General features: G+C 40.9%; 39 protein-coding genes and 1 riboswitch (1 of these 40 running past the window's edge). Of the genes, 24 read left to right on the forward strand and 15 right to left on the reverse strand.

Annotated features, from left to right (window positions below):
- A protein-coding gene (thiM, locus tag R9C00_09390) for a hydroxyethylthiazole kinase (GenBank protein ID WPO37662.1) crosses the window boundary here: on the reverse strand, nucleotides 1-709 show its 5' portion. 89 nt of this gene lie to the left of the window's left edge; the window shows 709 of its 798 coding nt (coding positions 1-709); the start codon lies at nucleotides 707-709; the stop codon falls past the left edge of the window.
- Between the two features lie 62 nt (nucleotides 710-771).
- Nucleotides 772-864: riboswitch (TPP riboswitch) on the reverse strand.
- Between the two features lie 154 nt (nucleotides 865-1,018).
- Here thiM and R9C00_09395 point away from each other — a divergent pair.
- A complete protein-coding gene (locus tag R9C00_09395) occupies nucleotides 1,019-1,441 on the forward strand; it encodes a hypothetical protein (GenBank protein ID WPO37663.1) in 423 nt (140 codons plus the stop codon).
- A gap of 53 nt (nucleotides 1,442-1,494) precedes the next feature.
- Here the strand turns inward: R9C00_09395 and R9C00_09400 are convergent, their stop codons facing one another.
- Nucleotides 1,495-1,866 carry a hypothetical protein gene (locus R9C00_09400; GenBank protein ID WPO37664.1) on the reverse strand — a complete coding sequence of 124 codons (372 nt, stop codon included), beginning with the start codon at nucleotides 1,864-1,866 and terminating at the stop codon, nucleotides 1,495-1,497.
- Nucleotides 1,867-2,189: 323 nt separating this feature from the next.
- Nucleotides 2,190-5,327, reverse strand: a complete 3,138-nt coding sequence (locus R9C00_09405; protein ID WPO37665.1) for a glycosyl hydrolase — start codon at nucleotides 5,325-5,327, stop codon at nucleotides 2,190-2,192.
- Nucleotides 5,328-5,684: 357 nt separating this feature from the next.
- Here R9C00_09405 and R9C00_09410 point away from each other — a divergent pair, with 357 nt between their 5' ends.
- Nucleotides 5,685-6,389, forward strand: a complete 705-nt coding sequence (locus R9C00_09410; protein WPO37666.1) for a DUF4019 domain-containing protein — start codon at nucleotides 5,685-5,687, stop codon at nucleotides 6,387-6,389.
- A gap of 233 nt (nucleotides 6,390-6,622) precedes the next feature.
- Here the strand turns inward: R9C00_09410 and R9C00_09415 are convergent, their stop codons facing one another.
- The gene (locus tag R9C00_09415) at nucleotides 6,623-7,009 is read right to left on the reverse strand and encodes a hypothetical protein (protein ID WPO37667.1); all 387 of its coding nucleotides are present in this window, start codon (nucleotides 7,007-7,009) and stop codon (nucleotides 6,623-6,625) included.
- A gap of 444 nt (nucleotides 7,010-7,453) precedes the next feature.
- Here R9C00_09415 and R9C00_09420 point away from each other — a divergent pair, with 444 nt between their 5' ends.
- The 3 genes from R9C00_09420 to R9C00_09430 are packed head-to-tail and all read left to right on the forward strand — an operon-like array spanning nucleotide 7,454 to nucleotide 13,266.
- Complete coding sequence (locus R9C00_09420; GenBank protein WPO37668.1) at nucleotides 7,454-8,632, forward strand: efflux RND transporter periplasmic adaptor subunit; 1,179 nt, start codon at nucleotides 7,454-7,456, stop codon at nucleotides 8,630-8,632.
- A gap of 4 nt (nucleotides 8,633-8,636) precedes the next feature.
- Nucleotides 8,637-11,801, forward strand: a complete 3,165-nt coding sequence (locus R9C00_09425; GenBank protein WPO37669.1) for an efflux RND transporter permease subunit — start codon at nucleotides 8,637-8,639, stop codon at nucleotides 11,799-11,801.
- 1 nt (nucleotide 11,802) lies between these two features.
- Nucleotides 11,803-13,266, forward strand: coding sequence for an efflux transporter outer membrane subunit (locus R9C00_09430; protein WPO37670.1), 1,464 nt, complete (start codon nucleotides 11,803-11,805; stop codon nucleotides 13,264-13,266).
- 256 nt (nucleotides 13,267-13,522) lie between these two features.
- On the opposite strand, the gene R9C00_09435 is transcribed toward R9C00_09430, so the two are convergent.
- Genes R9C00_09435 through R9C00_09445 form a run of 3 tightly spaced genes read right to left on the reverse strand, consistent with a single transcriptional unit; the run spans nucleotide 13,523 to nucleotide 14,879 of the window.
- Nucleotides 13,523-13,843: a peptidyl-tRNA hydrolase gene (locus R9C00_09435; GenBank protein WPO37671.1), complete on the reverse strand. Its 321-nt coding sequence runs from the start codon at nucleotides 13,841-13,843 to the stop codon at nucleotides 13,523-13,525.
- Nucleotides 13,844-13,872: 29 nt separating this feature from the next.
- On the reverse strand, nucleotides 13,873-14,688 hold the full coding sequence (locus R9C00_09440; protein ID WPO37672.1) for an IS630 family transposase: 816 nt from the start codon (nucleotides 14,686-14,688) through the stop codon (nucleotides 13,873-13,875).
- On the reverse strand, nucleotides 14,601-14,879 hold the full coding sequence (locus R9C00_09445; protein ID WPO37673.1) for a helix-turn-helix domain-containing protein: 279 nt from the start codon (nucleotides 14,877-14,879) through the stop codon (nucleotides 14,601-14,603). The genes R9C00_09440 and R9C00_09445 overlap by 88 nt, the downstream gene beginning before the upstream one ends.
- A 133-nt stretch (nucleotides 14,880-15,012) precedes the next feature.
- Here R9C00_09445 and R9C00_09450 point away from each other — a divergent pair, with 133 nt between their 5' ends.
- Together R9C00_09450 and R9C00_09455 are read left to right on the forward strand one after the other, a co-directional pair.
- Nucleotides 15,013-15,636: a SatD family protein gene (locus R9C00_09450; protein ID WPO37674.1), complete on the forward strand. Its 624-nt coding sequence runs from the start codon at nucleotides 15,013-15,015 to the stop codon at nucleotides 15,634-15,636.
- Complete coding sequence (locus R9C00_09455) at nucleotides 15,633-16,358, forward strand: DUF3307 domain-containing protein (protein ID WPO37675.1); 726 nt, start codon at nucleotides 15,633-15,635, stop codon at nucleotides 16,356-16,358. Before R9C00_09450 ends, R9C00_09455 begins: the two co-directional genes overlap by 4 nt.
- A gap of 176 nt (nucleotides 16,359-16,534) precedes the next feature.
- On the opposite strand, the gene R9C00_09460 is transcribed toward R9C00_09455, so the two are convergent.
- Nucleotides 16,535-17,341, reverse strand: a complete 807-nt coding sequence (locus R9C00_09460; protein ID WPO37676.1) for a hypothetical protein — start codon at nucleotides 17,339-17,341, stop codon at nucleotides 16,535-16,537.
- A gap of 200 nt (nucleotides 17,342-17,541) precedes the next feature.
- On the opposite strand from R9C00_09460, the gene R9C00_09465 reads away from it, so the two are divergent.
- Nucleotides 17,542-19,557, forward strand: coding sequence for an alpha amylase C-terminal domain-containing protein (locus tag R9C00_09465; GenBank protein WPO37677.1), 2,016 nt, complete (start codon nucleotides 17,542-17,544; stop codon nucleotides 19,555-19,557).
- 52 nt (nucleotides 19,558-19,609) lie between these two features.
- Here R9C00_09465 and R9C00_09470 read toward each other — a convergent pair whose 3' ends face one another.
- The 3 genes from R9C00_09470 to R9C00_09480 all read right to left on the reverse strand — a co-directional run bounded on the left by R9C00_09470 (nucleotide 19,610) and on the right by R9C00_09480 (nucleotide 25,102).
- Nucleotides 19,610-21,244 (reverse strand): PAS domain-containing protein, encoded by a 1,635-nt coding sequence (locus R9C00_09470; GenBank protein WPO37678.1) that lies wholly within the window; start codon nucleotides 21,242-21,244, stop codon nucleotides 19,610-19,612.
- Nucleotides 21,245-21,509: 265 nt separating this feature from the next.
- The gene (locus R9C00_09475) at nucleotides 21,510-22,952 is read right to left on the reverse strand and encodes an SPOR domain-containing protein (protein WPO37679.1); all 1,443 of its coding nucleotides are present in this window, start codon (nucleotides 22,950-22,952) and stop codon (nucleotides 21,510-21,512) included.
- A gap of 227 nt (nucleotides 22,953-23,179) precedes the next feature.
- The gene (locus R9C00_09480; GenBank protein WPO37680.1) at nucleotides 23,180-25,102 is read right to left on the reverse strand and encodes a glycoside hydrolase family 97 catalytic domain-containing protein; all 1,923 of its coding nucleotides are present in this window, start codon (nucleotides 25,100-25,102) and stop codon (nucleotides 23,180-23,182) included.
- 368 nt (nucleotides 25,103-25,470) lie between these two features.
- Between R9C00_09480 and R9C00_09485 the strand changes: the two genes are divergently transcribed.
- The 8 genes from R9C00_09485 to R9C00_09520 all read left to right on the forward strand — a co-directional run bounded on the left by R9C00_09485 (nucleotide 25,471) and on the right by R9C00_09520 (nucleotide 39,035).
- Nucleotides 25,471-26,745 (forward strand): NAD(P)/FAD-dependent oxidoreductase, encoded by a 1,275-nt coding sequence (locus R9C00_09485; GenBank protein ID WPO37681.1) that lies wholly within the window; start codon nucleotides 25,471-25,473, stop codon nucleotides 26,743-26,745.
- Nucleotides 26,746-27,234: 489 nt separating this feature from the next.
- Nucleotides 27,235-28,065, forward strand: coding sequence for a hypothetical protein (locus R9C00_09490; GenBank protein ID WPO37682.1), 831 nt, complete (start codon nucleotides 27,235-27,237; stop codon nucleotides 28,063-28,065).
- A gap of 64 nt (nucleotides 28,066-28,129) precedes the next feature.
- Nucleotides 28,130-29,413, forward strand: coding sequence for a CHASE2 domain-containing protein (locus R9C00_09495; GenBank protein ID WPO37683.1), 1,284 nt, complete (start codon nucleotides 28,130-28,132; stop codon nucleotides 29,411-29,413).
- Nucleotides 29,414-29,704: 291 nt separating this feature from the next.
- Nucleotides 29,705-30,346 carry a sigma-70 family RNA polymerase sigma factor gene (locus R9C00_09500; protein ID WPO37684.1) on the forward strand — a complete coding sequence of 214 codons (642 nt, stop codon included), beginning with the start codon at nucleotides 29,705-29,707 and terminating at the stop codon, nucleotides 30,344-30,346.
- Between the two features lie 101 nt (nucleotides 30,347-30,447).
- The gene (locus R9C00_09505) at nucleotides 30,448-31,494 is read left to right on the forward strand and encodes a FecR domain-containing protein (protein WPO37685.1); all 1,047 of its coding nucleotides are present in this window, start codon (nucleotides 30,448-30,450) and stop codon (nucleotides 31,492-31,494) included.
- 171 nt (nucleotides 31,495-31,665) lie between these two features.
- Nucleotides 31,666-35,196: a TonB-dependent receptor gene (locus R9C00_09510; protein WPO37686.1), complete on the forward strand. Its 3,531-nt coding sequence runs from the start codon at nucleotides 31,666-31,668 to the stop codon at nucleotides 35,194-35,196.
- Between the two features lie 20 nt (nucleotides 35,197-35,216).
- Entirely contained in the window at nucleotides 35,217-37,010 is a 1,794-nt protein-coding gene (locus R9C00_09515; protein ID WPO37687.1) for a RagB/SusD family nutrient uptake outer membrane protein, read from the forward strand.
- Between the two features lie 150 nt (nucleotides 37,011-37,160).
- Nucleotides 37,161-39,035, forward strand: a complete 1,875-nt coding sequence (locus R9C00_09520; GenBank protein ID WPO37688.1) for a heparinase II/III family protein — start codon at nucleotides 37,161-37,163, stop codon at nucleotides 39,033-39,035.
- A gap of 79 nt (nucleotides 39,036-39,114) precedes the next feature.
- On the opposite strand, the gene R9C00_09525 is transcribed toward R9C00_09520, so the two are convergent.
- Nucleotides 39,115-42,552: a two-component regulator propeller domain-containing protein gene (locus R9C00_09525; protein WPO37689.1), complete on the reverse strand. Its 3,438-nt coding sequence runs from the start codon at nucleotides 42,550-42,552 to the stop codon at nucleotides 39,115-39,117.
- An 850-nt stretch (nucleotides 42,553-43,402) separates the two neighbouring features.
- Between R9C00_09525 and yjjX the strand changes: the two genes are divergently transcribed.
- The 3 genes from yjjX (at nucleotide 43,403) to R9C00_09540 (ending at nucleotide 45,461) form a co-directional block, all read left to right on the forward strand.
- Nucleotides 43,403-43,945, forward strand: coding sequence for an inosine/xanthosine triphosphatase (gene yjjX / locus R9C00_09530; GenBank protein ID WPO37690.1), 543 nt, complete (start codon nucleotides 43,403-43,405; stop codon nucleotides 43,943-43,945).
- Nucleotides 43,933-44,577 (forward strand): CoA pyrophosphatase, encoded by a 645-nt coding sequence (locus R9C00_09535; GenBank protein WPO37691.1) that lies wholly within the window; start codon nucleotides 43,933-43,935, stop codon nucleotides 44,575-44,577. Before yjjX ends, R9C00_09535 begins: the two co-directional genes overlap by 13 nt.
- A gap of 89 nt (nucleotides 44,578-44,666) precedes the next feature.
- Nucleotides 44,667-45,461 carry an alpha/beta hydrolase-fold protein gene (locus tag R9C00_09540; protein ID WPO37692.1) on the forward strand — a complete coding sequence of 265 codons (795 nt, stop codon included), beginning with the start codon at nucleotides 44,667-44,669 and terminating at the stop codon, nucleotides 45,459-45,461.
- A gap of 48 nt (nucleotides 45,462-45,509) precedes the next feature.
- Here R9C00_09540 and R9C00_09545 read toward each other — a convergent pair whose 3' ends face one another.
- Together R9C00_09545 and glpK are read right to left on the reverse strand one after the other, a co-directional pair.
- A complete protein-coding gene (locus tag R9C00_09545; protein WPO37693.1) occupies nucleotides 45,510-46,691 on the reverse strand; it encodes a WG repeat-containing protein in 1,182 nt (393 codons plus the stop codon).
- A 24-nt stretch (nucleotides 46,692-46,715) separates the two neighbouring features.
- Nucleotides 46,716-48,197, reverse strand: coding sequence for a glycerol kinase GlpK (gene glpK / locus R9C00_09550; protein WPO37694.1), 1,482 nt, complete (start codon nucleotides 48,195-48,197; stop codon nucleotides 46,716-46,718).
- Nucleotides 48,198-48,391: 194 nt separating this feature from the next.
- On the opposite strand from glpK, the gene R9C00_09555 reads away from it, so the two are divergent.
- The 5 genes from R9C00_09555 to R9C00_09575 all read left to right on the forward strand — a co-directional run bounded on the left by R9C00_09555 (nucleotide 48,392) and on the right by R9C00_09575 (nucleotide 55,728).
- Nucleotides 48,392-48,928, forward strand: a complete 537-nt coding sequence (locus R9C00_09555; GenBank protein WPO37695.1) for an NAD(P)H-dependent oxidoreductase — start codon at nucleotides 48,392-48,394, stop codon at nucleotides 48,926-48,928.
- A 251-nt stretch (nucleotides 48,929-49,179) separates the two neighbouring features.
- The gene (gene dapB / locus R9C00_09560) at nucleotides 49,180-49,902 is read left to right on the forward strand and encodes a 4-hydroxy-tetrahydrodipicolinate reductase (GenBank protein WPO37696.1); all 723 of its coding nucleotides are present in this window, start codon (nucleotides 49,180-49,182) and stop codon (nucleotides 49,900-49,902) included.
- A 490-nt stretch (nucleotides 49,903-50,392) separates the two neighbouring features.
- On the forward strand, nucleotides 50,393-51,493 hold the full coding sequence (lepB, locus tag R9C00_09565) for a signal peptidase I (GenBank protein ID WPO37697.1): 1,101 nt from the start codon (nucleotides 50,393-50,395) through the stop codon (nucleotides 51,491-51,493).
- Nucleotides 51,494-51,600: 107 nt separating this feature from the next.
- Nucleotides 51,601-53,091 (forward strand): RagB/SusD family nutrient uptake outer membrane protein, encoded by a 1,491-nt coding sequence (locus R9C00_09570; GenBank protein ID WPO37698.1) that lies wholly within the window; start codon nucleotides 51,601-51,603, stop codon nucleotides 53,089-53,091.
- A gap of 333 nt (nucleotides 53,092-53,424) precedes the next feature.
- Nucleotides 53,425-55,728: a PAS domain S-box protein gene (locus R9C00_09575; protein WPO37699.1), complete on the forward strand. Its 2,304-nt coding sequence runs from the start codon at nucleotides 53,425-53,427 to the stop codon at nucleotides 55,726-55,728.
- Nucleotides 55,729-56,202: 474 nt separating this feature from the next.
- Here the strand turns inward: R9C00_09575 and hisS are convergent, their stop codons facing one another.
- A complete protein-coding gene (gene hisS / locus R9C00_09580; GenBank protein WPO37700.1) occupies nucleotides 56,203-57,564 on the reverse strand; it encodes a histidine--tRNA ligase in 1,362 nt (453 codons plus the stop codon).
- Between the last annotated feature and the right edge of the window lie 107 nt (nucleotides 57,565-57,671).

The following is a 57,671-nucleotide window of genomic DNA, read 5'->3' on the forward strand; positions in this document are numbered from 1 at the left end:
GACCTGAAGCATTGTTTGCTGCTAGTTCTCCTGCAATGCTCATCAATGCCGTAGCTGCGGCAACAGCCTCTACTTTATCCTCTATCACGGCGATAAAAGCTCCAATAATAGCCGTAGCCGAACAGCCTAAGCCTGTTACTTTGGTCATGAGCGCATCGCCATTCGACATATGAATTTGTTTCCCTTCTCCAATGATGATATCGGTTTCACCCGAGATACAGACAGTAGAGCCGTATTGCTCGTGCAATAACGAGGCTGCCATCACTGCTTCTTCACTTTGCAAGGTGCTGTCTACTCCTTTTGTTTGGGTAGTGTTGCGTTTTGCCAAAGCAACTATTTCGGAAGCATTTCCCCTGATGAACGGAGGGCGGAGAGCGACAAGTTTTTCCAAGGTTTCATCTCGGTAGGGAGTAGCTCCTGCTCCTACAGGATCGAGTACCCAAGGTTTGCCTAGCTTGTTCGCTTCTGCACTGGCGGAAAGCATAGCGTCTACCCAATATTCGTCCAGCGTGCCTATGTTTATGACCAGCGACTGGCAAATACCAATCATTTGCTTTACCTCTGGCTGGGCATGTGCCATGATAGGGGATGCGCCAATTGCCAGCAAGGCATTTGCCGTATTGTTCATTACAACATAATTGGTAATATTTTGAACGAGTGGGGATTTTTTCCGAACGGTGAGGACGTGTTGCCAAAGATTCTCTTTCATAGCCATGTTTAAGTTTAGAAATAAATGGCTAGAGGTCCTTAAAGATAGGAGGGTAGGCAGCATCCTGCTTACTAACTTTTCCCTACGCCAGTGTCAACCGGATCAGGTTCAAAGGGACTCTCTCAATTCTTTACAGAATACCCCTAAAGCCGGAGCAAAGCTACTTACAAAATAATAAAATCCAAGAAACGAACTGTCTTTCCATGTCCTTCCTATACAACGCCACCCATCAAACAACCATCGAAGCGCCCCGTCAAAAGTTGACGGGACGTTTCGATGGTTGATTTTTGTTTTATTTGCTGACCTTGTTTGGCAACCCCGTCGTGGTCGTTTGGGACGCCCACGACGATGGGCAGGTGCGGGCAAAGCGTCGGGGGCGTAAAAAAAACGACCCCGACGGGTACGGCTCTTGTTGAACGATGGGGTCGCTTGGAGCGCCCCCATCGTTATTCTTGCGCCCGAACTAACGGCGTTACTCTTTTTAGAGCAGCAGAGCTATATACCCCCAAAGAAAGCTCATTCATCCAACAACTCTTTTTGATGCCGGCAAGTAATGGCGGTAGTTGTTCTGAACAATCCAGACGGGCAAATAGAAAAACTGGGCAACGACCAGCCCCAAAAACCAAAAACACCCCGGCAAAAGTGACGGGGCGTTTCGATGGTTGTATTTTTGTTTTTACTTGCTACCCTTGTTTGGGTCGAGCGGACGCTCCGAGCAGTTGGGGAATATGAAAAAATTATACCCATACCTTTGCATAAACCATAAGAGTAGTGGGGGTGCGACCTTAAAAATAAAAGAGTATTTTTTTAGTAACTGCTAGTAATAAAAATGAAACCACCATAGACCCAATAGCTACCCAATTTGGATGATTTATTTTATTTGATTTTTCGTAATCATTAATTATTTCTAAGTATCTTTTTTTATAAAAAAACAAGTAATAATTTAATATTAGTACAGGTAAAGCACTTATAACTATACCGAGTTTATTTAAGTTTTTAGGCATGATATCAGAACCTAATATCCTTTCTATTATTAATACTATTGTAAAGAAATTCATATAATTAACAGCACTGATAGCAGCATATGTAGTGAAATATGGTGTCGAATCATTATTTCCCTTAATAATTCTGTAAAAACAATAGAAAAGATATCTCATAATATATTTTTTTTAAAAATTCACTTAAAAGCCACAGAAAAAGATTAGTTCATTTATGGATTATGATTATTTTGTGGCATTGTATTTTGAGGACCTAGTGCTTCAGGCATTACAAATTTTATAATGGGCTCTACAATAGATTGTCCAAACCCCTCTGGTCTGAGCATCCGCTCGGACCATGTCGGCATTGGACCCCACTGCCTATCAAACATACAAAACCAAAAACGCCCCGGCAATTTTTGGCGGGGCGTTACAATTTTTCTCACTATCTTTTTTGATACCAGCGACGCCATCGCTCCAAGCGATGGCGTCGCTGGTATCCTCTACTCCTCCAAAATAATCGCATCCACTGATTTTTCTTTTACCAGTTTGTTGAAGGCAGGGACTTCATTGGTTTTTATCGTTTCCCAAATCTTCAATTGCTCATCAATTTTGGCGGTTACTTCCTTGCGGAACGCCTCGGCTTGCTCGGTTGGGCGGTCATCGCTGATGCTCACGAGCGAGGTGAGGTGGCCTAGCTTGTTGTTGAGCTGGATGGGGAAGTTGAGTGGGTCTTGCCCGCTTCGGTTTTTGGTTTGGTAAAGCGTTTTTTCCACTTCTTCCATTTTCTTTATCAGCTCGTCCCCAGCATCTACCACTTCGCTCAGGGTAGAATCTTTTTTGATCATTGCCGTAAGGCCACCAATCTGCTCTTTAGCTGCTCTTATATTGATAATGGCTTCGTGGGTTTCGGTCATTTTATCCCGAACGGCCAGCAAGAAATCGAACTGGGCTTGCATATCTTCCACGGTGGCTTCTATACGTGGGTCGGGCAAAATTTCAAAGTCGCTTTCCATCACCTCTTCGTTCACGGTGAGCCTAACTTTGTATTTGCCCGGAACGGCTTTTGGTCCTTGCATAGATGCCCACCACAAAATCATTCCCTCGAAATCTTTGGCGTCGTCGTAGCGAGTATTCCACACAAAGCGGTTCAGCCCAGCTTTCAGATCAGAGAGTTTTTCTTTCTTTTCCTTCGCATTCGAAGCAAAGCTTTTTATCACATCGCCATCGGCTTCCAAAAATTCCAGTTTTACTACAAAAGCTGAATCTGGAGCTTGCTTGAGCTGGAAATACGTCATTACTCCGCCGGGATGGTTGGTGCCAGCGGTTTTCAGGTCTTTGGCTTGGCGACCTTTCATACGGTAAGCTGGCAATGGATCGAAAAGGAAGGCATCCGCTTGGGCAACCTCGTCTGAAAGTTGGTGGATAGGTCCCAAATCGTCGATGATCCATAGGCTTCGCCCTTGGGTAGCCGCTATCAAGTTTTTGTTCTTGATGGTGAGGTCGGTGATAGGTACAATGGGCAGGTTTTGTTGGAATGGTTGCCAGTTTGCCCCGTCGTCAAAAGAGATGTACATGCCTGTTTCTGTTCCTGCATAAAGCAACCCTTTTCGGTCAGGATCGGCTCTTACCACACGGGTAAAGTGCCCTGGGTCTATTCCCGAAGTAATCTCCGTCCAAGTAGCTCCGTAGTCCTCGGTTTTGTAAAGGTAAGGGCGGTAATCTCCTGATTTGTATTTGGTTGCAGCTACATATGCACCGCCTTTTACAAATGGACTTGCCTCAATGCTATTGATCATGTTGAAAGCAGGCATTTGCGGAGGGGTTACATTGCTCCAAGTCTTGCCACCGTCTTTGCTCACATGGATAAGCCCATCGTCCGAGCCAGTCCAGAGCAGGTCTTTTTCATAAGGCGATTCGATAGCTGCGAAAATGGTGCTGTAATATTCCACGCCTGTGTTGTCCTTGGTGATAGGACCGCCCGAAGGGCCAAGCTTACTCGAATCGTTGGTAGTGAGGTCAGGGCTGATGGTTTCCCAGCTATGCCCGCCATTTTCTGTGACATGTAAATGGTTGGACGCAGAATACAATTTCTTAGGGTTATGAGGCGAGAAGAAAATAGGGAAATTCCATTGGAAACGGTATTTCATTCCTTCTGCGCCGTAGCCCATTGGGTTGTCTGGCCACACGTTTATTGATCTTGCCTCGTCTGTTTTGTGGTTCACCCGTGTGAGGAAGCCACCGTAACTGCCACCATAGACAATATCTGGATTTTCGGGGCTTGGGGCGATATGGGCACTTTCCCCACCTGCGGTCGATTCCCAATCGTCTTCGGAGATACTGCTGCCTGTGCTGCGGTGGGCAATTCGGATGGTTGAGTTATCTTGTTGCGCTGCATAAATTCGGTAAGGGAAGGCGTTGTCCGTTACAACTCTGTAAAACTGTGCCGTAGGTTGGTTGTGGTACGTTGACCAGCTACTTCCTCCATCGTTCGAGATTTGCGCACCGCCATCGTCGCCAATGATCATCCTTTCTGGGTCTTCTGGGGCAATCCACAAGTCGTGATGGTCGCCGTGAGGGGCAACGTGCGGTTTGAAGGTTTTACCTCCATCGGTCGATTTGTGATAGCGAACATTCAGCACATATACCACATCTTGGTCTTTTGTATCGCAATACACTCGGGTGTAATACCAAGCCCTTTGGCGAAGGGCACGGTCGCTATTGACCTTGCTCCATGTTTTACCAGCATCGTCGGAGCGGTAAAGCCCGCCTTCTTCCGCTTCTATCTGGGCAAAAATCCGCTCGGAGTTCACGGGGGAAACAGCAACGCCCGCTATGCCCCAAGTGCCTTTTGGCAAGCCTTTGTTTTCAGTGATTTTTTTCCATGTATCGCCGCCATCGGTACTTTTCCAGAGGTCAGAACCTTCGCCACCGCTTATTAGGCTATATGGCGTTCTGCGGATATGCCAAGTACTTGCGTATAGCACCCGTGGGTTTCCCGGATCTATCACCAAGTCCACCGCACCTGCGTCTGCTGTGGCAAAAAGTGTTTTTTTCCAAGTTTTTCCACCATCGGTACTTTTATACACGCCACGCTCTTGGGTTGGCTTGTATAGGTCTCCCATTACCGCGGCATAGACTATATCAGGGTTTTTGGGGTGAACTCGAACCCTACCGATGTGCCTCGACTCGTTTAAACCGATGTTTTCCCATGTCTTTCCAGCATCTACCGACTTCCACATGCCATAGCCATAGGAAACATTTCCACGGACAGTTTTTTCACCACCGCCTACGTAGATCACATTGTTGTCGTACTCGCTCACGGCTATAGCACCAATAGAGCCACCAAAAAATCCGTCGGAGATATTTTCCCAAGTTTTGCCCGCATTTTCGGTTTTCCAAACCCCGCCGCCCGTAGCACCGAAGTAGAAAAGCTGCGGTTTGCCGGGGACGCCCGTAACGGCGCAAGACCTGCCGCCCCTAAAGGGTCCGATCAGTCGCCATTCCAAGCCTTCATAAAGTTTTGGGTCGTAGGTTGTTGTTGCGGAGGTTTCCGCTTTCTTTTTCTTCCGCTGGGCGGAAAGAGGCAAAGTAAATAGCACTGCCGCTAAGAGGCAGTAAATAGTGAATAATTTTTTCATTTGTTGTGTGTGGTTGTTAACTAAATTGATCGAGAGGGGAAGTTAGTAAATTATCTTGATCATATGATTATTGGATGATTTGATTATTTGATGTGCTGATAGCTTGTGCCGCCATAGGCGGTATGCTGGTTAGACAAACCCCTTCCAAGAGTTTCCAACCGAGTAAAAAAAGATAGTTAAACCTCAAAAGGTTGTTTTATACAATTCTTGGAAGGGTTAAACTGAGAATGTCCAGTAGTATTCAGTTGTTCTGTGCTATATTTATGGGATAAGTATAAGGGGAATAAACCCTGTTGGGTTTACGCAAATGTTAGGTTGCATTAACAAACAGTACAAACTTGATAAATTAGTTATAAAATGAAAAAATTACTTACAATTCTGACATGTAGTTTGATTATTACCAGCTGTTCATTTAATCAGAAAGAGGTGATTATTTTAAAAACTCTTGACCAGTTTGATACTCAAGAGGAAAATGAGCAACTTGGGATTGACCTTTTGAATTATAGATTTCCTGTTTTTATGCAACAAAAGTTTCCCGATTTTACACAGGATATTTATAGTAATATTACTTATCAATACTTTATTCAGGATAATAATAAACAAGTCTCATTCAGGTTGATTTTAAGCAATGATGCTCTTAAATACAAGGATAAGATAGTTAATTACTTCGAAGAGACTGTTGATAATCAAGTAGAGAGACAGGTTGCAGATAAAGAACTGTTTGATAATGCTACAAAAATAACATTAGAACATTTTGACCAGCTAGACAAACACGATTTTGATGGATTTTGGGATAATACATCTGATATTTTAGGAGAAATGACAACTAAAGATGCATTTTTTGAATCTATAAAAGGTCGAGAGAGCATTAGTACGATTGGAGGTAAACGAACTTTTTATTGTAAACAGTATTATGAGAATATGCCTGGGGTTGATAAAACTGGATTCTATGTGATATGCTTTACTTTTGAGAATGACAAAAATATGATTGAGCAATTGACATATCATAAGGATGAAAATGGGTTGAAAATAATTGGATACGACTATAGGATGCCAAATTAATAACGCAACTGTGTTCTTCTGAGAGTTAGCGACAGCGTCCTCCCAGAAGTTTTTTGTCTTGCAAATCTCCTGCCCATGCGCCAGCCCTGCCTTGCGGAACTAGTTTTTTCAGGCATTGAAATCAGTAGGGCGGAGATTCCCCGTCGGGGCGGGGAATGACATGGGTTTGGGTTACGTGATGTAAGTTTTGTGTTATGGGGTTTAGGTTTTTGGGGTGAGTAAAAAAGAACAGGTCACCCCACCCATTCCATTACCTGTTTTTTGAAGGTTTCGTATTTTATATGGTAATAGAAGAACCATGGAATATTGACGATGATGTAGATAAAGCAGCCAAACATGAGAGGTGTAGAGTTTTCAAGTTCCATGGAATAAAAAAAGATTACGAATGCAAAGATGAAAGCTGAAATGGAGTTGAACACCAATGAAGTTTTAAGTTTCAAACCTAATATGCCTGACAAGATATTCCAGCCATTAAAGCGCTCTTTTATAACGCATTTTCCATCATTAGAGAAATCAACAGAAACATGTAGGCTTCTTGTGAGTCTTATTTCTACCCACGTGTTAAGGTCTTTGTACTCGTAATCAAATTTTTCTAGTTGGCCGATGAGTTTTTCTTTCATTGAGATAGTCTTTTTGTGAATAATAATATTATGGCTTAATACACTGTGTTTTTAGAGGTAAACTCTGTTAAGCTAATATTTTCTTTAATTCTTTTCCCTATCTTAACTTATTTTCTATTGCTTCTAATTTGTGTTGCTGTAAGGGGCATATGTAAAGGTGGGATTAATGATTTTGTAACATTAAACATTGATCATTTTCTTATTTCTAATTACAAAATATTTATCGTACTTTTCTCCAATAGTATAAGTAGAAAAGTGAGTTGAAGTGATTTGGGGATCAATGTGTTAATTGATGTTTTTTATGTCGAGAAAATGTCTTATAACATAAATTTGCCCAAGTGAATGTTTGGTATTACCCATTTAGGGCATATTATTGGATGTTCGTAAGAAGAAGTATAAATTTAGCATATAGCAAACTATATATTAATTAACACCTCTATTTTGATGAAAAAGAAATACCATTTTTGCCTTCCGCTACTTTTTTTGGGAAGTATGCTGCTGCTTTTTTCTTGCAGTGAGGAAAGTGCTAAGCAAACAGCACCTCCCCCCGAAATCCAAGTTATTAATGTGATAAAGAAAGATGTCCCTATCAAGCATAGTTTTGTGGGGCAGGTGTATGGGTTTAAAGATATCCCGATCAGGGCAAGGGTAGAGGGATACCTAGAAGGGATACATTTTGATGAGGGCTTTCCTGTAAAGAAAGGGCAATTGCTGTATACGGTCGATGCTCAGCCGTACCAAGCTGAAGTAGCTGCTATGAAAAGTAAGGTGGCCGAGGCTAAAACGTATTTGGTAAACGCAGAAAATGAGTTGGCAAGGTACAAGCCGCTTGCCGAAATAAATGCGGTAAGTAAAAGTGATTTGGATGCGGCCCAGGCTAGCCGAGATGCGGCAGCGGCATCTCTGGATGCTGCCAACGCTAACCTCAGGATTTCTCAAATAAACTTAGGCTACACGCAAATAGCGTCGCCAATAAACGGGCTAATAGGAAAAACAGAAGCAAGGGAAGGAGAATTTGTGGGAAGAGACCCTAACCCGGTAATATTGAACGTTGTATCGAACATTGAAAAAGTAAGGGTGCAATTTTTTCTTACAGAATCGGAGTATTTAGTTATAGCAAGAGAGTTTTCCAAAGGTCTTGCTGAAGACGGCACAATTGATAAATCTAATCAAGTAAACCAAAACAACATGGAGCTGATACTTGCTGATGGCACAGTATACGAGCACAAGGGTTCCGTGGATTTTTTGGGTAGGGATATTGACGTAAGCACGGGCTCTATATTGGTGCAGGCACTTTTTGAGAACCCCAATGGCTTGCTAAGACCAGGGATGTATGCTAAAGTAAGGGTTCAGTTTGATATAGCTAAGGGAGCGCTGTTGGTGCCCCAAAGGTGTGTGACAGAATTGCAAGGGCAGTATTCTATCTATGTAGTTGAGGCTGATAATACCATAAAGTCAAGGCAAGTAAAAGTGACTACCAAGCATGGTGACCTTTGGATGGTTACGGAAGGGCTCAAAGGTGATGAGCTAGTAGTGACAGATGGATTGCAAAAAGTAGCGACTGGTATGAGTGTGAAACCTGCCCTTATGGAGTTTGAAAGTAAAACCGAAACAAATAACTAACATCATGGCTGAAAATTCTGGAAACTTTTTTGTGAGAAGGCCCATTGTGGCTATGGTAATAGCCATAGTCATTGTGATTGTTGGTAGTGTGTCTATGATCGGATTGCCTATAGAGCAATATCCGAACCTAACCCCACCTATTGTTGAAGTAAGGGCTTCTTATACAGGAGCAAATGCGGTAAGTGTGGAAGAATCGGTAGCTACGCCACTGGAGCAGGAAATAAATGGGGTCGATAATATGATATACATGAAATCGACCAATGCCAATGATGGTACTATGGTAGTGCAAGTGTCGTTTGATGTGGGTACAGATCCCGATATGAACACTGTGCTAGCACAAAACCGTGTTTCTGCTGCTACGGCAAAGCTGCCCCAAGAGGTAACGAAATACGGTGTGACTACCAAGAAGTCACTGCCAAATATTTTGATGCTAATAGCCTTGACTTCAGATGGTCGATACGACCAGGACTTTTTGGGGAACTATGCTTTGATCAATATAAAAGATCAACTTGCAAGGGTAAAAGGTATAGGTAGGGTAGATGTGATGGGAGCCTCCAACTATTCCATGCGTATATGGGTAAAGCCCGATAGGCTTTCAAAACTGGGCATAACTGTCCCAGAAATATTGAAGGCGATCAACGAACAAAATGTGATAGTACCAGGTGGTAAGTTTGGTGCAGAGCCTGCTCCTCCTGGCACAGAATACACCTACACCGTAAGGCTACCAGATAGGTTCAATTCTCCAGAAGCTTTTGAAGATATTGTGATCAGGACTCAAAGCGATGGTTCGCAGGTAAAGATAGGGGATGTCGCTTCTGTGAAACTTGGTGTAGAGACTTACAACATGATCCCTCGATTGAACAAAGAGACTTGTGCTATTGTAGCTTTGTACCAAGCTCCTGGGTCTAATGCCGTAGAACTTGCTGAAAATATTATCAGTGAGATGGAAATACTCAAAAAGAATTTCCCGGAAAGTGTCAAATACGAAGTTTCTTTGGATTCTACTGCACCAATTACGGCAGGTATACGAGACATTGTGGTAACACTTATTGTCGCACTTGTTTTGGTGGTACTGGTTGTGTTCGTTTTTATCCAAGATTGGCGGGCAACCCTTATCCCCACCTTGGCTATTCCCGTTTCACTGATAGGGGCGTTTATATTCTTTCCATTGCTAGGCTTTACTATCAATGTTTTGTCATTGTTGGGCTTGGTGCTGGCCATTGGGATTGTAGTAGATGATGCTATTGTGGTGGTGGAAGCCGTTCAGGTGAATATTGAAAATGGGATGACGTCTAAAGAGGCGACCTTTGATGCCATGAGCAAAGTTACTGCACCAGTAATAGCCACTACATTGGTCCTAATTGCCGTATTTATTCCTGTTGCCGGAATGGCTGGAATTACGGGCTTGCTTTATCAGCAATTTGCCATAACTATTGTGGTTTCCGTAATTGTATCGTCAATAAATGCGCTCACGCTCAGCCCAGCATTGTGTTCTATTCTATTAAAGAAGCCTACAAAATATAAAGGTCCTCTCGGATGGTTTTTTGGGTTGTTCAACAAAGGGATGGATAAGTCGACAGATTCCTACATGAGTTTTACCAATGTGGTATCTAGGAAGATAAAGCGAGGTGTGGTGTTTATTGTTTTGATGACAATAGGAGCGGGGATATTTGGTAAGTTGGTACCAGGAGGTTTTATTCCCGAAGAAGACATGGGGTATTTTTTTGTGAATATGCAATTGCCAAATGCAGCATCTATCCAGCGGTCAGATGTTATTGCAAAGCAAATTGAAGAAATTGTGATGGATATGCCAGATGTAGAATACATTACATCGGCTACTGGTTTTAGCTTGCTATCGGGTTCAATGGTGCCCAACAATGGATTTATGTTCGTAACCTTGTCCGACTGGTCGGAAAGAGACAAAACAGCCAAACAGATAATTGCAGAGCTGAATATGAGGCTTGCTATGAAGATAAAAGGAGCTCAAGCTTTTGCCTTTGGACCACCGGCAATTCCTGGGCTTGGAAACGGTTCTGGCTTTAGTATCATGATTCAGGATAGGGGCGGTAATACACCTACTTACCTTTCTGAAAATGCCATGAAGTTTATTAAAGCGGCAAATGCCCGTGAAGAAATAGGCTCAGCCTTTACTACTTTCCAAGCCAATGTTCCCCAGCGGTTTATGGATATTGACAGAGACAAGGCATTGAAGTTAGGAGTTCCACTTAGCGATTTGTACACTACTATAGGCGCATTTATGGGAGGGGCTTATGTCAACGATTTTACAAGGTTTGGTAGGTTGTACAAAACCTATATTCAGGCAGAGCCAGAGTACAGGGTAAGTGAAAGTCAGATCAACAACTTCTTTATTAAAAATAAGGATGGGAATATGGTTTCTTTGGCAAGTATTGCTACTGTAAAACCTATAGTAGGTCCTGATTATACTTCAAGGTTTAACTTATATAGGGCTGTTGAGGTAACTGGAGGGCCAGCGCCTGGTTTTACTTCTGCACAGGCTATGGCAGCATTGGAAGAAGTGGCAAGTGAGACCTTGCCGCCCGATATGAGCTACAGTTGGAATGCAATGTCGTTTCAGGAAAATAAAGCGTCTGGATCGTTGGCAGTTATCCTAACCTTCTCCCTCTTATTTGTGTTCCTGATTCTTGCGGCGCAATATGAAAGCTGGTCGTTGCCTTTTGCTATCTTGCTGGGTACGCCTTTCGCCATTTTTGGTGCTTTATTGTTCTTATGGGTAGCCCGCCTTTTCACGCCAGCTTTTGAAAATAATATATTTGCCCAAGTCTCTTTTGTGATGCTGATAGGCATGGCCGCTAAAAATGCCATCTTGATTGTAGAATTTGCCAACGATGAATTCAAAGGAGGCTTAAGCCTTTTTGATGCGGCTATCAAAGCTGCCAAGTCTCGTTTCCGCCCAATTCTCATGACGGCATTTTCTTTTATCCTTGGTGTGTTTCCGTTGGTAATAGCGACTGGTTCTGGTGCCGAGGCAAGAAAAGTAATGGGTATGGCTTTGCTTGGTGGAATGACGATGGCAACCATATTGGGGGTTTTCTTCTATCCTATGTTGTATATTCTCATTGGGAAAATAGCGGGCTATGAAAAGAAAAGGGATAAGGAATTAGCGACTTCAAATGAAACTTCAAACTAAAATGGAAAAGATAGTAGAAATGAAAAATCGGATTTCATTTGTAGTGATATTACTGGTTTCGCTTTTTGCTTTGGAGGCATGTAAAGTAGGTCCAGGTTTTAAGACCCAGCGAACGGAGATAGACGAAGCTGAAGTGTACAGGTACGATAGCTTACAGCTCGCTATGGAAGATTCGGTATTGAACATAAGTTGGTGGGAATTATTCAACGACCCTGTGTTGGATACCTTGATCAAGATCGGGCTGGTGGAGAACAAAGATCTGCTCATAGCATCTAGCAGAATAGAGCAAGCAAGGGCTCAGCTTGGGTTTACTAAAGCTAATATGTGGCCGAGCATTACTTATACTGGAAGTGCGTTGAGAGGGAATGTTGTAGGCGGTCAACCAACTGCGGGTCTGTCGGTAACCAATATGTTTACAGGGTTTGGTTCATTAAATTGGGAGATAGATTTTTGGGGTAAGTTTAGGAGGGCAAATGAAGCTGCCCAAGCCGATTTGTTGGCATCGGAATATGGTCAAAGAACAGTTCAGATCGGGTTGATTTCTTCCATAGTTGGGACGTATTATCAGCTGCTCGATTACAGATGGAGATTGTATATCTCAATGAGAACAGTTGATTTGCGGCAAGAGTCTTTAGATATTATTCAGGCAAGGTATACCAATGGTGTTGTACCTGAGATTGACCTCAACCAAGCACAAATTCAGCTGGCGATCGCAGCTTCTGCTGTTCCGTTTTACAAAAGGTTGGTTGCCCAAACGGAAAATGCCTTAGGTACTTTACTTGGCAGAACTCCACGGGCTATCACCGTAGGAGCTGAATTGAACGATCAGGAATTGCCACCAGATATTCCTGTAGGCTTGCCTTCTATGCTCATGGAAAGGAGGCCGGATGTGCTCCAGGCCGAAGCTTCGCTACATGCGCAAACTGCTCGAATTGGAGTAGCTGTTGCCCAGCGTTTTCCAAGTATCAGCCTGACAGGTTTGCTAGGGGTAGCCAGTGGTGACATTTCTAACTTAACCGCCAATGGCCCTGCTTTCGCTTTTGGGGGGAGCTTGCTCGGACCTGTTTTTGAATTTGGCAAGAATAAACGCCGGGTGGAGGTAGAGCGGAAGAAAACCGAACAAGTGCTCTATGAATATGAGAAAACGGTGATCACTGCTTTCCGAGAAGTGGAAGATGCTCTTGTAGAAATTCAAACATTGAAAGACGAGCTTCAAGCAAGGCGAGACCATGTAGCTGCTGCCCAAAATGCCCAGGAGCTTTCTAAGGAGCGTTACGACAAAGGTGTGACCAGCTTTCTCGAGCTGATTGAAAGTCAAAGACAGGCATTTGAAGCCCAGCTAAGCTTGTCCGAAACAACCCAAAAGCTATTTAATGGGTATGTTAAGCTCTATAAAGCTTTGGGAGGCGGTTGGCTATCTGAGGAAGAGTCCAATGCTGCTGCAACTGCACCACAAGATGAATAAGGTTTCTTTGTAGGTAAATGTAAAAGGTTACTTTTACTTGATGCCTCAGAAAATCTGGTTTATGGATGACCGTTTAGAGGCTGGAGACTAGAATTTAGAAAAATGTCCTTTTGGATTTTCCCTTTTTCTAACTTCTTTACGTAAAACCACTGGGCTGTGAGCCACAGCCTTGGACATTAGCCTGAATTATCAAATAGATTCATAAAGAGTTAAAAAGACTGCTTAACGGCAGTCTTTTTTTGTATAAAGTTTACGGTCAAGTTGTTTGGCTGTTTGGCGTCCACATTTTGAAAAACCTAAATTGCTTGCTGTACTCCTCTCTGGGGCAAAAGGCTAGGCAGACTTCTCGGTTGTCGAGTGCCGACTCGGTAAGTATGAGGTGCTGGGATTCTTTTTTTGCATTTTCAAACTCCTTATCATTGACTTTGCACACCACCTTTTTGAATACGGAATTTATCCATTGCTGCATTTTTTCATCCTTTTCAAACTTTTTGTAACAAGCTAGCGAAGCGTGTGCGGCGATTACTGGAGCGAACTTATCGGGAATGTCCTCTTTGAGAAGAATGTACATTTTCATGTGCCTAGGGATTTTTTTATTTTAAGTACCTACCCAAAAGAAATCGAATATTGTTTTCCATAATTTTGTAGGATTGACAAGGTGGCCTCAATGAGAGATTTCATGGAGGTATAATGCCTTGGTTTGATCCAATAGTGCTTGAGCATCTTCCATAAGACCTCTATCAGGTTGAGCTCGGGGCAGTATGCGGGGATAAACTGTAGGTACAGCCCTTTTCCCTTCCATTTTTCTATATATCCCTTTACGTCTTTGGATTTGTGGATCGCGGCGTTGTCCAAGACCAGTACGGTTTTCTTCTTGATCGTCTCGGAGAAACTGTCCAGTACCTGTATGACACATGCCGAGTTTGCCGCGCCATGGTAATAGCTCCCCGTGAAGGTGTTGGCCAACGGGTCGAGTATGCCCAAGACGGAGACCCCGTTGCCCCGCCGGGCGGGCAGCTTGTTTGCCGTGCCAACGGGCTGCCACGCATACGGAACGTTCGGGCACAGGCTTATCCCCGTCTCGTCAAAATAACACAGGTCGATCTCCCCTTGCCGGGCCTGCTGTCCCAGACAGTCGAGTTCTTGTTGGAAGAAACGGAACATCTCTTCGTCACGGTTGTTTTCCAGGGAGTTGCGCATGCGCTTCCAGACAAGACCCGACTTTTTCAATATCCGCTTGACGGTCTTCCCACAGGCGTCCTTGCCGAACTTGGTGGAGACCTCTTGGGCAAAAAAACGGAGACAGGTGACAGGCCCTTCCCGGGCAAGGGATGCTATTTTTTTTGCTCTTCCACCGTATAGATACTCGGCCGCCCACTCTTGGGGGCATCCATCAATCCTGCCGCCTTTGAGGATTCCCATCTGTCAAACCACTCCGAGATGGTGGCCCTGCGCACCTCGAATATGTCCCTGAGCATATCTATCGTATGTCCTTTGTTGCTCAGGAGCAGCGCATGGGCACGGTCGCGCTCGCGTTCAGAACCACCCTGCTTTTTCAAGGTTTTTAGTTCCATCTCTTCTGACGCACTTAGTGTGATATAGCGTTTTTCCATCAAGCTAATTTAAGGCTTTTTTATTATACGGTTTCTTTTGTCCACTTACTTAAATATAATTTATTTACCGAATAATATTGAATATCTTCTTTTAAGTAGATATATTTAATTATCTCTTTTAAAGAAGATAATTATGAAAGCAGTAATTACGGGTGATATCATAGACTCTAGGAAGGCGGAGCAACCAGGGCAATGGCTAAAAATACTCAAAAGAATATTGGGTGAATATGGCGCTTCTCCCAAAAAATGGGATATTTACAGAGGTGATAGTTTCCAATTGCAGGTGGAAAATCCTCAATGTGCTTTGCTGGTGGCTTTGCGTCTAAAGGCAGCCATAAAGCAGTTAAAAGGGCTAAATGTGCGGATGGGAATTGGGATAGGAGGAGTGAGCTATGAAGCAGAAAGGGTGATGGAGTCGCAAGGGGAAGTTTTTATACATGCAGGAAAGTGCTTCGATACGTTGAAGAAAAAGACGCTTGCACTGAAGTCGCCGTGGCATGAGCTAGATGAGGAAATCAATTTGTACTTAGAACTTGCTTTGCTCACTATTGATAATTGGACTGCAAACTCAGCAGAAATAGTACAGTTGGCAATAGAGCATCCTCATAAAACTCAGATGGAGCTATCGGAAATGTTAAAGATTACCCAAAGCAATGTAAGTAGCCGCTTCAGGCGGGCGGGCTACGAGGAGGTAATGAAAGTAGAAAAGCGATTTAGAAAGCTTATAGTGCATAAAAACACTTCAGACAAGATATGATTCTATTTTTTAAATTGTTGTTAGCGCATTTGATCGGCGATTTTACCCTGCAAAGTGATAAATCTGTTGCTGATAAGGAAGTCAAAAAAATCAAGTCTCCTTACCTATATGCCCATGTGCTCATCCACCTGATATTGACTGTGGTAGCTGTTGGTTTCCAGTCGAAATACTGGCTTGGGGTTGTTGTGGTTGTAGTTGCCCATTACCTTATAGACCTTTTTAAATTATATGTACAAAACGAGAAGAACCAGGGGCGTTACTTTATCTTAGATCAGGCTATGCATGTAGGGGTTATTGCCTTGGTAGTGCATGCTTACAAACCGTTTCCTCTTAAAAACTTAACTGCTTTCGGATCGAAAATCCTGTTGTTAGTAATTTGCTTGGTTACGCTTACTTATGTGGTTTCCGTTGCAATGCAGGTGTTTTTTTCTAAATGGAACAATGATTTTCAGGAAAAGGGGGAGGAGTCGTTGCAAAATGCGGGAAAGTACATAGGCATGCTGGAGAGACTGTTTGTCTTTGTGTTTGTGGCGACCAATCATTGGCAGGCAATCGGCTTTTTGATAGCAGCAAAATCGGTGTTCCGCTTTGGGGATTTAAGCAGGGCAAAAGACCGAAAACTGACCGAATATATTTTGATAGGTACGCTGCTGAGCGTAGGGTCGGCTATTCTGGTCGGGTTGGTTTATCTTTTCTTGAGTAAGTTGCCTAGCTTTAAGTAGGTGGAGATAAGATAAACGTATATTTGGATGCGGTTATTTGTTCGTTAGGTGAGCGGTTCCCCGTCGGGACAAAAAAACCTTGTATAGCCCAATTGTGGAAGGATTTTTTAACGAAGCATAGCGGATACGGCTTTTTATGTCCACTTACTTAAATAAGTCCTTAGGATTTGCTCCTTCTACTCAATTTCCTCGGCTATTTTTCTGGTGTGCTTAATCAAATCTAAAATCCCATTTTTTATCTCCTTGCGGAGGAACTCGTGTCCACCGATAAAGTCAGGAGGAATGTCGTGAATATAATTGAGCGTATAGTTTACTTCTAGGGTTTCGTAGTCTGAGAGGATGTAGTAGTTGGAAAGGGAGATGGACATCTTTGAGGTTTTGTGCATGAGCACTTTTCCATATTCGTAGTTGTGTTGGATCACGACCTTGTCAGGAAGGCCAGCAGGTTCATGTGATTTGGAAAAAGCGATAAGATCTAGCAATGTATCTCCTTGGAAGGGAGGTGTATAGAAATCAAGCTTATATTTGATGGTTGGTGCCCAAAAGCCACATTCCATTTTGAATGCACCATCCTCTATTTTTGAGATATTGAATTCAGGTAAAGTCTTTTGTAAGTAGCCCAAGTCGCTAAGCCTTTCGTTGGAAAAGTAGGAGAGGGGTTGTGAAATGGTAAAAACTGTTTTCGTGAGTAAAATGTAGTAGTTTTCTTCGCCTTTCTTATGCCAGTAGCCAAATACATCGAGTGGTAAAATATCTTTTTCCAGTGAAATATTGATGTTGCTACTATCGGGAAAGAGTATGTTGAACTCTTTGCCGAGCATGGTAGAAAAGAATTGAATACCACCTTTATCCAAAATATTTTGGTTAGGACTAAAATACAGATCGGGTTCATCGTGGATGAGTGATTGAGCAAAAGTACCTTGGGTAAAGGTGAGAAATAACAAAGTGGTAATTAATAAAAAAATAAACTTCTTTCTGTCCATTATTAATTAGAGTGCTGTGTGGTTTAATGAGCAGTATTTTGTAATATTGAGCATATAAATAATGAGAACATGGTCAATTGACACGGATGTTCTCATTATTCACCTTCAAAAAACTAACAAAATACTTGCGCATAATTTTTATTTGAGTAGGTTGTGTAAGTCTGTGTAATATCGCTCAATTAACTAAAAATTTGATTTAGATGTCAAAAAAAGCTCCCGTTCTTCGTCTGATAAAAGATGATCCTTGGCTAGAACCGTACAATGATCAAGTAACTGCTCGCTACGAGAGGTACAAAGATACGCTTAAATCATTGGAAGAACATTACGGTAGCCTTCCAGCTTTTGCCAGTGCTCACCACAATTTAGGTATCAACTACAGCAAAAAGGACAAGGGCTGGTATTATAGGGAATGGGCGCCAATGGCAAATGCACTTTACCTAACAGGTGATTTTAACAAATGGGATAGGACGTCTCATCCTTTGAAACGGGTAGATAATGGCGTGTGGGAAATATTTCTCGATGCCAAAACCTATAGCAATAAGTTTGTTCACCAGAGCTTGATCAAGGTCCATGTGGTTACTCAACACGGTAGCTTTGACCGTATTCCTGCTATGATGACACGTGTGGTTCAAAACCCTGAAACACATGATTTTGCCGGGCAGCTCTGGGATCCACCCCGCCCATTTAAGTGGACAGACGAAAAGTTCGATATCAATAGTATTAGCGAACCTTTGATCTACGAAAGTCATGTAGGAATGGCTACGGAGGAAGATGGTGTGGGTACGTATCGCGAGTTTGCCGACAATGTACTTCCGAGAATAAAGAAGCTTGGCTACAACACTATTCAGATGATGGCTGTGCAAGAGCACCCATATTATGGATCGTTTGGTTACCATGTTTCTAACTTTTTTGCACCCTCTTCTAGATTTGGTACTCCCGAGGATCTTAAGTATTTGATAAATAAAGCCCACAAAACAGGAATTGCCGTAATTATGGACATTGTCCATTCACATGCGGTCAAAAACCTAAACGAGGGCTTGAATGAGTTTGATGGTACGGATTACCAATACTTTCATGCTGGAGGAAAGGGACACCACCCTGCTTGGGACTCGAAACTTTTCAACTATGGGAAATGGGAAGTGATACAGTTTTTGCTTTCCAACGTAACCTATTGGTTAGAGGAATTCCATTTTGACGGATTTAGGTTTGATGGGGTAACGTCAATGATGTTTACACACCACGGGCACACAGCTTTCGATCATTATGATAAGTACTTTGTAAATGATATAGAAAATGAGGCTATTACCTATTTGCAATTGGCAAATGACCTCATTCATGAGATAAAGCCGGGAGCATTGTCCATAGCTGAAGACGTGAGTGGGATGCCTGGTTTGAGCCGGCCAATAGACGAAGGAGGGCTTGGCTTTGATTACCGATTGGCCATGGGTATTCCCGATTATTGGATAAAGCTTTTGAAGCACTCAAAAGACGAAGATTGGAACATTCACGAAATGTGGGGTGTGCTCAACAACAAGAGGGAAGGAGAGCGGGTAATCGCTTATGCAGAGTCACATGACCAGGCGTTGGTAGGTGACAAGAGCTTGGCTTTCTGGCTGATGGACAAAGATATGTACTGGCATATGGCTATTGGGGACGAAAACTTGGTGATAGACCGAGGAATTGCCCTGCATAAAATGATCCGACTGTTCACTTGTTCGTTAGGAGGTGATGGTTATTTAACTTTTATAGGCAATGAGTTTGGTCATCCCGAATGGGTAGATTTTCCGAGGGAAGGTAACGACTGGAGCTACAAATATGCAAGAAGGCAATGGTCTTTGGTAGATGATGAAAATCTGAAGTACAAATGGCTCAACAAGTTTGATGAGCACATGATAAAGCTAGTGAAGAAATATAGGGTGATGGCTACGCAACATGCTTGGCAACTCAATATGGATGAGACCAACAAAGTGATTATTTTTAGTAAGGGTGATTTGGTGTTTGTTTTCAACTTCCATCCATCCAATTCTATTGAAGATTACCGTTTTTGGGTACCTAAGAAAGGCAAATACAAAATTATCTTGAATTCTGATAACCCAGAGTTTGGAGGGCACGATCGCATAGATGAAAGCTTGGCTTATAGCACAAATGCGGATCAAAAAGTGAGTATTTACCTTACCAATAGAACTGCTTTGGTTATGAAAAAGGCGAGGCGATAATGGCTTATTAAAATTACCCTCAGCCATGAATTTTATAGCTGAGGGTAATTTTTTAATTAGAAACTAAGTTCTCATTTTCTGTTTCTTCTTTTTTGTTAGAAACAATTGTAGCAAACTTTGCTACTTTTTTAATATTTCCCTCAGCATCTTTAACTGGGTTGTAAATTGCATTCAGCCATATATCTTCCCCCTTTGCATTTATCCTTTTGAAAGAACCAGAAAACGATTCTCCACTTGCAAGTTTTTCCCAAAAGGTTTGGTATGAAGCTGATTCTCTTATTTCTTTAGGCACAAATATTCGGTGGTGTTTGCCTACTATTTCATCCAGTTCATACCCCGTCGATTGGAGGAACTTTTCATTAGCCTTAAGGATTTCACCATTCGTAGTGAACTCGATGGTAGCCATTGCATGGTCTATGCCCTCTAATATTCCTTTCCTTTCCGCAATCAGGTTTTGTTGTTCAGTAATATTATTGGCAAACTTGATTACTTTAATAACACTTCCGTCTGCATCCAGTATGGGGTTGTAGATTGCATTTAACCAAACAACCTCTCCTTTTGAATTTAACCTTTTGTAAATTCCATTAAATGGGTTTCCACTTGCGAGTCTCTTCCAAAATTTTTCGTATAAACCCGATTCAAGTACATCTTTTGAAACAAATATACGGTGATGTTTCCCCTTGATTTCGCTAAGGGAGTATTTCATGGTTTTGAGGAAGTTTTCATTGGCTGAAACAATTTCACCTGTAGGAGTAAATTCAATAGTAGCCATTGTCGAATCAATAGCACCCAGTATGCATCTAGATTCAGCGGAAAAGTTTTCGAGCTCAATGTTTTTCCTGCTTAAGGCTTCTTGCGTAGCCTGCATTTCCTCAAAATTTTGCCTAAGCTCTTCCTCTTGGGCTTGTACCATAGAAGCTTTTTGCTGATTTTCTTGTAATAGCTTCTTGGTTTGCAATGTAACCTTCAGACTGGAAATAGTCGAGGCAATACTTTCTCCAAGTTTCTCTACAAATTCGATGTGATGTGGTTCAAAAAGGTTGAATGAAGCTAGCTCAACCGTTCCATAAACAGTATCGTTTATTTTTAAGGGGACGATCAGAATAGCCCTAGGCGGGGCATCGCCCAGTCCTGAAGTGATGTTTATATAATTCTTAGGGATTCTTGTTAGGTAGGTAGTCTTTTTTTCCAGAAATACTTGACCATTTAAGCCTTGCCCCAACGCTATTTTTTTATCAAGGTGTTTCTTTCTGTTGTAGGCATAACAAGCTGTTAGTTCTAAATATTGGTCACCTTCAGGTTCATTGTTTAAAATAAATAAACCTCCTTGGTTAGCATTGGTATATTTTACCAAGTTTTTGATAATGCTATCTGAAAGGCTGGATAAATCATCGTTGTTTTGGCGTAAGATCTCTCCAAATTTGGCTAGCCCCTCAATAGCCCAGTTTCGTTTTTTTTCCTGTTCGTTGATATCATTGATTTTTTTGCCCATCTTGGACAATGAATCGGTAAGGTCATGCTTTTGGTTAGAAAAGCTTTCTAAAATGCTAAAGTCAAAGTTCCCATTTTCAACGGAGTTGATGAATGTAATTGCCGTTTTTATTAGCTCATCTTTTTCGTGAAGTGAATTTTTAGCCTTTTGTAGTGTTGAATGTTTGATTAACCTTAAAGGAATATTTTTTTTCATCGGGGGCATTGGAATTGTAATTTTGTTTAATTAATAACGATTTTAGGTTTAACGTTAAGGGTTTGTGGAATTGTATGATGTATAAAATGTTGCGAGTATGTTCGCTTTTGTTAACTCAAATCCATTAGGTAAGAAACGGATGTTGTGAATTTTGATATTAAACCCAAAGACATACCATTCCCATAGCTTTTTGGTATATCAAAAGGGTATATCAAAAGCTGATAAATTCATTGGACGACTCTCAAGAAAACAGTAACGTTATAGCTTACCAAAAAGAACTCTCTTCTTTAAGCTCTTCAGTAAGTTGGAGTTGAGCAGCAAAATCCATCATATTTTCCTTTGGAATCCTACCTCTTCCTTTGTTGCTTAGTATAATTATGTTGTTACCAGTGGTAAATTGCACCTCGTTGTTAACGTCTTGCAGCTTCAATGAATTGGGTATACGCCTTCTTAGCGTAGTGTGCCAGCCCTGTTGCCCATTTACCACCAGTGAATCTTTGGGGTTTCTTTTGGAAGGAGAGTAACCTACTGAGAATATTTTTTGCGCAAGACTGTCGGAATTGTAGCGTTGGATAAAATATTCCCAAGCACCTAGCTCGTTTGTGTTCCTAAAAACCGATTTGGAGAAAATACCTCCTTCTCTGAGCACTGCCAAATTTCCTTTGCTCGATTCTCTGTTTATTTCTACCGTAAAGGCAATTAGCTGGTTTTCAGGATTGGGACTGGTGGGCAAGGTGGTAAATGTATTGTAGAAATGTGTATAATGTGTAATCCCTTCTGTGCCTCCAAATTTTTTGGCGAAAGCCATTATTTGTTCTTCTTTACACTTGGCCGACTGCAAAAAATACAGGAAACCTTGGCTTTCGTCGCTCAGCACCATGTAGCGAATCAACCTGCCTTTTTTTGGTTCAATATTGACCAAATATCCTTTTAGTGGTGAATAGGCATCAATAGTTACGGGTAGCATTTCTTCAAAATCATAGTCCCGTGTATCCATTATTTTCTTGGCAAAATGTTCAGCAATGTTGTCTCCGTAAGGATGCGTAGATTTGAGCTTCATCACTTGGGCGGTGAAATTCCCGCCAATGAGGTCATCTTGGTAAACACCTTCTGCCACGCAGCTCGAATTATAAATCAGCTTTTGGGGAATAATGCCCCTTGGATAATCAGGTACTTTACTTTTCATTAGAGAAATTCTCATTACCTCTACGCTGTCCAGCGTATTTATAATAGTGGCTTCAAGCAACTGGAAAGCATTGCTGAAGTGGAGCTTTTGAGCCGTTTCGTTTATTTTGGCATCTACGGTAGGTGGCTGAGTCGCTAGGTTGAAATTTTCAAAATCATTTTCGTTTATTGCTTTAATCTCATCCTTTAGCGAGTTGAAGTTGATGATGTCAATACTTAAAATACCATAGCTGTCTTCGTATTTTATTTTATTGGCCATGGTTTCTTCCAAGCTAGAATAAGCATCGGCGACTACTAAATACCACTCCCCTTCTTTTTTGTCTTTGTGAAGAAGCAAATAGGGAGAGATTCCCATGCTTTTTACACGTTGGATTGTTTTTATGGCATCTCCTATGAGCCTGTATTTACCAATTTGGATGGCGTATGGCGTCGTTTCGTCAAACTGTTCGGTTTGGCAAGAACTAAAAAGATAAATAAGTATAAATGAAAAGGCTGTTGATCGAAAGAAACTAAGAGTTTGCATTTTCTTATAGCTGTTGTGATTTACGGTTTTGGGCTTATGTTTACTTTGTAAAATAAAGAGTAGCATTTACCCGCTCTGTCAATTGCTATCGACAAGTTATAAAGCCTTTTTGTAACGAGAAAATGAAATGGGGAAAAAGTGCTTTTGGCGAAGTATAACTGGATTTTGTAAATGAAAAAAAGGCTAGCGTGTTGCTAACCTTTTTAGTGTAAATTTTCAATAACCAACTACTCCCCACGGACAACAAAACCTCCGTAAGGCTTCAATTCTACTTTCAGCTTACTTAGTTCGTCTTGTGCCAAGTTTCGGATTGAGAAATCACGAGAACCATCTCCATCTCCAATGAACTTTCCCGAAGATAGGGTCAGTTGGGTCAAATCTAGCTCAATGCTTTTGTCCGTATTTTCCCCGTTGATTCCACCAATGTACCATATGTGTCCACTTCGGCGAGCCATTACCACGTACTTTCCAGGGTAGCCATCCAAGAGAACCGTTTCATCCCATTTTCGAGGGAATTCTTGCAAGTAGCTTTTTACATAATCGGGCACAGTTGCCATTCCTTCAGGGTTTTCTGCCATATGCTGTATACCTGAATAGAATAAAGTGGGCAAAGCAAGTTCAAAACCATTTCGTGTTCTTCTCTGTATATTGGGGATTTCTCCAAAACACATGGGTGTGAAATCCATCGGGTCGAATACATTTCTAGTGAAAGGTATAGTTGCACAATGCTCAGGTTGCAAATCTGCGACGTTTTGATCAAATGTAATAAATTCTTGCCCCTTAATGGACTCCATAGTCATTAGGTGTGGGTAGGTTCGGTGCCAGCCCCTTGGAAGTGTAGCTCCATGGAAATTGATCATCAATTTGTATTCAGCGGCATCTCGTAAAATATCATGGTAATAGTTGATCATGGATTGCCCATCTCCTCCAAAAAAATCTATCTTAAGCCCTTTTACACCCATTTTATGTAGTTTGGCAAATTCTTCTCTACGTGTTTCCCCATCCATCATTTTGTCCCTCGGAGTGTAAGGGGTTGTATTCCAGTCTCCAGCTGAATTATACCAAAGGATTATTCCGATATTTTGCGAGTCGGCATATTTTACGAGCTCTTCAGCTTTTTCATAACCAATTTTACGGTCCCAATCGGCATCGACCAAGCAGTAATTCCAGTTCATGGACTTAGCATAGTCAACGAAGCGTTTTTGGACAGGGTAAACCGTGCTATCATCTTTGTACAACACCCAGCTCCATGCTGAAATGCCTGGCGCTATCCAATCTGTTGTCATCTCCATTTGAGGCGCAGCCAAGTCGGTTCCCAAGTTTGATCCTACTACAGTTTTCAAGCTGCCAATTACCATGAAGCGCCAAGGTGATTCCCATGTACCTTCAATTTCAGGGTTCAGTGCCGCTCCTGAAGCCATTACTTCTTCTTTTTGTGGGAAATCAATGGTGAAAATTCCATTGCTGTTGTCTAGCCTAGAAGCGCAGTATTCATCACCTAGGTTCGTCTCGCTTATTAGTACATTGCAGTTTTTTAATTCGAAAAGGGCGGGGAAGACCCACCCAGATTTGGTAGGGGAAGGAGTAGTTAGCGAAACTCCCTGAAAATAAGCTTCTTCATAAGATGGGTTGGAACTTTCCCAACCAGTTTTTGCCTTGGACATAGGCTGAATCCAAGCCTTGGTGTCATCGGGGAAGTTGAATTCGGTGAGTTCATTTGAAATGGTTAATGGGGTTGGGGTAACTCCTTCGTATCGGAAAGCAACTCCGTCGTTGGAAAGCTGGAAAATGATCGTTAGCACTTGTTGCTTGTCATCTTTAAATTCGAATTTACGTTGGTTAGCTTCATAGTTTGATGATGCGGCTTTACCATGAACCAATTCATAGAAATCATTTACTAGAATGGTTTCAGATGTATTCTGAAGTTTCCATTTGTTTGTTTCTCCAAACTCAATACCCAACTTGGAGCCGCGAAGGATGGTGTCGCTTTGGTAGATTGCGTTATAAAAAATCTCCCCACCTTTTTCTTCCACAGATACAGTAATTTTCCCATCGGGACTGCTAATGATTTCAACTGTTTTTTTTCTACTACAAGCTGAGAGCAGTAGGGCGCCGATGGCGATTAGTACAAATTTTTTAATGATTTTCATATTCAAGTTAGTTTGAGGTGATTAAAAAATCACATGTTAAATTAGGCTAATGGCATTCTTTTTCAGATTTATATCCAGTTTTGTCATCCTTTTTATAAAATGAATGCGATAAATAAGTGTCAAATATACATATATAAAGATTCACTTTGAGTAATTCTGCTTTTTTGAGACCTTTTTCTTTTTTCCTAAATAAAATTCTACTAAAGTTTGAGCTTGATTTTTAATTAACTGCAGCATAATTCATAGTTTGCAAAAAAATATCGTCTCATCGTAGAAGAGTTTGAAAAGGTTCAACTTTTTGTAGTCACTTAACTGTTGTTCTTTTGAGAATTTCATTATAGTGTGAAGGGTTTTTTAATTGAAAAAAAATGAAAGTCATAGTAATCGGTGCGGGGATTTCAGGCTTGTACGCTGCTTATTTGCTCAAGCTTAAAGGTTTTGAGGTAACGGTGTTGGAGGCTACCAAGCGATATGGGGGAAGAATCCGATCTGTCCAAAGTGCGGAGGGTGAGCCTTTGGAACTTGGAGCAGAATTTATTCATGGGCAATATTCTTTGTTGAAGGAATATGTGGCGCAAAAGGGTATAGGTACCTATAGGGCAAAAGGTAAATCCTTTTTATACTATAAAGGAGTGCTTAAAAACGAGGACAAATGGCTGGAAAAAATCCCCGAGTTGAAATTTGTATTTGACTTTTTCGAGAACTTTTGGAAATATAGGGAGCATGAGCTTACGGTGGATAATTTTATCAAAAAGGATGTTGTGCTTTCCAAGTTTCGGGTATTAATGGATGTTTTTGCCGTGGAGTATGGTACGAGCAATAGTCGTTTGGGCTTGAGAAGCTTAGCTGCCACGGAGCAAATGTGGTCGGCTGGGCAGAAGGATTATAAAATCCAGAGCCAGATGATCCGGGTTTTGGATGAGTTTGTTCAGTTGCTCCATGGGAATATTATTTACGAAAAACCTATTTCCGAAATCAACTACTCGGAGAGCAAGGTTCAGGCGGTATCCTTAGATGAGAAAATATATACTGCCGATGCGGTGTTGGTAACAGTACCAGTTTCGGTGCTCAAAAAGAAGATTATCAAGTTTATTCCAAGCCTGCCTGCCGAGAAAACAGCTGCTTTCCATAGGCTGGGCATGGGTGCTGGGATGAAAATAGTGTTGAAGTTTCGTAAGCAGTTTTGGAAGAAAAAAATGTTTGAAATATGGGGGAGTAAACTTTGCCCTACGTATTATTCTCCTTTTCCAAGGCAAGAAAAAACAGAAAATTACTTGATTGGCTATGTTACAGGAGTAAAAGCAGAATATTTGGGTAGTTTAGGCAACAAGGCAGTTGACTTGATCGTAAATGAACTTGATGAAATTTTTGGTAGCAATATTGCATCAACTAACTTAGAAGAAAGCACATTGATGGATTGGGGTAAAGAACCTTATATATGGGGGATGTATTCTTATGATAAGCCAAACTCGGAAGGCATGCGCGAAGAGTTGGCAAAACCTATTGATGATAAGGTGTTTTTTGCGGGGGAGGCTACTAACTACAACGGGCATCCGGCCACCTTACACGGAGCCATGGAAACTGCAGAAAGAGCGGTTTTTGAACTTAACGAGAAAAGAGAGAACAGGTATTTTTTGACATAGACCATTCCCTGTTTGTCTTCTATCAATCAAAAAAAGTTTCTGAGCAAAAGAATCTAGACTTAGCAAAATGTTTTAGGGTATTGTGAAAAGGCTAGCGTAAAAAGGTTGAAAATCACTTGTTTAAGCTTGAAGGTAAAGGGTAACCTATCATGTTTAATGAAGATAAACCACATTGCGGAAGCCAAATGAAAGATAAATGCCCCAAATGTTTGGATTAAAAACAATTGATAGGTGAATCATGTATTGGTTTTACTTATTTTATGAATGTTTTTCGTTCAATTACAAAGGGGATGTACCTGCTTAAAACAAGTTTTTATACATTTGAAGAACTGCTTTTTTGAATGAGGGCGATTGTTAGATTTATCGGTTTTAGTGCTAAAGTGGTAAATGTGGCATTTTTGCATAAAAAACCAAAAGTTTAATTTCGCTCTAAAAACTAAACGTCAGTCAAATTCTTAATTAAGAAAACTCAGTATTAATTTTATATCTATGAAATTTATCAGCGCAGTTATTATTTGGGTTCTATGTGCCGTAGCAGTACAGGCCCAAACGTATTATGTTGTTCATGTAAAGGGAAATATCGAAACCAAGAGTAATAATGAAGCTCTCAAAGTGGGGGCAAAGGTTTCGGCAGACGACGAGCTTCGGTTCATAACCCAAGATGCGACAGCAGTAGTAATGAGCCGTGAAAAGGGCAGGATGATTTTGAACGGAAAAAAATCGACAAAATCAGCCGATGGCGAGTTTTTGAGCTTTGTAAAAGATGTGTTGCTTCCTATGGAAAGTAACCTAAAAATGAGCACTAGAGGCGATTATAGAAATATTCAAGATTTCAAAGGCTTCTTTGGCGAAGGGAAATATGTGATTATAGGTGAAGAGCTTGTGCTTACACCGAACAAAACTAAATTCCCAGTAGATGATAAGAAGTCATTTATCTACCGTTACGAAACAGACTCTAGACCAGTCAACAAGAAGGTGCATATTGAAGGTGATAACTTGGTGCTCAACAAGACTAGGTTGTACAAAACACATGGTGTAATGGTGGATCCAGAAAACACCGAGCCGGTAGATTTGATCTATTTCGACATGGAAACCAAAGACATGCAGTCTTTAGCCAAATTCAAACCTGTTTTCGTAGATGAAGAGACATTGATAATGGAGCTTCAATCTGTTGCCTCATTCATCAGGAGCAATGGTATTTTACCAGAGGACAAAATTCCTGGAGAGCTTTATCAGTTTGTGCTTGACGTGCACGGCCAGACCAACAAGGGATTATTTGAAGAATGGTTGCTTTCAAAAGACTTGATTTCTAAAAATTAGTTTTAGGCTGTAATAAACCAAGGCTTGCTCGTTGTTGGTTTAAACGATATTGGAAACAAAAAGAATGGGCAAAAAAATAAAATCGATGTTGGGATTGGGCGTGTCAATGTTGCACGCCCTTTTTCTTATCATTGTCACACTGGTCTACCTGTCGCTTCCCTTTACGCTCGACGACGAGGTTGTGCTTATCCAAGTAACCGCAGCCGTTAAAAACAAGCTGTTGAAGCAAAAGAGAAAGCCTGATAGGGACAGGTTCATGTTTGTAAACGTATCTTGGGACAAGCAACTGATTGATAGGATAGATACAAACGGTATTCCGTTGGGAAACCAAGCCATTACCAACCGCGAGTCATTGGCTAAGTTGCTCAATGTATTCAACCAAAAACCCGACAATCACAAGTTCCTGCTCATTGACGTTAACTTCCTCGACCCCTCACCGCATGATGCTGCACTACAGAAGGAGTTCTTGAAAATTAAAAACTGCGTCATGTCTTACCACAAAGATGCTAAGGGGAAACCTGTTTACCCCATCATAAAAGGACCTCTAGGACTTTCGGATATGATAGTAGATGATGAGGAAAAAGACTTAGTATTGAAGTACCATCTCATCCAAGGAGATTCTCTGAAAACTACACCTTTGCTCATGTATGAGACCATTCATGGCAAAAAGTATGAAAAAGGCTTTCTGTTCGATAAAATAGGCGATTCTAGAATTTTCAACTCATTCGTTCTTGATCACCCCGTTGATAATTTTGACGTATTTAAAAATAACGAGTACAATTATTATTACATAAATGAGCTTTTGTTTTTCCCACCCGAGGTAATTCAGGAGTTTGCCAAAGATAGGATAGTAATAGTCGGTGACTTTGAAGACCAAGATATCCATAACACTATTTATGGGAAGACACCTGGCCCTATTGTGCTGGTCAATGCTTTTTTAGCCTTAGAATATGGCGATAATATCATTTCACCTTATTTCCTTTTGTTACTGTTTATTGCCTTTACCCTCATTTCCTACAAGGCTCTTACGGTCAGGGATCCAGTTACTGTTTTTGTAGAAAAGAAATTTGCGGGCTACAACTTTGTGGTAGAAATGACGGTTGATGTCACTTTTTACCTTGTGTACTTTGGGCTGATCTCTATTATAAGTTACGTATTTTTTCAAATCCACCTTACTATTTTGTTCTTGTCCTTCTACATGAACTTCTTGGAAATGGGGATAGTAGCATTGGACAAACGAAAGAAAGAGAAAAAGGAGAAGAAACTTGCGGCTGCTAATAAAGAACCTAAAAACAGTCGAGGTGATGATGAGGAAGAAAGTGCTGATTTGAGTGAAAAAGAAAAATAAGAGATGCCTACATTAAGCGGATAATTTTAGTTGTTTTGATCTATTCAAAAGCCGAAAATCCTAAGTATAGGAGTTTCGGCTTTTTTTTATTTTGGTAATGAAGAATAGGTAAGAATTACAGTATTGATAAAGCTAATTAGGAATTTAAAAGTGCTTAATTGATTATTTATTGAGTATCAAAATTAAAGGAAGACTTCTTTTAATTTTGACTTTTTTCATTAAATTCAAAATAAATTCTTTTACTACACCATTGGTGTTCAGTTTTTTAGGACACTGCTACCAACTACCAACATGTATTATTATATACCCAGAAGTGAAAATGAAACTATAGCTATCAGTAGTGCCGAATCTGATAGAATGCTTTGGAGTGCTTTTAAAGCAGGAAAGCCAAATGCTTTTGCCCAGTTGTATGATTTATACTTCGATGTCCTCTATAACTATGGAAAACAGTTTGGTTTATCAAACACGGACTTAGAAGATACCCTTCAAGATTTTTTTATTGACCTGAATAAAAATAAATCCAATTGTGGAGAGGTGCTTTGCGTAAAGCCATACTTGCTCAAATCGTTTAGGCGAAGAGTGGTCAAAACAGTCAAAAAGAAGAGGGCATTACCTTTCTCAATTCAGATTAGTGACAAAGAATCTTTCCCCATCTCTCTCGACGCTGGGAATAATTACATGGACTTTCAGCTTAATCAAGTTCAAAAAGAGTACCTCCAACAAGTCTTCAAGAAATTAAGTAAAAGGCAAAGAGAGGCCATTTATCATTTTTATTACGAAGATTTGAGCTATGCCGAAACGGCCGATATAATGGGGCTGAGCAGCGCAAAGTCGGCGAGAAATCTGATTTATCAGAGCATAAGCTGTATGAAAGGAGCAACTGTACCTGTTCCTGAATGGCTCTTTATTTTATTCATAATTAGTTGTTTGTGATTTTTTTATAGAAATCTCATATTTTTTTCATGTCGTTTTAATGTGTTTCTGCCTCTATTAGTTTAGCAAAGTAAGATTCCAACTTTTGTTATTCAGCAGATATGCATAACTACAACAACTATTCTTCAAAAGATTTTATCCAAGACGAGCAATTTAAAAGGTGGGTGTTAAACCCAACCTCTCAACTTGATGCCAAATGGGCTGCTATAATAGAAAAGTACCCATACCAGCTAGAAGCAATCAATATAGCAAAAAACACGATCCTAAGTCTAAATTTTCAACAAGTTAAAGCCCCTTCAAATGTAAAAGAAAGAATTTGGGAAGAGGTAATGGCTTCCCAGCACGAAACAAATATTATAGCCAACGAAAGAAAAGAAAATAAGAAAGCTAAAAAGTCAATTTTACGACCTTTGGGGGTAGCAGCTTCTTTTCTTTTATTAGTCACATTTTGGTTTACCCACTCCTCAATAACCAATGAAACGGACAGGCAAAAAGAAATTCATTGGATAACAAAACGAACATTATATGGGGAGAAGTTGTCTCTCAAACTGAAAGATGGGACACTTGTAAAGCTTAATTCGGAGAGTAGCTTAAGGTTTCCACAAGAATTTGCAGATACTAGAGAGGTCTATCTTGAAGGAGAGGCATTTTTTGAGGTTAAACGAAATACTAGCACTCCTTTTATAATTCATACAGGAGAGGTGGATACAAAGGTGCTGGGGACAAGTTTTAATGTGGATTTTGATACCAAAGAAAACAATGTGAATGTCTCAGTACTAGAAGGGAAAGTATCGGTAAGCAAAAAGGAAAATGAACTGTCGGTGATTCTTACTCCAAACCAAATGGCAGTTAGTGATAGCTCAAATACATTGCGGAAAATCAGTTATGTCGATATAAATGAAATTATAGCGTGGAAAGATGGCGTCCTCTTGTTCAATGAAGCTAGCTTTTCTGAGGTAATAGTATCGCTTGAAAAGTGGTATGGAGTAAAGTTCATTAATGAAAAAAAACTGACAAGCTCAGCACGGTTTACAGGAAGGTTTGAGAATAATGAAAGCTTAGAGATTGTACTAATGGGTTTGGAGATGCATTACCCAAAGCTTGGGTTTAAGATAAATGGAAAGAATATTTTATTAACCAAAAAGTGAAAATGAAAGAAAAAGTACAAGAAAACACCAGTTAAAAAAGCTGGGAGTCTCATGTGTGTGAAACCCTCCCAGCTCTATGCTCAGCAACGCAATTTTGGGTGGTACTAAAAAAGGCGAAACCTGAGCTGTGGAATAGTAAGCAAATATTATTTACTAAAACCCCTTAAAAATATGAAATTGAAACTACTAAGACAAATTACTATTATGTCTAGAAACTTACTGTTTGGCATTATTGCCCAAGCTTTCCTCTGTAGTTTTTTAATGGCTAACGATGGAAAAGCCCAATCAGAAAAAAGTAGCATTTTTGAAATAGAAATAGAAATGTATGCTAAGAATGTCTCACTTAAAAAAGCGTTGTCTGAAATTGAGAACAAAACAGATTTTAGCTTTTCTTACACCGATCGATCTCTTAACAAGAAAAAAGAAGTTAGCCTGGAAGGAGGGAATAAGACCTTGGCTAAGTTATTAGGGTCAATTTCCAAGCAGACAGGCTTAAAATTCACCCGAATTAATAATAACATTCACATATCAAAGTCTGCCCTAGTTGGAAAGGATGTGGAGCTTGAAAAAGTTGTCAATGAAGCAATGCAGGTGAATATTAAAGGTAAGATTACTTCTGGTGAAGATAACCTGCCTCTGCCAGGGGTAAGTATCCTCATAAAAGGAACTACCATAGGCACCACCTCTAACATAGACGGCGAGTATAGTCTCAATGCCCCTACAAATTCTGTCCTGCAGTTTAGCTATATTGGCTTTCTAACTCAGGAAGTAACTGTAGGATCTCAAAATACAATAAACATAGTGTTAGAGCCTGATATGGAGCAACTGGAAGAAGTGGTTGTTGTTGGCTACGGTACGCAAGAAAAGGTAAACTTGACTGGAGCAGTTGGTACTGCAAAAGGAGAAGTACTTCAAAACCGACCTATTGTGAATGTAGGACAAGGTTTGCAGGGCGTGATTCCTAATTTGAACGTGAACATCAGGAATGGTGATCCAAGTGCAGGAATTGATTTTAATATTAGGGGATATGAGTCAATTAATGGTGGCCAGCCTTTGATCTTAGTTGATGGTGTGCCTATGGATCTAAACAAGTTGAACCCGAATGATATTGAAAGTATTTCCGTGCTAAAAGATGCGGCAGCGGCTGCTGTTTATGGTGCAAGAGCTGCTTTTGGGGTAGTGTTGGTAGAGACCAAGAAAGGGAAAGGGGATAAGATTAATGTTTCTTTCGGAGCTGAATATGCTCTAGCAAAACCAATTTTGTTTATTGACCCAGTCACAGACCCTTACCAATTTGTATTGGCCAGAAACCAGGCTACGCTCAGGACTAATGGCAATGAACAGTATGACCAAGATTATATAGATGGGACTAAGAGATGGAGCGAAAACCCTACGGAGGAAAATAGATGGGGTGTATATAACGGTAGTCAGTTGAGGCATTACGGTTATAATAATTATGTAGATGAGCTTATTACAGATTTTGCTCCTCAACAAAAATATGACTTGAACATCTCTGGTTCTTCAGAAAAAGCATCTTATTATGTTTCCTTTGGGTACCTCAACAAAGATGGGTACCTCAAAAACAAGGATAAAAATGAAAATTTCAAGAGGTATAACTTCTTAATGAAAGGTGATTACAAAATAAACAAGTGGTTGGCTTTAGATACAAGGGCTTTGCTTACTATTGAAAAAAGTGATAAGCCTCACTTTTATAACTGGGATGTAAATATTAATACTTCTACTAGGCAAGATCCTTTGGATGCACTTTATTTCCCTGATCTTCCCTATTATATTACCCCTGGCGATAGAGAAGATTACGAACAATACATCGGAATGGGTTTTGGAGGTACTAACTTCTTGCCCTACTTAGAAGAAGGTGGACGTGAAACTTGGACTAGAAATGACCTGATATTAACACAGGGGATTACTATTTCTCCACTAAAAGGCTTAAAAATCAAGAGTAATATCTCAGTTAATCTGAACAGTAGAAACTACCAAGATGTACAAAGCAAATTACTTGTAGTAGACCAAACTCCTGATCTTCTTGCTAATAATATATTGAGCAACGGATTTAGCGGTAACGATTGGATAAATAATCAAACTAACAATAATCAATACTATGTTTTTAACGCTTTTGCTGAATATAAACTTGATAAGTTTGAAGGTCATAATTTGTCTGCCATGGTTGGATTTAACCAAGAATGGGGTATAAACCAGTTCATCAGAGGAAGGGCGTATAGTTTGATTACTCCTCAGATAACCGATTTGAATGCTACTACTGGTAACCAAGAAACATATGGAGGTCAATCACACGTAGCTATAAGGGGTGTGTTCTATCGTTTGAACTACATTTTCAAAGACAAGTATTTGTTTGAGGCGAATGGGCGTTACGATGGAACTTCTAGATTCCCGAAAGACGATAGGTTTGGTTTTTTCCCTTCTTTCTCTTTAGGATGGAAAATATCGAACGAAGCCTTTATGGACTGGTCTTCTGCTTGGATGAACAACATGAAAATCCGTGCTTCTTACGGTACGCTAGGTAACCAGACCATTGTTGATAATAATGGCAATCAAGTTTATTATCCTTATATCCCATCTATGGGTATTGGGGCTTCAGCATACATGATGAGCTCAGGTTCACGTACCCCATTTGTATCTGCATCTGGTTTGGTAAGCCCAAATCTAACTTGGGAAACTGTAATCTCTAAAAATTTAGGTTTAGACTTTACTTTGTTCAACAGCCGTTTGGACGTGTCTTTTGATGTGTACACTAGGGATACCAAAGATATGTTGACTGGTGTGGAGTATCCTTCTATTTTGGGTACTGATGCACCGGATGCCAACGCTGCTGACTTGCAGACGAGAGGTTGGGAAATAGCGGCTACTTGGAGAAATAGAATAAATGAAGACTGGAATTATGCAGTTACGTTAGCACTTGCCGATAACCAGTCAAAAATCACAAAATATGATAATCCGACTGGTGCTTTGGGCGAACGTTACGTAGGTCAAGTAATTGGTGAAAGGTGGGGATACGAAACCGTTGGTATCTTCCAAACTGAAGATGCTGTTGCTTCAGCTCCAGATCAGTCATTTTTAGGTGCAAATTGGAGACCAGGCGATATTCAATATGCCGATTTGGATGGAAATGGTGAAATTAACTCAGGAGAAAATACCTTGGACGACCCAGGCGATAGAAAAATAATTGCCTATGAAGCACCAAGATATACCTTTGGTATCAACAACGATCTTGGATGGAAAAATTTCTCCTTAAATGTATTTTTCCAAGGGTTATTGAAACAAGATTACTGGCCACCTAACGGTAACTGGGTTGCTTTCTATCCATACAATGCAGGTCACGTAGAAAATTATTACCTCACCGATACCTGGAGCCCTGAAAATCCAGATGCTTATTTTGCCGCTCCGCATATTTCAACGAATACAAAGCAGAACATTGAGCCTCAGACTAGATATGTTCAAAATGGAGCATACATCCGTTTGAAAAACATGACGCTTGCTTATAACCTTCCTCAGGATATTTCTTCAAAAGTAGGTTTGGTAAATGCTAGAATTTATGTTTCGGGGATGAACTTGTGGGAGTACACCAAAATGCGTAAGCCGCTCGATCCTGAAGTAAGACCTACTCTTACTCAAGAATACTACAAGCAAAGGATTTACTCAACTGGCGTACAAGTAACATTTTAAGCGACTTAAATAGATAGAAAATGAAAAATTATATTATAAAAATTTGTTTAATACTCTTTGCAACTTTCTTTGCATCTAGTTGCAACGATGATTTCTTGGAAAGGTATCCCCTTGATGAAATCAGCAACGAGTCTTTTTGGAATACGGAAAATGACCTCTTGGTTTATAATAATAGTTTTTATGACCTAGCCCGTAACGATGATAATGTTCCGATTATGATGGGACATGACGATGCTTTTGATAGCCATCGGCTTGGTATTTGGCATTTATCTGGGTTTTCTGATGATACGGCACCTCGCCACAGCAGGCACAATGATTATCAGAAACTACGTGCAGGCAAACATACAGTCCCAAGTGGCACATTTGTATATGGGTATAAAGGATGGAATTTCCTAAGGGCAATAAACGTAGGAATGGATAACTATGGTAAAGCCAATGTTTCCGACGAAGTAAGAAATAAGTATGTGGGTGAAGCTCGTTTGTTCAGGGCTTGGTTCTATCACGATAAAGTATCGAAGTTTGGTGATGTACAATGGGTCGATACCGAGTTGAATATTGATGATGATGAAATATTGTATGGAGAGCGTGACGATAGGGAAGTAGTGATGGCAAAAGTATTAGAGGATCTTAATTTTGCAACTACTAATATGCCAAACGATTGGGGAGATGGTGGTGCGCCAGGTAGATTAAATCGTTGGGCTGCCCTTTTGGTAAAATCGCGAATCTGCCTTTTTGAAGGAACTTGGAGAAAATATCACGGTGGAAATGAGGCCAATATGTGGCTAGAAGAAGCAGCAAAAGCTGCCAAAGAGTTAATGGATGACGGTCCATATTCTTTGTACATTACCGGCGACCCTACTACCGATTACAATGCTATCCACAGAATGACCGATCTATCTGGAAATCCTGAGGTATTGTATTGGAGAAGATATGAATTGGGTATTTACACCAACCATGTTCAGTCTTACCATAGGCAATACAATGGTGGAGCTACTAAAAGCTTGGTGGAAGACTACTTGTGTACCGATGGTCAGCCAATTACGCTTTCTACGCTTTACCAAGGAGACGAGGAATACGAAAAGATCTTCGAAAACCGTGACCCAAGGTTAAGGCAGACTGTTCTTCACCCAGCCGACCAAGCAATATATAAGTATGGTAATCATGACTTTGGGGCTTACACATATCCAAGAATCCAGGGTATGCCGGGTGGTTCATCTACTTATACAGGATACCACATAATAAAAGTATATGAGGTAAATGCCGCTTATGCTACGTACAACACTTCATCTACGCCAGCTATTACCTTAAGGTTTGGTGAGGCATTGCTAAATTATGCAGAAGCTAAAGCTGAGCTTGGGTCTATTACCCAAGGCGATTTGGATATAAGTATCAATTTGTTGAGAAAGCGAGTTGACATGCCGAACATGATGTTGAACCCTCCTATGGATCCTCGATATGCTAATGATGGGGTTTCTTCACTGATCGTTGAAATCAGACGTGAACGTAGGATTGAATTGTTCATGGAAGGCTTCCGATATGATGACCTCAGGCGTTGGAAACAAGGCAAAAAATTAGAGATCAAAGATTATGGAATGCGTTGGGATGAAGCAACGAGGAATAAAATTGATCCTGAAGGCACTGCGACTGTTCAAACTTCTATAGTTGATGGAGTGGAGTATCTTGATATTTATAAAGGTACTGACTATGAAACGCCAGAGTTTGACGAAAGCAAGCATTATTTGTGGCCAATTCCGATAAGTGCAACTTCTCAAAACCCTAATTTGGGTCAAAACCCAGGATGGGGCAGTAACTAGTAAAATAGTATGAATATTTTTTACAAAAGCACCACGCCTTAGATAGGGTGCTTTTGCTTTTCTTCTATTAAATAAAGGCTGCTTTTTGGTTGTGTTTGACCTGTTTAGCCTTTAATTTACAACCTCACAAATACCAATTAATTTTCAACTATGACTATTAAAAAACTATTTTTTGTATTGCTAATGCTTTGTGCATTTTGCTTTTCGGCACAGGCTCAGCACGAGGAAGAAAATATCCCCAAGTTAGAAAACCCAATCACTACTAAGTACTTAAAATCAAAGCTTCGGAAATCGCAGCCTAGGTTGGTGTACAATTCACAAACCATAAAACTTCTGCAAAAGAAGCTCAAAACTGATCCGGTAATCCAGAATATGTATGCTGCGGTGAAGCTCAAAGCAATTGCTGTTTTTGAACAGCCTTTGTTGGAAAGAAAGTTGAAAGGTAGGCGGCTGTTGGGCGTATCCCGCGAAATGCTCTACCGTATCAATCTGCTTGGAGTGGTTTATTTGGTTGAAAAAGACAAAAAAGTATTGGATAGGATTAATGAAGAGGTACTTGCCGTCTGCAATTTTTCCGATTGGAATCCTTCACATTTTCTCGATGTGGCGGAAATGTCCCTTGCTGTAGCCTTGGCTATTGACTGGACTGCTGGCGAGTTGCCTTCATCGACTATTTCCCTTGCTAAGAAAGCCTTGATAGGTAAAGGGTTAAAACCTAGTTGGCCGGAAAGTGGCAGAAACCCAGGTTGGGCTTATGGGTCTAATAACTGGAACCAGGTGTGCAACGGAGGGATGATTGCAGCTGCTATAGGTGTTGCCAAAGAAGAGCCAGATTTGGCGGCAAAAACTATCCACCGCGCGTTAGATGGGCTTCCTCATTCGCTGGTAGAATATGGTCCAGATGGTGTGTATCCTGAAGGGTCAACCTATTGGGGATATGGAACAAGTTTTTCAGTAGTGACTATTGCGATGTTAGAAAGTGCCTTTGGGACAGATTTTGGCATGGGAAATTATCCAGCGTTTCAGGAAAGTGCAGTGTTTAGGGTGCTGAGCAATGCACCTTCTGGCTGGTATTACAACTTTGCAGACTGCGGTGATGAACGCAAAAAAGAAGGTGACCTTACCTTAGCTTGGTTTGCGAAAAAAACAGGGAACAAGGCATTTTTTGAGGAAGAAAGGTTTTTGATCAAACCTGAAAGTATAGATACCTTATCGAGGCTTTCAGGTGCGGGTTTGATGTGGGTTGCTCAGTACCAAGAAACGGCAGGTATGAAAATGCCAACGGCTTGGAAAGGAGAGGGTGCAAACCCAATTGTTATTTTTACTGGAGAAAGGGATGATGAACATACCTATTATTTTGGTGGAAAAGGTGGGAGAGGAATGGTGAGCCATGGCAACATGGACGGAGGTTCGTTCATTTTTGAGCTTAACGGGGTCCGCTGGGTAGTTGACCCTGGAAACCAAAATTACCACAACTTGGAAAAAACAGGTTTCGACCTTTGGAAAAAGTGCCAAGACTGTGAGCGTTGGACTTTGCTTACTAAAAATAATTATGGTCATAGTACCATTACCATTAATGATCAGCTCCACAGAGTGGAAGGTTTGGTTACTTTGTCAGAGTTCAAAGATACGGCTAATCCCGAGGCTATTTTCGATATGGGACCCACGCTTGGTTCTTCGGTAGAAAGTGCAAGTCGTAAGTTTGTAAAAGATAGCCCAACTTCATTGGTTATTGAAGATAACATAGTGATTAATGATGAAACCAAATTGATCACTTGGCAGCTCATGACCCAAGCAGATGTGGAAATTGTAGATGGAGGTGCTATCCTAACTCAAGAGGGGGAAAAGCTTGCTGTGGAGAATATTTCCCACCCTGAGCTTACTATTTCAGTTATTTCCCTTGATCCGGCTCCTATGGAACTAGATAGGCAAATAGAAGGGTTGAAAAGGCTGGAAATTCGAATTCCTGCTTGGGTGGTAAAAGGGGATACCTGTACTATTAAAGTTCGGTTATCGGAGAAGTAGGTTCTAAATTATTGATGCTTAGTATTGAAAACGCCCTCATCTTTCCTGTAATGAGGGCGTTTATAAAAATGATTGAATTTTATAGCCTGATTCCAATTACGGCTATATCATCTCGCTGAGGCTCACCATTCATATATTCGACCAAATAGTTTTCGAGATATTCCTTTTGTTGGGCTAATTCCATTTTCTGGATTTTTTCCAATTGCTCTCGGAGTCTTTTTCTTCCAAATCGTCTTCTGTCGGGGCGGTGCTGATCTATATACCCATCGGTGGTGAGGTAGATAACTGTGCCTTTGTCAAAAGTCAATTCTTGTGATTCAAATGCCATTTTTGTGGCTTTAGTACCTCCAACCGACATCCGGCTGCTGATATATTCTTCTATATTTTCCGAGTTGGATGGCAAGACGAAAAGTGAGCTTTTTGCACCAGCAAACACAATCTTCGGCTTTGCTGCTTGTTTGTGGAATGCACATAAGATCATATCCATTCCATCTCTATTATAGGTTGATTCTTGCCTTAGGGCTTTTACAATTCCTTTGTGTAATTCGGTGAGGATTACAGCGGGTTCGGTAACCTTCATTTCCCCAACAATCCTGTTGAGCAAAGAGCTGCCTATCATACTCATAAATGCTCCTGGTACGCCATGTCCGGTACAATCGACCACTGCCAAGTAAGTGATTTCATCCGTTTCGTGCATCCAGTAGAAGTCGCCTGAGACCACATCCCTTGGGCGGAAAAGAACAAAATGCTCTTCAAACTGCTTTTTCAATTCTTCCTCCATAGGCAAGATCGCCTGCTGAATCCGCTTTGCATAATTTATACTTGCTTTTATTTGCTCGCTATTTTTCGTGATAAGCTCATTTGCATCCTGCAAATAATCTCGTTGTTGTTCAAGCTCTTCGGCTTGCTGCGATAGTTCTTCGTTCTGGACTTGGATTTCCTCGCTCGCATCTTGCAATGCTGCGGTTCTTTCTTTTACTTTTTTCTCTAGTAGGATTTTTTGTTCTTTTAACTGACGAGTCCTTATGAGGAAGAAAGCGATTCCTGATCCTAAAAACAGACATGTTGCTAGGGTTCTGAACCACCATGTTTCCCACCAAGGCGGCAAGATAGTTACCTTTATTTGGGTAGCATTTTCATTCCAGATTCCATCGTTGTTAGAGGCTTTTACCTTAAAAATGTATTCTCTAGCATCGAGGTTGGTATAGGTAGCAGAGCGTTGTTCGCCTACATAGTTCCAGCCTTTTTCTAGCCCCTCCATCATAAATGCATATTGGTTTTTGGATGGTTGAGAGAAATTCAAGGCAACAAATTCAAAAGTGAATACGCTTTTTGTATAATCAAGCTTGATTTCATCAGTTAGCTCAATTGATTTGCTAAAGGGCGAGCCTTCTAGCCCAAATCCAGCATCTTTATTAAAAACCTTGAAGCCAGTGAGCTTAACGGGTGGGATAAAAGGATTGTCTTGAATAGAAGAAGGGTCAAACACATTAAAACCATTCGTTCCGCCAAAGTATAGTTCACCTGAACTGGAGATGAATGCGCAGTGGTCACTGAATTCATCTCCTTGTATGCCATCAATCGTATTATAATTTTTAATGATAGGGTTTTCGGGTTTATTGATGCCATCTGTAATTTTAACTAACCCTTTTCCTGTTCCAAGCCATAAGTTTCCATCCTTATCTTCCACTATAGAGTTTACATCGCCCGAAACCATCCCGTCTTTTGTCCCATATCTTTGGAAAGTCTTGCTTTCTTCATCAAAACAGTTGAGCCCATTTGGTGTACAAATCCAAACCTGTCCTTTACTGTCTTCATATATATGGGTGACGCTGTAGTTGCTGAGGCTTTTTGGGTTGTTCGGGTCGTATTTATATTCAGTACGCTTTTTAGTAGCTCCATCTACATGAACCACCCCGTTTCCATAATCATTTACGTGCCAAAAATCTCCATTTTTAACTTGGATTAGATGTAGATCATTAGGACCAGTGTCGAATCCCCAAACAGCTTTACTCGGTTGAAACTTGCCTGTTCTTATGTCCATATGGAACCAACCCCAACCAGATCGGATGAAAAAACCATGCTTGTCTTCATGTAAATTGTAAACATGTGTTCCAGGAAAAGAAGTGGAATCTTTTGGGTCGTTTTTAAATTGTATAAAAGAGTTCGACGTAGGGTTGAACTTGAGAAGGCCTGCATTGTATGTCCCTGCCCATATACTCCCTGTTTTGTCTTGATGGAGGGCTAAAATAGCATCGCTAGGTATACTTTTCGGATTTTTGGGATCATGCTTATAATAAGTAAATTTCTTGCTTTTTTTATCATAAACGTTGATTCCCCCGCCATCGGTAGCTATCCAGATCTTGCCATCTTTGGTTTCCATCAAGTCTCTAATCTTGCCATTATTAAGGCCACCTATTCTTGGCTTAAAATGATTGAAATTTTTGTCGTTCAGGCCATAATAGCTTACTCCCGCATTATAAGAGCCTGTCCACACAGTTTGTGTCGTTTTGTCAAAGTAACTTGCATAAATGGAGTTGCTGCCAATACTATTTTCATTTGCGAGGTCAGGCATATATCGTTGAAATTTACCTGTTTGGGTGTTCATGATATTATACCCACCATTTTCAGTACCAACATATAGGAAATTTCCATTTCCTGACATAGAAAGTGCTCTATTGTTTCCTATTGAGTTCGAGTCGTTTTCATCGTAGGAGTAAGAGATAAATCTATTGGTTTCTTCCTCGTACATGCAAACACCTTTAGTGGTGGTGGCTATCCATATTCTTCCTTTATCATCTTCATGAAAGGCGTTGATTTTGCCTGCTGGTAATGAATGGATATCATCAGGATTGTTTGTGAAATTACTGAACACTTTTGTTTCGATGTCAAGAATGCTAATTCCGTTGTTTGTGGCAATCCAAAGCTTATTTTTAGAGGAGAGATACATATTGCTGACACCATTATTCACCAAAGTAGTCAGTGGTTTGTTTGGGTCGTTTTTGAAATCAACAATGATTTCCGTTTCGGGGTCAAAAAGATTTAGTCCATCATTAGTTCCTATCCATAGTCTACCATCATGGTTTTCACATATACTTGAGATACTGCTCCCAGAAGCGCTTTGAAACCAATATTTTTTAAATGTATCTGTTTCTCTCTGATACAAATTCAGCGCCCCTCCGTATTGATTACCTACCCAAAGCCTTCTTTTGCTATCCTCAAAGATAGCCCCTATGTTATTAGAGGCTAAGCCACCGTCATCACCTTGATCTTGCTTATATACCTTGATATTATATCCATCATATCTATTAAGGCCATTGTTGTAAGTTCCTATCCACATGAAGCCGTAGCTGTCTCTATAAAACTTGAAAATCCAACTTGCTGAAAGACCGTCCTCTACTTGTAGTTTTTCAAATTTGATGTTTTTTTGCTGAGAGTAGGAAGGAGATATTGTTAGTGCCAAGGCAATTATTGCCAAAGAAAATAGGGTGAATTTTAACAGGTAATTATTTTTCATATGCGGAAGTATTTCATTATTGTATATGGATAGTTCTTTTTTAATGATTGTAAAACGTTATATCTATTTTAGTAGTGTTTGGTTTACACCTAAAGTACGGGAAAGTCTCTATGAAGCAAGCGATCAGCCTATGAGTAGCAAGGTAAACGTCCAAGATCCTAGTAATCAGGCACTAAACCCCAAGAAAATGGAACCTGAAACCGATTTTAGATTGGTATAGAAGAAAGGATCGATGCATAAAGAGTTCACTCGGTTCTAAAGGTACTTTTTAGAGCGGGAAGCTTTATGAGCGTCCTTAGGAAGGAGATAGCTGTGCAAATATCCATCTGACAGATTGTATGTAAAATAGCGATAGTGCTAGGCTAGTTTTGTTCTAGGGGTAAATTAGGTAGGGTGACTAATGGTCTTATTTATACACTGGAGAATAGCCAAACCACAGACTTATTAATTAGGCAAGGTAATCAAGCGCCAATGTGAGCCATTGTATCCTAATAATTTTTGGTTGTTTCCATGTTGCCCAAGGAAAACAGGCAGGTTGCTGTTATGGAAATAATTCTAAGGATTTTGGCTAGTAATTTCAGATTCATTTTTTTTTTTGTAAATCTTGAGCTGATCTTGTTAAAAGATAACCTTTGGACGAAAAAAAACGGCTCTTATTCGAAGGCTACGCAAGCTAATTTAAAAAGGAAATCTGGCAGCTGGCACAAATAGTTCTGATTTATTGATTCTGATGAAAGAATAGAAAGCATCGATTAGTTGATGCAAACTGCTTAATTCCATTTAAGATTGAATAATTGATAAATCCTGCTTTACCTTTACCCTTTTCCAAAGAAGTTGTCTAAAGATAAAAATGAGAATAGTAATAGGTTCAAAAAATCCGGTAAAAATCAATGCCGCAGCTACGGGGTTCTCCTTGGTTTTTGATAAATTAGAGAAGGCAGAGGGTGTAAATGTGCCCAGTGGTGTGAGCGATCAGCCCATGAGCAGTGAGGAAACGTTACTAGGAGCAAGAAATCGTGCATCAAACACCAAAAAAATGGAACCTGAAGCCGATTTTTGGGTTGGTATAGAAGGAGGGATAGATGTCAATGCTCAAGGGGAGATGGAAGTATTTGCCTGGGTAGTTGTGTTGGCAAAAAATGGAATGGAAGGAAAGGCAAAAACGGCTGTGTTTTTCCTGCCCCCAAAGGTGGAGGAATTGATAAACGAAGGAATGGAACTGGGCGAAGCTGATGACTTGGTGTTTAAGCGGACAGATTCCAAAAAGAAAGGCGGCTCGGTGGGTATTCTTACCAAAGGGATAATTGACCGGGAAAGGTATTACCGAGAGGCTGTGGTACTTGCGCTCATCCCTCTGATGAACGAAGAACTGTATGCGACATGGAAGAATTGAAATCACATTTGCTGGAAAGGTTTACCCTCGATTTGCCAGGGCCGGAAGCTCACGCCCAAATGGCATCGGAGTCGAGGAAAAAAAGATTGAACAACGAGCCGTCTGCTAATCCTAGAAGGTCGGCGGTGCTGGCTTTGATCTATAGAAAGACAAACGAACTATTTCTGCCGCTCATCCGTAGGCAAACATATAAGGGAGTGCATAGCGGGCAAATGGCTTTTCCTGGAGGCAGGGTAGAAGAACAAGATAAGAGTTTGAAAGAAACTGCTTTGCGCGAAACCAGCGAAGAAATTGGGGTTCAAATCCCGAAAAATAAAATAGTAGGCCAGCTAACTGAAATTTATATTCCGCCCAGCAACTCTTTGGTGACACCCTATGTGGCCCTGAGCGAAAGCTCTTTTACCTTCCAGCCAGACCCTCGGGAAGTTGCTGAAGTGGTAGAGGTTGGTTTGAAGGAGTTACTCAACCCGTTCAACTATTCTGTGGAAAAAATAAAGGTCCACGACAACGTAATTATCAATGCGCCTAGCTATAAAATCCGAGGAAATATTATTTGGGGCGCAACAGCTATGATGCTCAGCGAGTTGCTCATGGTTTTGGGAGAACTCGAATCCACTAAAAAATTCTTATAACAGCAAGCAAACTCTTTTGTCTAACTTGGGTATCTGATAGAAGATATGCCCTGCCTTTCTATAGTTTTAACCAAAAGAACATTTAGCTTATGAAACTAGTAACATCTACTCTTTCAATTCTTATTTCAACTCTTTTTCTTGTTGGTATTTCCGCTGCGCAAGACTTTTCAGCATTTGAGAAGAAAACGTATTCCGATGGGGGAGAAACCTTGCCTTACCGCTTGCTTTCTCCTGATAACCCGAAGGGTAAAAAGCTTCCGCTCATCATTTTCTTGCATGGCTCAGGAGAGCGAGGAACTGACAATGAAGTCCAACTTACCCATTGCGCTAGCAAGTTTTTAGATGCCGCTGTCCAGAAGAAATATCCTGCCTATGTGGTATTTCCCCAGTGCCCCAAAGAGCAGCGCTGGTCTGAAATTGATAGTGAAAGCGCAGGTATGTCTGAAGACGGAGCAACCAAGTATTACCTAAGCGAAGAGCCAAGCAAGCCAATGGCGATGCTCGCCAAGCTCATTGCCCAACTGGAACAAGAGCTTCCTGTTGATCAGCAACGGATATACGTTATGGGGCTTTCCATGGGCGGCCAAGGTGTGTACGATCTCATAACACGCAACCCGTTTAAGTTTGCCGCAGCCGTTTCCATCTGTGGAGGGGGAGATACCCGCCATGCTTCGGCGCTTACCCAAACCCCACTGTGGATTTTCCAAGGTGAAGACGATGAGGTTGTTCCTATAGACTATTCGAGGGTGATGGTGAAAGCCATAGAATATGCAGGGGGAAAGCCGCTCTACACCGAGTACCCCGGCGTAACCCACAATAGCTGGGACAATGCCATCGAAGAACCTAAGCTTTTCTCGTGGCTCTTTAGCAAGCGGAGGAAGTAAGCTAATTTTACCAATGCCCCACATTAAGTGAGGGCATTGGTTTTATATTTAGTACAAATAAGGATCCATGAAATTAGAGGGTCCGTATTCTCCTTTTCTCCATAATTGCCCTGGGTTTATTTCTCCTTCGAATGTATCGCTATAAATGAAATCACCTTCTCCTTTAGGTTGAAAAGATAATCGCATTTTATATTTTTTTGATCCATGATATTTCGGTATCCTGAATTCCCAATAAGTATTTGGAGGGAATGTGAATTCATGATAACTGTTACCGCACCAGCTAGAGGGGAGGAAGTCGATGTCTTGCCAGTTATTTTCTGCATTTAGAACTTGAACTTTAATATAGAGGCGACTGTCCTGGGCTGATATAATTAGTGTATCCTTTGTAGTGTTGTAGAGATAAACTTTGTGACCTTTATAGAGATTTGTATATGTATAAAAAGTATCAATTTCATTATCAATAACTTTTAGTACTGGCTTGTTTTCTTCAATGCTATCAATAGGATTTTTAATGCTTTTTAAAAAATTTGAAGATCTTCCACACCCATAGCATCTTTCTTTCGGAGAGGAAAAGGCATAAAAAAATCCAGAAGTTTTATAATCAATGTTGAATTCGCTAAGTGTTGTTCTTTTTGGAATTTTCCAAATCTTCACACTATCTTTATTAAGATACCCACAAAACTTTTCATCACACATAAAGATTAAATTTCTTTTTACACTGTTTGTTTTGCGCTTTTTTTTATTATACCTATCGATTTTCTTTTTGTTGTATACTAATTTGCCATCAGTATCGATTAAGACTGAATTATAGTCTTTATAACCAATTGTATAACCTTTGTTGAAACCATGGTAAAGTGAGATGCCATCGAGTTTAAAAGGTATGTTTCCACTTTTGTCAATAAAATATTTTGTTGTGCTATCTTCAGAAACTAGAGCATATCCTTCTGAAAAATTCATTGCAAAATCAAACTTAAAAGGAATTATAACCTGACCATTACTATTAATGTAGCCGTATTTACCACCAGATCTTACAGGAGACAAACCACTTGAAAAATATCCTACTACTTCATATTGTGGTTTGATTATTACGTCACCAGTCTCGTTTATAAATCCCCATTTGAGGTTTTCATCATAAATGGGGTATAAAGAGTTGGCTTCTTGTTCTTGTTCCTGTGCTATACTCTTAGCTGTGAGAAGGCAAAAAAGTAAAAATAACGTTAGTGATTTCATATTGAAAGAATTTAGTTTGAACTATCACTCCCCAACCCATCCCATACTTCGTTTTACGGCTTTTTTCCAAGTTTGGTAGAGCTTTTCTTTTTTCTTTACAGGCATTTTTGGCTCGAAAGACTTGCCCACTTTCAGGATTTCGGGGAGCTGCTCTTTTTTCCAAACCCCTGCTTTTATTCCAGCCAAAAAAGCAGCGCCCATCGCCGTGGATTCTATTTCTTTTGGTCTTTCCACGTTCACGCCCAACATATCGGCTTGGAACTGCATCAAAAAGTTATTGGAAGATGCGCCTCCGTCAACCTTGAGGGCTTGCAGTTTGAGTTGGGAATCATTTTCCATGGCTTCCAGCACGTCTCGGGTTTGGTAGGCGAGCGACTGTAGTGTTGCCCGCACTATCTGTTCCCTACCGGTGTCTCTCGTAAGCCCGAAAATTGCCCCACGGGCGTACATGTCCCAGTAGGGTGCGCCCAAGCCTGCAAAGGCAGGGACTACGAACACTTCATCGTTAGTTCCCGCTTTTTCGGCATAATATTCGGAATCTGGGGCGGTGTCTATAATCTTGATTCCGTCGCGCAGCCATTGCACGGCAGCTCCTGCTACAAAAATGCTCCCTTCTAGGGCGTATTCCACTTTCCCATCTAGCCCCCAAGCTATGGTGGTGAGCAATCCATTTTCCGAAATGCGGGGTGTTGTACCCGTGTTCATCAGCATGAAACAACCCGTTCCGTAGGTATTCTTTGCCATGCCGGGCTCGAAGCACACCTGCCCAAAAAGAGCAGCTTGTTGGTCGCCGGCTATGCCCAAAATTGGAACAGTACTGCCTTCAAATTCCAATTGGCAAAACTCCGCTGCCGAGGGCAGTGCTTCTGGCAGAAGGGCTTCGGGTATATTCATTTCCTTAAGCAAGTGCTTGTCCCATTCCAGCGTTTTTATATTGAAAAGCATGGTTCGGGAAGCGTTGGTGTAGTCCGTTACGTGGCATTTTCCTTTGCTTGCTTTCCAAACCAACCAAGTGTCGATAGTGCCGAAAAGCAATTCCCCGTTTTCAGCCCGTTCCCTTGCGCCGGGTACATTTTCCAGTAGCCAAATCACCTTGCTGGCGGAAAAATAAGAATCTATCACCAGCCCCGTATTTTCCTTTATGTAAGCTTCTAAACCTTGTTTTTTGAGCTTTTTGCAGATAGCTGCGGTGCGTTTGTCTTGCCATACGAGGGCATTATGGATTGGTTCGCCTGTTTTTTTGTCCCAAAGCAAAGTGGTTTCCCGTTGGTTGGTAATTCCAATGGCGGAGATATCGGAAGGGGAGAGGCTGTACTGTTTGAGTAGCTTTTTGAAAACCTTCACTTGGCTTGCCCAAATCTCGTCGGGGTCGTGTTCTACCCAACCGGGTTTTGGGAAATACTGTGGAAACTCCTTTTGTTTGATGCCGACTATTTTTCCAGTTTCATCAAAAAGAACAGCTCGTGAACTAGTAGTGCCTTGGTCGAGGGAAACGATGTATTTCATGTGTTTTTAGGATAGGGTGTTGAATGGTTTAAATTAAAAAAATAAATGAAGTAACACCATACCTTTTGTCTATCATTTCATGATAACCTTTTCTTATCTGCCCATAAGTTTATTTGTAGGGCAAAAAAGAACGATTGTTTAATAATATATGTATATACATTTAAATATTTTAAAAATAAAAACTGATTACTGACATGAGCAAAAAGATACTCGCCTTTGGTGCAAGCAATAGTAAAGAATCGATCAACAAACAATTGGCAGCGTATGCCGCCAATCAAGTGGAAGGGGCAGAGGTGATGCTGTTAGATTTGAATGATTTTGAAATGCCAATCTATGGGATAGATAAGGAAAAGGCATTGGGTATTCCTGAACTAGCCCAAGAGTTTAAAGAGTTGGTGAAAGGGGCAGATGGTATCGTCATTTCCTTCGCCGAGCACAACGGAGCATATACCACTGCATTCAAGAACATATTCGATTGGATATCTAGATTAGGCAAAGATGTGTGGGAAGGCAAGCCAATGTTTTTGCTAGCTACTTCACCTGGAGCAAGGGGAGGGAAAACCGTTCTAGACATTGCCTATAATAGATTTTCCTTTGCCAATAAAAATGTGATTGAGACATTTTCTTTGCCTTCGTTCAATGAGAGTTTTTCGGAGGAAGAAGGTATAATAAATAAGGATCTGTCTGACCAGTTTGAGCAACACCTGAAGAGGTTTGTTTCAGCTTTGTAAGAGCATTTTAGTTTCGGTTATATTCTCAGTAAAGGGGGCTTGGTTTTTATCAAGTCCCTTTTTTATATCCATGTTTTTGAGGTTTTCATGTACTTTCATTGCTTAGGAAAGCGTGTCTTTTATAGCCAATACATTTACTACCTTCCATCATTCTATTGTCCATGTTCATCTATTTTGTTTTCTCGGTTGCGCAATATTTGCTTAATTTGCCAGCTAGTCATTTTTAAAGTACAAATTTATCGTAGAAAAGCATGAAAATATTGATAGTTGGCTATGGGAAAATGGGGCGTACGATTGAGAAAATAGCCAAAGAGAGGGGGAATGAAGTTCCTCTTATAGTAGATACAAATGGGCAAAGTTTCTTTGACGATATTCCTGAAGGAGCTGCCGATGTAGCGATAGAATTTACGCAACCTGAAGCTGCTTTTGACAATATAAAAGCATGTTTGGAAAGAAAAATACCAGTAGTGAGTGGGACTACAGGTTGGTTAGAGCGCAAACCTGAGGTAGAAGAAATAGCTAAAGCAAACGGTTCTGCCTTCTTTTATGCTTCAAATTACAGCATTGGAGTGAATTTGTTTTTCCACCTCAACAAGTACTTGGCTAAGCTGATGAGCGGGCAGCAACAGTACAAAGTCGAGATGGAAGAAATTCATCATACACAAAAACTAGATGCTCCCAGCGGAACGGCTATCACACTTGCTGAAGGGATAATTGAGAACTTGGAAAGTGCAACATCTTGGGTGTTGGACGAAGGAGGAGAGGTAAAAAAAGGAGAGGTGCCGATAGTAGCACTTCGTGAACCTGAAGTGCCCGGAACGCACAGCATCAAGTTCAGCTCCGAAGTAGATGAAATAGAAATAAAGCATACGGCGCATAGCAGACAAGGATTTGCCGAAGGTGCAGTAACAGCAGCCGAATGGCTTGTAGGTAAAAAAGGCGTATTTGGAATGGAAGATATGCTGAGGTTTTAATGATAATTCCGCTGCTTAGCGACTTCGGCTGTTTGCTTATAGGGAAATATGGTTTTTTATAATTTTGTTGATTCCTCAGGAAATCTAGTTTACAGTTTAAGAAGCTGTTTGGGAATTGTATTTAAAAATTGTTATCGCTTATTATTGGATGTAGAATAAGGCAAAATCGACAAAGATAGTGGAGTTTCTTCGGAGATTTTAACGCGGGCGGCTAGCCGAAACTATGCGTCAAAAGAAGCACATAAGAATTTTGAAGATACATTTCAAAACAGCTTCTAAGAGAAGTTAGAAAATATGCCCTTTTTGGCGTTTTACTTTTTTCTAACCTTTTCACTATCCATCTTAAGCTTTTCTGTTGCTTGAATCATCAAGTAGATTCATAAAGAGCCAAAAACATTGTAAGTTTACAGCCAGTTTAAGTGGGCTAATCAGTATTGACACAAAATAACATTGGGCTACGAAAGTGCCCTTCACATAATTTTAAAAAAAAATGAAGCTAGCTCTTTTTAAGAAAAAAGAAAGCAAGAAGAAAGGACCGTTGAGAGAATGGTTCGATGCTATTGTGTTTGCGGTTGTTGCGGCAACGATTATTCGTTGGTTGTTTATAGAGGCGTTTACTATTCCTACGCCATCTATGGAAAAATCACTTTTGGTGGGCGATTTTTTGTTTGTAAGCAAGATGCATTATGGCGCTCGTACTCCTAAAACCCCTTTGCAAGTTCCTCTTACACACCAAAAAATTTGGGGAACAGAAATCCCCTCTTACCTCGATTGGATTCAGCTTCCACAGTATAGGCTTCCGGGTATCAGCAGTGTGAAAAACAACGATGTGGTTGTATTTAACTATCCTCCAGATAACTATCCGGTGGACTTGAAAACGAATTACATCAAGCGTTGTATGGGCATACCAGGCGACAACTTGGAGATAAAGAACAAAGAAGTGTTTATCAACGGAGAAAAGTTGCCGATGCCTGAGCATTCGCAAACGAGCTACGAAGTGAACACTACGGAAATGGTGAATGAGCAGCGTGTGTTCTTTAGCCGGGATATAACCGATGTAAGCGGTAGAAATACGGGGACTAATTATGTGGTGATGACAAGTGCGGAAAAGGCTGAGGAACTTGAAAAGCTTCCATTTATAAAAAGCACTGAGGAAATAGTGTACAATAAGGGTGAGATGCGAGGTAGTGATGTTTTTCCTCACAGCCCTAATTTCGATTGGACACTCGATAACTTTGGCCCGCTTTGGATTCCTAAAGAAGGTTCTGAAATTGAAATCAACGAAACTAACTTGACCTTATACGAGGAGATTATCAAAAAGTATGAAGGGCACGAGGATGTGAAAGTTGAAGGTGGGAAATTGCTGATAGATGGCAACGAAGTAGCTAAATATACTTTTGAACAAGACTATTATTTTATGATGGGAGATAACCGTCACAATTCACTCGATTCGAGGATTTGGGCATTTGTTCCTGCAGACCATATTCTGGGCAAAGGCTTGCTGATCTGGTGGTCGGTTGATCCTAACACAGCCAATGGCAACATCTTTAAGCGTGTTCGCTGGGAAAGGATTTTCGATATCATCGAATAGATAGACCAAAATACATAAGTATCAAACCTATATTTTTGGGATGATACTTTTAAGCTATAATTTAGGCCGTGGCATTTGCTGCGGCCTTTTTTGTAACCTATCACACAATGAATAAATTTTACAAAACTATTCTGCTTTTCCCTTTTTTGTTTTTGCCCTTTTCTTGCCAAGAGTTTTTGGAAGAAGAAGCGTTTGATTTCATTGCCGCAGATGACTTTTTCCAAAGTGAAGAAGATGCTGTATCGGCTGTAAATGGGGTTTACGATGCCATGCAAGACATCGACTTTTACAACAGGCACTTTCAGATGATCTGCGACCTGCCCGGCATTTCATCTACTAACAACCGTAGCGGAGGCTGGCGAGGCCAAATTGATAAATATACGTGGGATGCATCTAACGAGGGGCTGGCCTTGAGCTGGCAAGCTATCTACAATGGAGTGGCAAGAGCCAATACGGTGATAAATAGGGTTGGGAAAATGCCTGCTGGGAGTATCGATGCCGAAGTACAAAGGAGGGTGGTGAACGAGGCAAAATTCTTACGGGGTTTTTATTATTTTACTTTGGTGAGGCTTTGGGGAAATGTGCCTCTGGTAGATGAGGAAATCACTTCCATCGAAAACAATCTCCGCCCTGCAAATGTGGGTACAGCAAATGCAGTTTGGGAGCTGATCATAAGCGACTTGAAAGCTGCGGAAGACTTGCCTTTGGAATATGGGGGAAATGACATAGGTAGGGCTACAGGCGGGGCGGCAAGTGCCATGCTAGGCACGGTGTACCTCCAGCGGTCAGGCTTGGGCATAGCTAATGAATGGGGTTTGGCAAAAGCTCAGTTTGAGAAAGTGATTGAAAGCAAAAAATATAGCTTAATGGAAAGTTATGCCGACCTCTTTTTACCTGAAAACGATAATGGTAAGGAAAGTATTTTCAATATGCAAGCGGCGCAAGGCTTTGGAGACGAGGGACAAATTCATGGGGCAATGACAGGAGTGAGAGGAGCGGAATTAGTACCAGCTGGCGGCTGGTCTTCTTGGACTTCCGAGCCAGAGTTTTTTGAGATGTTCGCCGAAGATGATAAGAGAAAAGAAGCGATTTTTTTGTTAGCGTTTGAAAAGGATGGGAAAATTGAAACATACCCTGGCAGTTCGTACATGGCAAACCCCCATTTTACCAAATATTGGGACCAGGGGGCTACTGCCAATCAGGATTATGCCAACGACATGTACATCCTCCGCTTTGCCGATGTATTGCTGATGCACTCCGAGACTCTCAACGAAATTGATTCTTCTGACCCTAAAAGGCTGGAGGGGATCAACAACGTACGGGCTAGAGCAGGTCTTTCGGCTCTAACTAATTCGTACACACAAGATGAGTTCAGGAAAATCCTGCTTTTGGAGCGTGAAAAAGAGCTCTGTATGGAACAAAAAACGGTTTTTGACTACCGTAGGTTTGGTTTGGAGAAGATGCAATGGATAGTAGGTTTGAGCTCACAAGGCTATGAGCTGGGGGAAAAACATCTGCTTTATCCCATTCCTCAGCGAGAGATTGATCTGTACGGAGGGGAAAAAGAAGGTGTTTTTGAGCAAAATAAAGGATATTAGAAATAGGTTTGAGCAAATTTTTAGACATAATTTTCCTCAAAATTCACTGTAACTCAATCTGAATTAAACTGTTTTGAATAATCAGTTTATTAGCATAGTTTCTTTGGTTATTTAAAACAATGTTTGTATTTTTAATGCTTATTATCCGTAGTTTGCCATAAAAAGTTTTTGTATGCTGTGTGTCGATTGTTCTCAACAAAGGGAACGCTTTTGAACATAATGTACTAACTGTAGTTGAACCAAATTCCTTTTAAAAAGGATATGTTCGATGCATAATTGGTTTGATGTATTTCCAAATGAAAAGTTGTCATTATCATAGTTGATAAAAATAGCATGAAAATAGATGCTGGTACAGGAGAGCTGCAATATACAGCTATTGAAAATAATATTTTAAAACAGCTAGAGTCGGTAATACAGGATTCTGAATTATTGTTTTTTGTGTTGCAAAGCACTGAGGATAATGACTTTATACTGACTTACCTGAGCCCAAATTTTAAGAGGAACATCGTAAGTCAAATTGGCTTTTTTCAAGACGAAGACCTTGTCTATTACCGTAATTCTTTTTTTTGCACACCTTGTTTGTTGGAAAATGTAGCGACGGCATTTGAAGAAGGTAGGAGAGCTACTTTTGAGATGCGATGGGAGGTGAAGAACACGACTGGCTTTTGGCGTATAAATTTATCACCAAGCTTTGGTGATGGAGGAATGTGCACTGGATTTAGTGGGAATGTATTGAATGTAACTGAGGAGGTAGGGGCAAAAACAGCATTTATAGAAAGTGAAAATAGGTATAGGCTTCTTTCTTCTCTTGCCTTTGAAACAATCATGATCCATAACAATGGGAAAATAATTGACATCAATAATGCTGCTATTAAACTTACTGGATTTAGTAAAGAGGAATTGATGAGGATGAACCCCGTGGAAGATATTATTACCCCAAACTCAAGAGAAGTAGTAAAAGAACGCATGCTAAGAGATTATGCCCATCCTTATGAAATAGAAATAATCCACAAAAGTGGTAAAATAATCCCCATAGAAGTAGAGTCTAGGTTTGTTTATCATCATGGCGAAAAAGTCAGAGTGGCGGCCATGAGGGATATTTCAGAAAGAAAAAATGCTGAAAGAGCATTGGCTGATAGCGAAGCGCGGTGGCAGTTTGCACTTGAAGGAAGTGAGCAGGGAGTATATGATATTAACTTGATTGATTACACGGTGTTTTTTTCTAGGAAGTACAAAGAAATGTTGGGCTATGAGGAAAAGGAAGTAAAAAACCAGATAAGTGAATGGGAGAGATTGATGCACCCCGATGAGCTAGAGCCTATCCGTGAGTCAGTTGCCTCTTTTTTGAAAGGAGGGGAGGGGTTAACGTACCAACAAGAATACCGAATGAGGTGCAAGAACGGTGACTATAAGTGGGTATTGGCAAGAGGGAAGGTAATTGAATGGACGGACGAGGGAGAACCCCGACGAATGATCGGTACACACATGGATATCGATTATTTGAAACGAACTGAACTTGCGCTCAAAGAAAGTATGAGGAAGTTCCACAATACACTTCATTCAATGGCTAGTGGAGTGATGGAGGTCGACCTCCATGGGACAGTGGTGTTTGTGAACCCGAAGGCATGTGAGATGCTGGGGGTTGAAGAGGAAATGGTTCTCCAAAAAAATTATGACATTGGGTTATGGCAAAGGGTAAGTAGAGATGGGAAACAAATCAATAAGGAGGATACTCCTATTTTTATGGCGCTGCAAGGTGAGGAGGTAAAAGGGAGTGAATTCGGTTTGATCGTTAATAATGGTTACATCTGTTGGGTATCGGTAAATGCATCGCCTTTGTTTGATGAAGATGGGAAGCAATACGGAGCAGTTTCGAGTTTCCAAGATATTACGGAGAGTAAACTCAATGATGATGCACTTCGAAGTGCACACGAAGAATTACAGCAATATAACGTGGAGTTAAGGTCGATCAATGAAAAAATGCAGGAGCTAGGTGAGTTTAAGAATGGTTTGACTCGTATGATTGTCCATGATCTTAAAAACCCTTTGAGCCAGATCATTAACTTGGCTCAGATACCCAACGTGGAGCATTCTGCCCGGCAGATGTACAATATGGTTTTGAATATATTGGAAGTACAGCAGTTTGAAGAAGCGGAAGTAAAACTCGCTAAAAGTACTTTTGCCATAACAGAAGCATTTGAGCAGGCCTTGGAGCAACTCGAATGGTTGCTTGGAAGAAAAGAGATTCAGGTCAAGCTAGAACTGGACATTAGCTTGCAAGTAGAAGCTGATCATGATTTCATTATGAGAGTGTTGGTCAATTTAATCTCTAATGCGGCTAAGTTTACGCTTATGAAAGGAGTTATTGTAATGAAAGCGTTTAAAGTTGAAAAAGAAGTGCTGAAAGTAGCCGTTGAAGATAATGGACCTGGCATACCAAAAGAGTTTCAACACAAGGTGTTTGATAAATTTGTGAAACTCAATACCGATGCGCCAAGGACGCTTAGGTCTACAGGCCTAGGGCTTACTTTTTGCAAAATGGCGATAGAAGCACACGATGGAAAGATTGGGGTAACCGATTCTGAACTTGGCGGGGCTGCTTTTTGGTTTGAAATACCTATCCATGCTAATGTCTGAGTGAGTAGGAAACCTCAATTTCCACTTTGTGAATTTCAATGTTTTTTCGTATCCCTTTTCTGTAATTGAACTCGTACATTGCTTTTATTCCCCAGTGCTTTCCAAATTGATGGTTTAAATCTACCTGAAAGGTAAGCTTGCTGTCCTTTAGCAAAGGTTCAAGTTCAGCTTCCTCTTGGTGTCCATCCTTCCCTTCGGTAAGCTTGGAATAGAACTCTGAAAAAACTATTCTCTATACCAAGTTCGTTTTCCCTTTTTTGATTTTCCCTGAACTGACATGCTAACTTAGGGTCAGTTTTAACGTTTTATCGCCGTGTAGGACAAGTAACTTGAGATAGTCTTTCAAGGGTTTAGGGTAAAGAATCTCGTGAGGGGTTCCATTATTGTAGAAATGTGAATTCAAATAGAAACCAACCCCGTATGGGGTTGCAGAAACCTAAATCATCGCAAAAATTCTGCAACACCTACGGCGGTTTAGAACTGGTCGGGCAGTAGGTCTTTTGAAATCAGCTGCTGATCGCCCGTTTCCATGTTTTTGAGGGTGACTTTCCCTTCGTTTATTTCGTTGTCGCCAGCCAATACCACATACTGGATGTTGTTTTTGTTGGCGTAGTTCATTTGCTTTTTCATCTTGGCTGAGTCTGGGAAAATCTCAGCTTCTACGCCTTTCGCCCTTAGTTGTTGGAGCAAGGGTAGGCAATACGCTTCGCAGTTGGCATCGAAGTTTACGAACATCACCTCTACACCTTTTTGAGAATCTTCGGGGAACAAATCCAGCTCTTCCATCACATCGTAGATGCGGTCTATTCCGAAAGAGATTCCCACTCCGGACATATCTTTGAAGCCGAAAACACCCGTGAGGTCATCGTAGCGGCCACCGCCAGAGATGCTGCCTATTTGCACGCCTTCAGGAGCTTTCACCTCGAAAATAGCTCCAGTGTAGTAGTTAAGGCCACGAGCCAAACTTATGTCCAACTCAATGTTGTCGGTTTGCAATCCCATGGTTTTGGCATAGGAAAATACTTTCTCCACTTCTTCTACACCTGCCATACCCGTTTCAGAACTTGCCAAAGCTGTTTTCAGTTGTTGGAGCTTTTCGGAAGTATTTCCTGTAAGTCCCAAGATAGGGGCAAGGCCTGCAATAGCTTCTTGGCTAAAGCCACGTTCTGCCAATTCTATATTAACTTTTTCCTGTCCAATTTTATCGAGCTTGTCTATGGCAACGCAAAGGTCGGTTTCTTTGCCATGTGCGCCTACTGCCTCGGCTATGCCTGCCAATATTTTTCGGTTGTTGAGCTTTAGGGTGTAGCCTTCTACTTTCAGTTTGGAAAATACCTCTTGGATCATGGCAATGATTTCCGCCTCGCAGATCAAAGAATTTGTTCCGATCACATCCGCATCGCATTGGTAGAATTCACGGTAGCGGCCACGCTGAGGGCGGTCGGCCCTCCAAACAGGCTGGATTTGGTAGCGCTTGAAAGGGAAGGTAAGTTCGCCACGGTTTTGCACCACGTAGCGGGCAAAAGGCACGGTAAGGTCATATTTTAGCCCACGGTCACTTACTTTGGAGAGCATCTGTTGCGCTCCCGCTTCGTAGTCTTGAGCTGAGGTCTTCTTCAAGAAATCTCCAGAATTTAATATCTTAAATAAAAGCTTGTCGCCCTCTTCCCCGTATTTTCCCATCAACACCGAAAGGTTTTCAAACGCAGGAGTTTCCAACTGGCGGAAGCCATATTTTTTGAATACAGTACTGATCGATTCAAAAATGAAATTCCTTTTTGCCATTTGGCTCGGTCCAAAATCCCTAGTTCCACTCGGAGTGCCCAATTTTCCCATCTTCCTTTTCTGCTTTAAATGTTACTTTTTCAATACAAAGCGCAAAGGTAATAATTTAGTGGCTTAGATTGAGAAGCTGTTTGAAAATGTACCTTCAAAATTCTTAG

Source organism: Flammeovirgaceae bacterium SG7u.111, assembly GCA_034044135.1.
GTDB lineage: Bacteria > Bacteroidota > Bacteroidia > Cytophagales > Flammeovirgaceae.

What these genes read in the sequence shown, in the direction of transcription:
- R9C00_09400 (WPO37664.1), bottom strand. Translation starts at nt 1,866, where the DNA reads ATGAGATATCTTTTCTATTGTTTTTACAGAATTATTAAGGGAAATAAT.
- R9C00_09405 (WPO37665.1), bottom strand. Translation starts at nt 5,327, where the DNA reads ATGAAAAAATTATTCACTATTTACTGCCTCTTAGCGGCAGTGCTATTT.
- R9C00_09410 (WPO37666.1), top strand. Translation starts at nt 5,685, where the DNA reads ATGAAAAAATTACTTACAATTCTGACATGTAGTTTGATTATTACCAGC.
- R9C00_09415 (WPO37667.1), bottom strand. Translation starts at nt 7,009, where the DNA reads ATGAAAGAAAAACTCATCGGCCAACTAGAAAAATTTGATTACGAGTAC.
- R9C00_09420 (WPO37668.1), top strand. Translation starts at nt 7,454, where the DNA reads ATGAAAAAGAAATACCATTTTTGCCTTCCGCTACTTTTTTTGGGAAGT.
- R9C00_09425 (WPO37669.1), top strand. Translation starts at nt 8,637, where the DNA reads ATGGCTGAAAATTCTGGAAACTTTTTTGTGAGAAGGCCCATTGTGGCT.
- R9C00_09430 (WPO37670.1), top strand. Translation starts at nt 11,803, where the DNA reads ATGGAAAAGATAGTAGAAATGAAAAATCGGATTTCATTTGTAGTGATA.
- R9C00_09435 (WPO37671.1), bottom strand. Translation starts at nt 13,843, where the DNA reads ATGAAAATGTACATTCTTCTCAAAGAGGACATTCCCGATAAGTTCGCT.
- R9C00_09440 (WPO37672.1), bottom strand. Translation starts at nt 14,688, where the DNA reads ATGGGAATCCTCAAAGGCGGCAGGATTGATGGATGCCCCCAAGAGTGG.
- R9C00_09445 (WPO37673.1), bottom strand. Translation starts at nt 14,879, where the DNA reads ATGGAAAAACGCTATATCACACTAAGTGCGTCAGAAGAGATGGAACTA.
- R9C00_09450 (WPO37674.1), top strand. Translation starts at nt 15,013, where the DNA reads ATGAAAGCAGTAATTACGGGTGATATCATAGACTCTAGGAAGGCGGAG.
- R9C00_09455 (WPO37675.1), top strand. Translation starts at nt 15,633, where the DNA reads ATGATTCTATTTTTTAAATTGTTGTTAGCGCATTTGATCGGCGATTTT.
- R9C00_09460 (WPO37676.1), bottom strand. Translation starts at nt 17,341, where the DNA reads ATGGACAGAAAGAAGTTTATTTTTTTATTAATTACCACTTTGTTATTT.
- R9C00_09465 (WPO37677.1), top strand. Translation starts at nt 17,542, where the DNA reads ATGTCAAAAAAAGCTCCCGTTCTTCGTCTGATAAAAGATGATCCTTGG.
- R9C00_09470 (WPO37678.1), bottom strand. Translation starts at nt 21,244, where the DNA reads ATGAAAAAAAATATTCCTTTAAGGTTAATCAAACATTCAACACTACAA.
- R9C00_09475 (WPO37679.1), bottom strand. Translation starts at nt 22,952, where the DNA reads ATGCAAACTCTTAGTTTCTTTCGATCAACAGCCTTTTCATTTATACTT.
- R9C00_09480 (WPO37680.1), bottom strand. Translation starts at nt 25,102, where the DNA reads ATGAAAATCATTAAAAAATTTGTACTAATCGCCATCGGCGCCCTACTG.
- R9C00_09485 (WPO37681.1), top strand. Translation starts at nt 25,471, where the DNA reads ATGAAAGTCATAGTAATCGGTGCGGGGATTTCAGGCTTGTACGCTGCT.
- R9C00_09490 (WPO37682.1), top strand. Translation starts at nt 27,235, where the DNA reads ATGAAATTTATCAGCGCAGTTATTATTTGGGTTCTATGTGCCGTAGCA.
- R9C00_09495 (WPO37683.1), top strand. Translation starts at nt 28,130, where the DNA reads ATGGGCAAAAAAATAAAATCGATGTTGGGATTGGGCGTGTCAATGTTG.
- R9C00_09500 (WPO37684.1), top strand. Translation starts at nt 29,705, where the DNA reads ATGTATTATTATATACCCAGAAGTGAAAATGAAACTATAGCTATCAGT.
- R9C00_09505 (WPO37685.1), top strand. Translation starts at nt 30,448, where the DNA reads ATGCATAACTACAACAACTATTCTTCAAAAGATTTTATCCAAGACGAG.
- R9C00_09510 (WPO37686.1), top strand. Translation starts at nt 31,666, where the DNA reads ATGAAATTGAAACTACTAAGACAAATTACTATTATGTCTAGAAACTTA.
- R9C00_09515 (WPO37687.1), top strand. Translation starts at nt 35,217, where the DNA reads ATGAAAAATTATATTATAAAAATTTGTTTAATACTCTTTGCAACTTTC.
- R9C00_09520 (WPO37688.1), top strand. Translation starts at nt 37,161, where the DNA reads ATGACTATTAAAAAACTATTTTTTGTATTGCTAATGCTTTGTGCATTT.
- R9C00_09525 (WPO37689.1), bottom strand. Translation starts at nt 42,552, where the DNA reads ATGAAAAATAATTACCTGTTAAAATTCACCCTATTTTCTTTGGCAATA.
- yjjX (WPO37690.1), top strand. Translation starts at nt 43,403, where the DNA reads ATGAGAATAGTAATAGGTTCAAAAAATCCGGTAAAAATCAATGCCGCA.
- R9C00_09535 (WPO37691.1), top strand. Translation starts at nt 43,933, where the DNA reads ATGGAAGAATTGAAATCACATTTGCTGGAAAGGTTTACCCTCGATTTG.
- R9C00_09540 (WPO37692.1), top strand. Translation starts at nt 44,667, where the DNA reads ATGAAACTAGTAACATCTACTCTTTCAATTCTTATTTCAACTCTTTTT.
- R9C00_09545 (WPO37693.1), bottom strand. Translation starts at nt 46,691, where the DNA reads ATGAAATCACTAACGTTATTTTTACTTTTTTGCCTTCTCACAGCTAAG.
- glpK (WPO37694.1), bottom strand. Translation starts at nt 48,197, where the DNA reads ATGAAATACATCGTTTCCCTCGACCAAGGCACTACTAGTTCACGAGCT.
- R9C00_09555 (WPO37695.1), top strand. Translation starts at nt 48,392, where the DNA reads ATGAGCAAAAAGATACTCGCCTTTGGTGCAAGCAATAGTAAAGAATCG.
- dapB (WPO37696.1), top strand. Translation starts at nt 49,180, where the DNA reads ATGAAAATATTGATAGTTGGCTATGGGAAAATGGGGCGTACGATTGAG.
- lepB (WPO37697.1), top strand. Translation starts at nt 50,393, where the DNA reads ATGAAGCTAGCTCTTTTTAAGAAAAAAGAAAGCAAGAAGAAAGGACCG.
- R9C00_09570 (WPO37698.1), top strand. Translation starts at nt 51,601, where the DNA reads ATGAATAAATTTTACAAAACTATTCTGCTTTTCCCTTTTTTGTTTTTG.
- R9C00_09575 (WPO37699.1), top strand. Translation starts at nt 53,425, where the DNA reads ATGAAAATAGATGCTGGTACAGGAGAGCTGCAATATACAGCTATTGAA.
- hisS (WPO37700.1), bottom strand. Translation starts at nt 57,564, where the DNA reads ATGGGAAAATTGGGCACTCCGAGTGGAACTAGGGATTTTGGACCGAGC.